This is a genomic window from Thermophagus xiamenensis (assembly GCF_900112795.1).
GTDB lineage: Bacteria > Bacteroidota > Bacteroidia > Bacteroidales > Marinilabiliaceae > Thermophagus > Thermophagus xiamenensis.
In genome coordinates, this window is record NZ_FONA01000002.1 from 57,672 (window position 1) to 115,342 (window position 57,671).

At 38.0% G+C, this 57,671-nt stretch carries 43 protein-coding genes, 5 tRNA genes and 1 other RNA gene (2 of these 49 cut by a window edge); 20 read left to right on the forward strand and 29 right to left on the reverse strand.

Annotated features, from left to right (window positions below):
- The 4 genes from BM130_RS01275 to dapA all read right to left on the reverse strand — a co-directional run.
- Window positions 1-1,454, reverse strand: partial view of a RagB/SusD family nutrient uptake outer membrane protein gene (locus BM130_RS01275; protein ID WP_010527972.1) — the 5' portion only. Its footprint begins 145 nt before the window's first position; only the first 1,454 of its 1,599 coding nucleotides appear in the window; the start codon lies at window positions 1,452-1,454; its stop codon lies beyond the left edge, outside the window.
- A 15-nt stretch (window positions 1,455-1,469) separates the two neighbouring features.
- Window positions 1,470-4,586 (reverse strand): SusC/RagA family TonB-linked outer membrane protein, encoded by a 3,117-nt coding sequence (locus tag BM130_RS01280; RefSeq protein WP_010527971.1) that lies wholly within the window; start codon window positions 4,584-4,586, stop codon window positions 1,470-1,472.
- Between the two features lie 391 nt (window positions 4,587-4,977).
- Window positions 4,978-9,135, reverse strand: coding sequence for a hybrid sensor histidine kinase/response regulator transcription factor (locus BM130_RS01285; RefSeq protein ID WP_029626638.1), 4,158 nt, complete (start codon window positions 9,133-9,135; stop codon window positions 4,978-4,980).
- A gap of 393 nt (window positions 9,136-9,528) precedes the next feature.
- Window positions 9,529-10,419 carry a 4-hydroxy-tetrahydrodipicolinate synthase gene (gene dapA, locus BM130_RS01290; RefSeq protein ID WP_010527969.1) on the reverse strand — a complete coding sequence of 297 codons (891 nt, stop codon included), beginning with the start codon at window positions 10,417-10,419 and terminating at the stop codon, window positions 9,529-9,531.
- A 679-nt stretch (window positions 10,420-11,098) separates the two neighbouring features.
- Between dapA and BM130_RS15735 the strand changes: the two genes are divergently transcribed.
- The 7 genes from BM130_RS15735 to BM130_RS15780 all read left to right on the forward strand — a co-directional run bounded on the left by BM130_RS15735 (window position 11,099) and on the right by BM130_RS15780 (window position 18,553).
- Complete coding sequence (locus tag BM130_RS15735) at window positions 11,099-11,230, forward strand: hypothetical protein (RefSeq protein ID WP_258164880.1); 132 nt, start codon at window positions 11,099-11,101, stop codon at window positions 11,228-11,230.
- A 522-nt stretch (window positions 11,231-11,752) separates the two neighbouring features.
- On the forward strand, window positions 11,753-12,766 hold the full coding sequence (gene gap, locus BM130_RS01300) for a type I glyceraldehyde-3-phosphate dehydrogenase (RefSeq protein ID WP_010527967.1): 1,014 nt from the start codon (window positions 11,753-11,755) through the stop codon (window positions 12,764-12,766).
- Between the two features lie 584 nt (window positions 12,767-13,350).
- Complete coding sequence (locus tag BM130_RS01305; protein ID WP_010527966.1) at window positions 13,351-15,615, forward strand: aconitate hydratase; 2,265 nt, start codon at window positions 13,351-13,353, stop codon at window positions 15,613-15,615.
- 341 nt (window positions 15,616-15,956) lie between these two features.
- Window positions 15,957-16,427 (forward strand): Dps family protein, encoded by a 471-nt coding sequence (locus tag BM130_RS01310; protein WP_010527965.1) that lies wholly within the window; start codon window positions 15,957-15,959, stop codon window positions 16,425-16,427.
- Window positions 16,428-16,574: 147 nt separating this feature from the next.
- On the forward strand, window positions 16,575-17,417 hold the full coding sequence (locus BM130_RS01315; protein WP_010527964.1) for a restriction endonuclease: 843 nt from the start codon (window positions 16,575-16,577) through the stop codon (window positions 17,415-17,417).
- Window positions 17,418-17,690: 273 nt separating this feature from the next.
- Window positions 17,691-17,764, forward strand: a tRNA-Asn gene (locus BM130_RS01320).
- Window positions 17,765-18,202: 438 nt separating this feature from the next.
- Window positions 18,203-18,553 carry an ankyrin repeat domain-containing protein gene (locus BM130_RS15780; RefSeq protein WP_074964230.1) on the forward strand — a complete coding sequence of 117 codons (351 nt, stop codon included), beginning with the start codon at window positions 18,203-18,205 and terminating at the stop codon, window positions 18,551-18,553.
- A 335-nt stretch (window positions 18,554-18,888) separates the two neighbouring features.
- Here BM130_RS15780 and BM130_RS01330 read toward each other — a convergent pair whose 3' ends face one another.
- The 8 genes from BM130_RS01330 to BM130_RS01365 all read right to left on the reverse strand — a co-directional run bounded on the left by BM130_RS01330 (window position 18,889) and on the right by BM130_RS01365 (window position 28,023).
- Complete coding sequence (locus BM130_RS01330) at window positions 18,889-19,923, reverse strand: ABC transporter permease (RefSeq protein WP_138956901.1); 1,035 nt, start codon at window positions 19,921-19,923, stop codon at window positions 18,889-18,891.
- Window positions 19,924-20,019: 96 nt separating this feature from the next.
- Window positions 20,020-20,976 (reverse strand): ABC transporter ATP-binding protein, encoded by a 957-nt coding sequence (locus BM130_RS01335; RefSeq protein WP_010527961.1) that lies wholly within the window; start codon window positions 20,974-20,976, stop codon window positions 20,020-20,022.
- Window positions 20,977-20,979: 3 nt separating this feature from the next.
- Window positions 20,980-22,128 carry an NEW3 domain-containing protein gene (locus tag BM130_RS01340; protein ID WP_052298959.1) on the reverse strand — a complete coding sequence of 383 codons (1,149 nt, stop codon included), beginning with the start codon at window positions 22,126-22,128 and terminating at the stop codon, window positions 20,980-20,982.
- 680 nt (window positions 22,129-22,808) lie between these two features.
- On the reverse strand, window positions 22,809-23,711 hold the full coding sequence (cysK, locus tag BM130_RS01345; RefSeq protein WP_302846852.1) for a cysteine synthase A: 903 nt from the start codon (window positions 23,709-23,711) through the stop codon (window positions 22,809-22,811).
- A gap of 41 nt (window positions 23,712-23,752) precedes the next feature.
- The gene (locus BM130_RS01350; protein ID WP_010527958.1) at window positions 23,753-24,184 is read right to left on the reverse strand and encodes an RrF2 family transcriptional regulator; all 432 of its coding nucleotides are present in this window, start codon (window positions 24,182-24,184) and stop codon (window positions 23,753-23,755) included.
- 714 nt (window positions 24,185-24,898) lie between these two features.
- A complete protein-coding gene (locus BM130_RS01355) occupies window positions 24,899-25,309 on the reverse strand; it encodes a hypothetical protein (RefSeq protein WP_010527957.1) in 411 nt (136 codons plus the stop codon).
- 298 nt (window positions 25,310-25,607) lie between these two features.
- Window positions 25,608-26,033, reverse strand: a complete 426-nt coding sequence (locus BM130_RS01360; RefSeq protein ID WP_010527956.1) for a hypothetical protein — start codon at window positions 26,031-26,033, stop codon at window positions 25,608-25,610.
- Window positions 26,034-26,424: 391 nt separating this feature from the next.
- The gene (locus BM130_RS01365) at window positions 26,425-28,023 is read right to left on the reverse strand and encodes a tetratricopeptide repeat protein (protein ID WP_138956900.1); all 1,599 of its coding nucleotides are present in this window, start codon (window positions 28,021-28,023) and stop codon (window positions 26,425-26,427) included.
- 752 nt (window positions 28,024-28,775) lie between these two features.
- On the opposite strand from BM130_RS01365, the gene BM130_RS01370 reads away from it, so the two are divergent.
- Complete coding sequence (locus BM130_RS01370) at window positions 28,776-29,453, forward strand: AidA/PixA family protein (RefSeq protein ID WP_074964232.1); 678 nt, start codon at window positions 28,776-28,778, stop codon at window positions 29,451-29,453.
- Here BM130_RS01370 and BM130_RS01375 read toward each other — a convergent pair.
- The 5 genes from BM130_RS01375 to BM130_RS01395 form a co-directional block, all read right to left on the reverse strand.
- Window positions 29,379-30,149, reverse strand: coding sequence for a LytR/AlgR family response regulator transcription factor (locus BM130_RS01375; protein ID WP_010527954.1), 771 nt, complete (start codon window positions 30,147-30,149; stop codon window positions 29,379-29,381). The two genes, BM130_RS01370 and BM130_RS01375, sit on opposite strands and share 75 nt — an antisense overlap.
- Before the next feature lie 12 nt (window positions 30,150-30,161).
- Window positions 30,162-31,043 carry a sensor histidine kinase gene (locus tag BM130_RS01380; RefSeq protein ID WP_010527953.1) on the reverse strand — a complete coding sequence of 294 codons (882 nt, stop codon included), beginning with the start codon at window positions 31,041-31,043 and terminating at the stop codon, window positions 30,162-30,164.
- A 3-nt stretch (window positions 31,044-31,046) separates the two neighbouring features.
- Entirely contained in the window at window positions 31,047-31,913 is an 867-nt protein-coding gene (locus BM130_RS01385; RefSeq protein WP_052298957.1) for a tetratricopeptide repeat protein, read from the reverse strand.
- Between the two features lie 178 nt (window positions 31,914-32,091).
- Window positions 32,092-32,631 (reverse strand): hypothetical protein, encoded by a 540-nt coding sequence (locus BM130_RS01390; RefSeq protein ID WP_010527951.1) that lies wholly within the window; start codon window positions 32,629-32,631, stop codon window positions 32,092-32,094.
- 134 nt (window positions 32,632-32,765) lie between these two features.
- Window positions 32,766-33,932: a BamA/TamA family outer membrane protein gene (locus BM130_RS01395; protein ID WP_081474949.1), complete on the reverse strand. Its 1,167-nt coding sequence runs from the start codon at window positions 33,930-33,932 to the stop codon at window positions 32,766-32,768.
- Between the two features lie 431 nt (window positions 33,933-34,363).
- Here BM130_RS01395 and BM130_RS01400 point away from each other — a divergent pair, with 431 nt between their 5' ends.
- From BM130_RS01400 to BM130_RS01410, 3 genes are read left to right on the forward strand one after another with little or no spacing between them, the layout of a single operon-like run.
- Entirely contained in the window at window positions 34,364-34,888 is a 525-nt protein-coding gene (locus tag BM130_RS01400) for an IS1096 element passenger TnpR family protein (protein WP_010527949.1), read from the forward strand.
- 56 nt (window positions 34,889-34,944) lie between these two features.
- Window positions 34,945-35,811 (forward strand): tRNA (adenosine(37)-N6)-dimethylallyltransferase MiaA, encoded by an 867-nt coding sequence (gene miaA, locus BM130_RS01405; RefSeq protein ID WP_254771972.1) that lies wholly within the window; start codon window positions 34,945-34,947, stop codon window positions 35,809-35,811.
- Window positions 35,812-35,870: 59 nt separating this feature from the next.
- Window positions 35,871-36,329: an NUDIX domain-containing protein gene (locus tag BM130_RS01410; protein WP_010527947.1), complete on the forward strand. Its 459-nt coding sequence runs from the start codon at window positions 35,871-35,873 to the stop codon at window positions 36,327-36,329.
- Between the two features lie 47 nt (window positions 36,330-36,376).
- Here the strand turns inward: BM130_RS01410 and BM130_RS01415 are convergent, their stop codons facing one another.
- Both BM130_RS01415 and BM130_RS01420 read right to left on the reverse strand, forming a co-directional pair.
- Window positions 36,377-37,324, reverse strand: a complete 948-nt coding sequence (locus BM130_RS01415; RefSeq protein WP_010527946.1) for a glycosyltransferase family 2 protein — start codon at window positions 37,322-37,324, stop codon at window positions 36,377-36,379.
- Window positions 37,324-37,857 (reverse strand): DUF4199 domain-containing protein, encoded by a 534-nt coding sequence (locus BM130_RS01420; protein ID WP_010527945.1) that lies wholly within the window; start codon window positions 37,855-37,857, stop codon window positions 37,324-37,326. The genes BM130_RS01415 and BM130_RS01420 overlap by 1 nt, the downstream gene beginning before the upstream one ends.
- A 498-nt stretch (window positions 37,858-38,355) precedes the next feature.
- Here BM130_RS01420 and ffs point away from each other — a divergent pair.
- From ffs to BM130_RS01450, 6 genes are all read left to right on the forward strand, one after another.
- Window positions 38,356-38,449: signal recognition particle sRNA small type (ffs, locus tag BM130_RS01425), an RNA gene on the forward strand.
- 7 nt (window positions 38,450-38,456) lie between these two features.
- A tRNA-Thr gene (locus BM130_RS01430) sits at window positions 38,457-38,530 on the forward strand.
- 119 nt (window positions 38,531-38,649) lie between these two features.
- A tRNA-Thr gene (locus tag BM130_RS01435) sits at window positions 38,650-38,723 on the forward strand.
- A 118-nt stretch (window positions 38,724-38,841) separates the two neighbouring features.
- Window positions 38,842-38,926 (forward strand) — tRNA-Tyr (locus BM130_RS01440).
- A gap of 4 nt (window positions 38,927-38,930) precedes the next feature.
- Window positions 38,931-39,003, forward strand: a tRNA-Gly gene (locus tag BM130_RS01445).
- A gap of 135 nt (window positions 39,004-39,138) precedes the next feature.
- On the forward strand, window positions 39,139-39,756 hold the full coding sequence (locus BM130_RS01450) for an L-threonylcarbamoyladenylate synthase (protein ID WP_010527944.1): 618 nt from the start codon (window positions 39,139-39,141) through the stop codon (window positions 39,754-39,756).
- Window positions 39,757-39,759: 3 nt separating this feature from the next.
- On the opposite strand, the gene trkA is transcribed toward BM130_RS01450, so the two are convergent.
- The 9 genes from trkA to BM130_RS01500 form a co-directional block, all read right to left on the reverse strand.
- Window positions 39,760-41,100 carry a Trk system potassium transporter TrkA gene (gene trkA, locus BM130_RS01455; protein WP_010527943.1) on the reverse strand — a complete coding sequence of 447 codons (1,341 nt, stop codon included), beginning with the start codon at window positions 41,098-41,100 and terminating at the stop codon, window positions 39,760-39,762.
- A gap of 100 nt (window positions 41,101-41,200) precedes the next feature.
- Complete coding sequence (locus BM130_RS01460) at window positions 41,201-43,366, reverse strand: ComEC/Rec2 family competence protein (protein ID WP_237706147.1); 2,166 nt, start codon at window positions 43,364-43,366, stop codon at window positions 41,201-41,203.
- Between the two features lie 186 nt (window positions 43,367-43,552).
- On the reverse strand, window positions 43,553-44,689 hold the full coding sequence (locus tag BM130_RS01465) for a sugar transferase (protein WP_010527941.1): 1,137 nt from the start codon (window positions 44,687-44,689) through the stop codon (window positions 43,553-43,555).
- A gap of 271 nt (window positions 44,690-44,960) precedes the next feature.
- The gene (locus BM130_RS01470; protein ID WP_237706146.1) at window positions 44,961-46,430 is read right to left on the reverse strand and encodes a class I adenylate-forming enzyme family protein; all 1,470 of its coding nucleotides are present in this window, start codon (window positions 46,428-46,430) and stop codon (window positions 44,961-44,963) included.
- 88 nt (window positions 46,431-46,518) lie between these two features.
- Window positions 46,519-47,508: an NAD(+) synthase gene (nadE, locus tag BM130_RS01475; RefSeq protein ID WP_010527939.1), complete on the reverse strand. Its 990-nt coding sequence runs from the start codon at window positions 47,506-47,508 to the stop codon at window positions 46,519-46,521.
- 353 nt (window positions 47,509-47,861) lie between these two features.
- Window positions 47,862-49,841 carry an asparagine synthase (glutamine-hydrolyzing) gene (gene asnB, locus BM130_RS01480; RefSeq protein ID WP_010527938.1) on the reverse strand — a complete coding sequence of 660 codons (1,980 nt, stop codon included), beginning with the start codon at window positions 49,839-49,841 and terminating at the stop codon, window positions 47,862-47,864.
- Window positions 49,842-49,843: 2 nt separating this feature from the next.
- The gene (locus BM130_RS01485) at window positions 49,844-50,086 is read right to left on the reverse strand and encodes an acyl carrier protein (RefSeq protein ID WP_010527937.1); all 243 of its coding nucleotides are present in this window, start codon (window positions 50,084-50,086) and stop codon (window positions 49,844-49,846) included.
- 258 nt (window positions 50,087-50,344) lie between these two features.
- The gene (locus BM130_RS01490; RefSeq protein WP_010527936.1) at window positions 50,345-52,126 is read right to left on the reverse strand and encodes a DapH/DapD/GlmU-related protein; all 1,782 of its coding nucleotides are present in this window, start codon (window positions 52,124-52,126) and stop codon (window positions 50,345-50,347) included.
- Window positions 52,127-52,974: 848 nt separating this feature from the next.
- Window positions 52,975-53,808, reverse strand: a complete 834-nt coding sequence (locus BM130_RS01500) for a hypothetical protein (RefSeq protein WP_029626633.1) — start codon at window positions 53,806-53,808, stop codon at window positions 52,975-52,977.
- 549 nt (window positions 53,809-54,357) lie between these two features.
- Here BM130_RS01500 and BM130_RS15335 point away from each other — a divergent pair.
- From BM130_RS15335 to BM130_RS01510, 3 genes are all read left to right on the forward strand, one after another.
- Window positions 54,358-54,507, forward strand: a complete 150-nt coding sequence (locus BM130_RS15335) for a hypothetical protein (protein ID WP_157998110.1) — start codon at window positions 54,358-54,360, stop codon at window positions 54,505-54,507.
- Window positions 54,444-55,163: a class I SAM-dependent methyltransferase gene (locus BM130_RS01505; RefSeq protein ID WP_010527933.1), complete on the forward strand. Its 720-nt coding sequence runs from the start codon at window positions 54,444-54,446 to the stop codon at window positions 55,161-55,163. Before BM130_RS15335 ends, BM130_RS01505 begins: the two co-directional genes overlap by 64 nt.
- Before the next feature lie 770 nt (window positions 55,164-55,933).
- Entirely contained in the window at window positions 55,934-57,469 is a 1,536-nt protein-coding gene (locus tag BM130_RS01510) for a pectate lyase family protein (RefSeq protein WP_010527932.1), read from the forward strand.
- A 12-nt stretch (window positions 57,470-57,481) separates the two neighbouring features.
- Here the strand turns inward: BM130_RS01510 and BM130_RS01515 are convergent, their stop codons facing one another.
- A protein-coding gene (locus BM130_RS01515) for a glycosyltransferase family 4 protein (protein ID WP_010527931.1) crosses the window boundary here: on the reverse strand, window positions 57,482-57,671 show its end. 968 nt of this gene lie beyond the right edge of the window; 190 of the gene's 1,158 nt are visible here — the last part of the coding sequence; the start codon falls outside the window, past its right edge — the gene reads right to left on this strand; the stop codon is at window positions 57,482-57,484.

The window sequence follows — 57,671 nt, forward strand, 5'->3', positions numbered from 1 at the left end:
GATCGGGCAATGGTGTTGGCAGCCGTTTCAACGCCCTGCCGGAGCAGATCCCAGTAGCGAATGCCTTCGAAGGCAAATTCGAACCGACGTTCCTCCAGTATGTTAGCCTTTGTTGCCGGCTTGGGGTCGAGGCCGGCCCGCTCACGCACCTGATCCATGTAATCCTGTGCGTTGGGACTTCCAAGCTCGGCAGCCATCAACAACACATCGGCATATCGAATACATACATAATCCTGATACTGGCCAATCATGAAGTTGAATCCACCGTTTTGAACCGCCATGTCACTTCCATCAGGAAGGGCCAGGGGAATATACTTTTTGTTGGCATAGCCGGTGTATTCACGTTGTCCGGAATTGTCAAAATCCAATCCCTCTTCATCAATAGCGATAATGGAAGCGGTTTTCCGTTCATCACCCTCTTCAAAAGCGTTGTATAAATTGGGATCGACGGGACAAGCACCCCAACCGCGGCCGTAGGGACTAAAAGCCTGTTCGCGCAAACCCAGCATTACGAGCCAGTGATTGCCATCGGTATCTCCATCATAATTGGAAGTGATATTGTGTTTAATGGCAAAGATGGTTTCCTGGTTATCCTTACCGGCATAGGTGGAAATCAGGGTATTATTTTCGGGATCGGGAGTAGCGGACGCGGCGGGCCACAGATTTTTAAACTCCTCGACCAGACCATAATTTCCACTGGCGATAACGTCTTCCAGATGAGCAAGTGCTTCAGAGGCAGAGACCAACCCCACCAAATCGGACTTATTATAATAACCGGTATAGAAAAGAAAGACCCTACCGAGCAATGATTTGGCAGCCCATTTATTGACGCGACCTGCTTCTACCGTTTCTTTACCTTTTTCAATGGCAATGAGAAGATCGTTGGTTATCTGCGCATAAATCTCATCGGGTTCATTTTGAGGGACGTTCTCCTCCGTAGGCACCGTAACCAGTGGAACTTTTTCCCAAAGCCGTACCATATCGAAATAGCAAAATGCACGAAGAAAACGGGCTTCCGCCTCAATGCTGTGCATCGTTGCGGTATCTCCTTCCCAGTCGATCTGATCCATCTTGGTCAAAAGCATATTCACCCGGTAAATGGCTTCATAATAGTTGATCCAGTTTTCCTCGAAAAGGTTTTGATCCGAAGGTGAGCGTTGCAAATCAAATTCATCTAAAAGCTGGTAACCATATCCGTCATTATTACCTGTACCGCCAAAACAGTTGTCGGAAAAGACTTCGGAAGCCACGGGGAAGGCTACCCCTTCCTGATTGATGGCCTGCACGCCGTCGTAACACCCTACGATGGCCAGCTCAGCATCTTCCAGGGTTTGATAAAAGTTGGCATCGGTAAGGGTGGTCACAGGTTTGCTGTCCAGAAAGTCGTCCGAACAGTTGGTAAACACCATAATACCTGTTACCAATATCAGTAAATATATCTTTAAGTTCTTCATGGTATATAGGAAGTTTTAAAATTTGACATTAAGACCCAGCAAGAAAGTTCTGGGGCGGGGATAATAACCCAAATCAATACCGGAAGAGCCATCTTCGACTCCGTATCCTACTTCAGGATCCATCCCGTTGTATTTGGTAAAGGTGAATGCATTCTGCACCGAACCGTATAGTCTCAGCTGACTGATAAAGCTTTTATTGATCAGGTCGGCAAAGTCATATCCCAGGGTTATATCACTAATTCGCAGGAAATCGCCGTCTTTCACAAAAATATCAGAAAAGAGATAGTTAATATTGGTTTCGGTTACGCGGGGAATAGTGTTGGAAGTCCCTTCTCCATGCCAGCGTTCCAGAATTTCGGTAGTATAATTGGCAAATCCGTTGGCGTGGTTACGATACGACTGGACAATCTGATTGCCGTAAACGCCGTTGGCAGCAACGGTAAAGTCGAAGTTTTTGTACTCAAACCCCACATTGAAACCAAACACCGCATCGGGATTAGGATCGCCCACCATCACTTTATCCTGATCGTTGAGGATGCCGTCGCCATTCTGATCGACATAACGCAGGTCGCCGGGCATGGCATCGGGCTGAATTACCGTTCCATTGCTGGTATGCTCCAGTACTTCCTGCTCGTTCTGGAAGATACCGTCGGTTTGCCACCCCCAGAAATAACCAATGGGGTAGCCGGTTTCGGCGCGGTGATAAAACTCCAGAGAGTTGTCATACAGCATATTTGTCAAGCCATGGACTATGCCGTCGCTGGTGGGAACCTCTGTCACCTCGTTATCATTGTAAGAATAATTGGCAGAGATGAAATATCTGAAATCACCAATCTGGTCATTCCAGCTAACTGCAATTTCAACACCTTTGTTTCTCACATCTCCACCATTAATGAAAGGACCTTCAGCTCCCGCAGTAGCTAAAATGGGGGCCTGTAGCAGCCAGTCTTTTGTATCTTTTTGATATAAATCGAAATTAACGCCTAACCGGGATTTCATAAATCGTGCGTCGAAACCTATGTTGAGTTGTTCAGAAGTCTCCCACTTGAGATCTTCATTGGCCAGCCGACTGGGATAGGCTCCCGGGGTGTTACCCGCCGCATCAAAATCATCGGAACCGAAATAATAGTTGGTATTGGCCACCTGAACAGGGGCGAGATACTGCCAGGGATCAATATTTTGATTTCCTACCTGCCCCCAGCTTACACGCAACTTGAAGAAATCGATGATGTCATCTGTAAACTCCATAAAGGGCTCACTAGATAGAACCCATCCGCCTGATACTGACGGGAAATATCCCCAACGGTTATTCTCGGCAAACCGGGAAGAACCATCGGCACGGAAGGTAGCATTCAGCAAGTATTTTTCGCCGAAGTTGTAGCTTACACGGCCAAAGTATGAGAGCAACATTGATTCGTCATTGGGTGCACCCTCAAAGGTAAGACGTGCCAGATCGGTATTGGTGGTATTGTCGATATATGCATAATCGAGACCGGTAGGCAACAAGTCAGTGTTGCGGGTATGCATCCAGGTGCCTTTGTATTGGTAGGCTTCCATCCCTGCCATGACGGTGAAATCATGATCGTTTAAATCAAAATCATAAGTAAGGATATTGGTCCATGTCCAGGCCACTCCTTTTTCCAATCGTTGGGAAGCCTGGTCGTGCTCACGAAAATCATATACCGAGAGTTCGTATTCGGGAATAAAAGAGCGTTCCTCTATGGTATAATAGTCTAAGCCGTATTTGGTCTCGAAAGTAAGTCCTTCAATGGGCGAAACGCGCAGATAAATGTCACCCAGCAATTTCTGATTATTGTCGTCAGACATATTGTTATAAATCATACTGGCGTATGGATTGCTTTCGCCTTCGTACCAGGGTACCCACTCTGCACCGTTATACATCTCCCCGGCATTTTTGGTATTGTTTAAAAACTCCCCGTTATCGTTATAAACCGGCAGAAAAGGGCTGGTATTAAAGGCGCTACGCAGCGAATTGTTGTATTGATTTCCCACCTTGATCCCATTTTTTTCAATATAGGCAAAAGTGAGATGCTGACCGAGGGTGATCATACCATCAAAAAGCTTGTGTTCCGAGTTGATCCGAAAACTGTAACGATTGTAATCGGAAACATCGGGTCCGCCCACAATACCTTCCTGCCCCGTATAGGATAATGAAGTGGAATATGTCGAGGCGTTATTACCGCCACTGAAGCTCAAGGTGTAGTTTTGGGTTACGGCATTGTCGTAAAACATCTGATCCATCCAGTCGGTATCGGCCCAACCCGAATTACCGAGGTTGTCAATATCATCGGCAGTAAAGTAGGGCGCTTTGCCCGAATTTATGGCAGCCTCATTCATAATAACGGCATATTCACGGGCATTGAGTAAATCGACCTTACGGGCCACATTTTGAATTCCGTAGTAGCTGTCAAATGTTATTTGGGTTTTACCGGTTTGCCCCGATTTGGTGGTAATAAGAACCACCCCGTTTGCGGCCTGCGACCCGTATATGGCTGCAGAAGCAGCATCTTTAAGTACATCAATGCTTTCGATATCGGCATTGTTGAGATAAGAGATGTCGGAAGTTTGCACGCCATCTACAATATAAAGAGGTCCTGCATCCCCAATGGTTCCAAGCCCTCGAACAATTACTTTCAGTTCTTCTCCGGGTTGTCCTGAAGTAGAAGTGATCTGCACGCCTGCGGTTTGTCCCTGCAAAGCCTGCAATGCACTAATTGTATTCCTTTTCTGAAGGTTTTCACCATCTACCTGAAGAGTAGCTCCTGTAACCAATTTTTTCTTCTGAACCCCATATCCAACAACCACCACCTCGTCGAGTCCAGTGATCGATTCGGTAAGAACAACATTTATAACAGACCGATTGTCAACAGGTATCTCCTGGGGTACAAACCCCACAAAAGAAAAAATAAGGATAGCATCTTCGGGTACCTGTAATGAAAAGGTTCCATCAGTCTGCGTAATGGTCCCGTTCATAGTACCTTTTTCTAGCACCGAAACACCGGGGATAGGCTCATTAGAATCGTCAGTAACCAATCCGGTCACTGTTATCTGGGCACTTAACCCCAGTCCTGCCAGGAAAAGGAACAATAATAAAATACTTTTTTTTAGCATAGCTTTGAATTTAAAAACTATAATCAAGGTACATTAAACACTTTTATACACTCAATAATTGAATCCAGTCAAATCCTACAATACAATAGCGTTTTCAAATATAAATTAACAATTTTTAAATAACTGGTTATTTTGTACAGGACTTAGGTGTAAATCGTACACAAAGAGAGCTAAAATGTCGTCAGCCTGGGGGTAAAATGTCTTCAAACAACTCCCTAACCAACTATTATTCAGAGGCAAAAAAGTTTACAAAAAAGGTGTGATTTTGAAGCAGAAAAGAAATTGAATTAGATATTAAAGTTGCAGCGAATATTCCACCAGCAAATTATTATTCAACGCTCCATTGACAACTAAAAGCCAATGGCTATAAAGGTCAAATCATAAACCAACACTATTCATCGTTATGGTCCTGAGAAATCCGCCGAACATACTGAGAGGGAGAAACACCAAATTCCTCTTTAAAATAACGGGAGAAATATTTGGGATCATTAAAGCCACACTTATAAGCTACTTCTGCAACGGTCAATTGACTTTTTGCAAGAAGCTGAGCCCCTCGTTTTAATCTCATAATACGAATAAATTCGGACGGGGACTTGCCGGTAAGAGCCATCAGTTTATTGTAGAGGTGTCCGCGACTGACTCCCATTTCTTGGCTCAAACGCTCGACAGAAAGTTCTGGATTGGAAATATTTTTTTCCACATAAAGAGAAGCCTTGGAAATAAATTTTTCGTCCAAAGAGGTAATACCAATTTCACCTGGAGCAATTTCAAACCTTTGCTTTTGAAGTTTGCTTCTAAGCCTTTTTCTACTCTCAATCAGGTTTTGAATTTTTAATTCCAGCACCTCATAATTAAATGGTTTAGCAATAAAATCATCGGCACCCGCACTAAGACCTTCCATTTCCATTTGGGAAGAAACTTTAGCTGTCAGAAGAATTACAGGAATATGAGAAGTTTTGGGATCATTTTTGATTTTTCGGCAAAGTTCAATGCCATCCATTTTCGGCATGAGAATATCACTGATAATGACATCCGGAAATACAGACATAGCCTTTTCGTATCCTTCTTTCCCGTTTTGAGCTTCCACTATTCGGTAGCGAGTATTTAAATTTTCTTTTAAATAGAATCGAAGGTCTTCATTGTCTTCAACAATTAGCAGTAATTGTTGGTTCCCTTGAATATTCTGCCTTTCAATTTTCTTTTTCTGTTGACCTTCCTGTGAAAAGGATCTAATAACAGACTCTTCCTTGCAACTTTCCTGCATCTGTACAACAGGTAGATAAACTACAAAAACACTTCCTACTCCGGGAGTACTATCCACAGAAATAGTGCCACCATGCAGTAAAACAAACTCTCGAACAATAGAAAGCCCAATTCCGCTCCCCATATTATTTATTCTGTCATTTTCAACTTGAAAGAAACGATCGAAAATATGTTTTTGCTTTTCTTTAGAAATACCAATACCGGTATCGCTAACAGAAATTTTAACCCAAGGTCCATTATCATTGATTGATTTACTGTTAAAATATTCAATTTTCAACTTTACTTCTCCTCTTTCAGAAGAAAATTTAAAGGCATTGGATAAAAGATTAAAAATTATTTTCTCAACTTTTTCATGATCAAACCCCATTGACAGAGAGGCAACATTAGATTCGAAACCAAAGCGTATGGATTTGGATTCAAAAAGATCAGAAAACGACTGAGCTACTTCTTCCACAAAGGCAACCAAATCGCCCGTAGTCCGTTTCAACGTCACTCCCTGAACCTCTATTTTTCTGAAATCCAGGAGCTGATTTACCAACCCCAATAAACGACGGGCATTCCTAAGCACTACCTGTAACTGTTCCTTTAAGTCAATATCTTGAGTTTCCCGAACTATCTTATCCAGTGGGGTAATAATTAACGTTAAAGGGGTACGAAACTCATGACTGATGTTGGTGAAGAATCGAATCTTCATGGCATCCAACTCATGAATGCGTTGGTGTTCACGCAACTCTTGCTCCCGTTGAAAACGAATTCTCTCTCTTCGACGGACTATTGTGCCAAACAATATGACTAAACCGGAAAACAAAATAAAATAAGCTCCATAAGCATATTTAGTTGCATAAAAAGGAGGTTTAATAATAACTACCAATTTTTTCTCGGGTCCTTGTTCCCCACTTTCACCAAGGCGCGCTTTGACTCGAAATATATAACTTCCGGGATTGAGATTGGTATAAGTGGCCATTCTATTAGATGCATCAGTGACAACCCATTGATCATTGAACCCCTCCAGTTTATAATAATAGTTTATTTTTTCAGGATGAGGATGACCCACTCCTGCAAACTCCAATGAGAACACATTTTGATTATGTTTTAACACCACAGAATCAGAAAAGAACAAAGACCGTTTCAAGATAATGTTATTATCAACTTTTTCACTCACTTTAACGGACCGATTAAACAACCTTATTCCAGTAATTAGGACCTTCGGGATCAAAGACCTTTTTTGAATGCTTTGTGGATGAAACAGATTAAAACCATTAGGTCCTCCGAACAGCAGCTCACCATGTGAAGTTTTAAAGGCCGCATGCTCATTGAATTCTCGTCCTTGCAAACCATCCAATACATCATAGTTACTAAAAGAGAACATTAATGTATCCTCCGAAGGTATGACCTCCAGTTTAGAAATACCATTTAATGTACTCATCCAAAGATTATTATAGTCATCCTCCAAAATATTCAGAATATTGTTATCCGGCAACCCGTCACGTTCAAGAAACAGATGAAACTTTCGGGTTTGGGGATCATACATATTAAGCCCGTTACGCGTTCCAAACCACATATTCCCCCATTTATCCTGAATTATGGATAGCACAATATGATGGCTCAAAGCATTTTGTTTTCCGGGATTTGCCGGAATATGAGTAAAGCGACCAGTTGTCTTGTTCAACACATCTATGCCATTAGAAGTACCAATCCAAAGATTATTGGAACGATCTTCATAAAGTGTCAAAATAAAACTGGAGTGCACTGAGTTAAGGTCTCCATCGCGAAAATGGAGAAACCGATTGTTATCATCATCCAGTAAGTCTAATCCCCCACCAAGTGTTCCAATCCATATTCGGCCCATCCTATCTTCATAAATTTTCCAAATCCTGTTATCAGAAATAGTATTGGGATCGTCGGGATCATGGAGGTATCTTTTAAAACGCTTCCCATCAAAACAGTTTAGTCCACCATAATAGGTGCCAATCCATAACCTTTTTTGGGAATCAAAGAGAAGACTGACAATTACATCATGGCTAAGAGAATCAGGGTTATCGGGGCAGGCCCTGAAAACCGAAAAACGATGATTTTGACGATCATAATAAATAAGGCCACTGCCATTAGTCCCAATAAACAAATTTCCTTTGTCATCTTCAGCAAAACAATCGATATCATTAGCCGGTAGCCCATCAGGTTTAAAAATATTATGAGAATAAAGAGGGAACTGAAATAAATCAGGATGATAATAATTAACACCTTCCTTATAGGTTCCTATCCAAATGATATCAGAATCGTCCCGAATCATAGATGTAATACTATTTTGAGAAAGGCTTTTGGCGTTTCCATTCTCCTTTAAAACTGTTTTAACGCTAAAATCACGCTTATCGATAATTTGAAGACCGCCATGATCGGTAGCAACCCAAATTAAACCATATTGATCCTGTAGTACCCCGGTAATAATATCACTTGAAAGAGTGTTATTATCTTCAACAGAAAAATGGATTTCCTGACCTGTTTTAGTATTGGCATAGAAAAGTCCCAGATCATTTTGCTCGGAAAAGATCCAAAGATCCCCATCCTTGTCCTCAAAAAGCGAGAAATAATCCTGTTCTGTCGTCCTTCTCAACATTCTAAAGGGATATCGTTTTACAACTTTCCCCGTATTGGGATCGACATACTCAACCACCCCAAAGGCATTGACCGTTAATATTGTTGAGTCATTACCGACAATTACGTCAGTAATAAAATCACTGACAAGGGAATAGTCATCACCAACAGCTGAAGGAATTTTAAAAGTCTTGTTTTGGGCGGCATTAACCCGGAATAAACCATACTGATTGGATGCCACCCAAAGATTAGAATCGTGGTCGACTGTTAAGCCGGAAATAAATTGAGCAGGAATAGATTCTTCCCCGGGCAAGAGATCATAATTGCGATAAAAAAGATCTTTTCCGGGATCAAAAACAGCCAACTGATTATCCTGAGAAATGATCCACAAAAATCCCCTGTGGTCTTCATAAATATCCTGGATATTGTTAAAAGGAATAGTCGTTGTATCGCCGGGAATGTTCTTATACACTTTAAAAGAATAACCATCATACCGATTCAGCCCGGAAATGGTTCCAAACCAAACAAATCCTAAGTGATCTTTATGAATAGCTGTAATATGGTTGCTGGACAAACCATGAGAGCTGTTAAGATGTCGAAAATGAAATTCAGTACGCTGGTTTTCCTGACCAATAATAATTTGCAAAGCAAAGACAAATGCAAACAATAGAATACCGGCTTTCTGTCCCATCATAATAATATTGAACCCTGGAGAAATATAATTTGATCAGTCATTAATAAATTTACTTTACAAATATTAAAAAATATAATAAAAACAACACACTTCTAACGGATCAATGTCATCAAAAAGGAGATCTCCTAATGGTGCTTTAGTAATAAGAACCAAAATAAAAGAGGTGTTGAAAAGGCGGTGAAAACCACATGCAACTCTCCATTGCCGTTTTCACAACTGAGAGCAATTATTAAGATACCAATGGCTTATTAATTTATAAATAATAGCAAGGCCCCCGAAAGTTATTTTTCTTCGGGGGATGATTAGATGAATAGATAAAACCCGACCGTTTGAAATGCCAAAATCTTTTGGAGGAACAAACCGGGAACGATCGGAAGGGATTATATCAACGGATTAAAGAAGTTTCAATTTTTTCAGCTCAATTTTCAATTGTTCTCGGTTTTCATCTTCCATTTCACAAAGGGGTGCCCGGAACACCTCGCTCACTTTTCCCATAAGTGCCAGTGCAGTCTTAACAGGCAGAGGATTAGATTCCAGAAACATTAGTTTCATAAGATTTTGATACTTGTAAAATAATTGTCGGGCAGTTGTTAAATCTCCCTCAATAGAAGATTTCATTAATTGGTGAAATTCCTTAGGTATAACATTGGCCACAACTGAAATACAACCATCAGCACCCAGACAATTGGCCGAGAAAGACAGAAAGTCATCGCCACTAAATACTTTGAAATTTTCCGGTCGGTTAGCTAATAATTCAACAAATACCCCTATATCACCTCCGGCTTCTTTAATGCCTATTATATTTTCGTGATGAGCTGCCAGTTCCAGAGCAATTGACGGTTCGATGGTACTTCCGGTACGACCGGGAACATTATAGAGAATAATTGGGGCTTTAACATTTTTAGCCAATTGGGAATAATGTTTACAAATACCTCTCCGGGAAGGTTTATTGTAGTAAGGTGAAACAACCAGCAAGGCATCAGCACCCAAATCTAATGCTTTCTGACTATATTTTATACAATCGGTCGTAGAGTTACTCCCAGTTCCGGCAATTACAGGGACCCGACCATTTACCTTTTTAACACATCGCTCAATCAATTGAGCATCTTCATCATGGCTGAGGGTGGGCGTTTCTCCGGTAGTTCCACATACCACAATTCCATCAGTTCCGTTGCTAATTTGAAACTCAACCAGATCATCAAAAGCCTGGAAATCTATCTCTCCATTATCTTTAAAAGGTGTAACAATGGCTACAATAGAGCCTTGCAGACGTTCAATTTGCATAATGATATTTTTAAATTCACCTATATAGACTGTGCAATACCTTACATTAATATTTTGTTAGTTACAACACAAGGGAACAATATCCTGAAAAGTTTCTTTCCAGAAGAAAAAATATTACTTTTCTCCCGACCTAATTTAATTCAACAAAATTCAAAGTTAATACTTATTAATGATTTGGGGAAATTTTCGCATTATCCATGGCAAAGTCATGCTCGTTTAATTGCTTTATATATAATTAATATATCGAATTGGATTGAAATATTTTAAATACCCACCCCACACCTCTGACTTAACCCAAAGGGAAAAGCTTTCATCACGCTGTGGCAAATTAAACAACCCATTTTTCTGACTGTATAATTTTTTTGTTGCAAAAAGGGTACTGGTCAGATGGAATTCGTAAAGTTTAGAAAAGATATAGATTTACTAAAGGCAAAATTGCTATTTTCGTTTCATATTATTTCAACAGCAAAAAACTGATTAAAAAAACAAAACAGTGAATAATTAAAGTCCATATTGATTTTAGACATTTCCTATTAACAAAAATATTAAAACAAACAACAAAAAATACGTATTTTCGTAACCTGAAGAGGTACTTTAACGTTTACAGACAAAATCTGAAACGAAAAATTTTGTGATTATCGGATAAACCTTTTACTTTTATTCCAAAAATTATTTAATTATGAAGAAAGTAGCCATTATTTCCTCAGTATTGTTATTAATTACTTTGGCTTTGTCCTCTTGTAAATCGGTACAAGATTGTCCTGCATATGGTCAGGAATCACCAGTTGGAACAGAAGAAGTCAGGGCATAATCAAGAGACTCTCCGCCTTTTTCCGGGGAAACGGCGACAAAAGCTCCATATCCCTAAATTTTGCCCGGAAAATATCTTGAAGAGCGAAAAATAGCATTTATTCTGTTCTGAAAACCAGAAAATACATCTTTAACCATTAAAAAAACCAAGGGCTGCAATAAACAAACAGCCCTTTTTTCCTGCTACAATACAGATAGATAATATTAAATTTGATTGGTTTTGTTTTAAACTTCAGCCAGTAGCATTAGGCTAACACTTCCACAAACGAATAGCCCCCAAAACCATCAAACTAATTGATATCATTAAGTAACTTCAGTCTCTTTCCCCATTGCCATTCAAATAATGCCTATGGTGTTTGAATCTGAAAAAAATCACTTACATATAGAGAATCAGGGAGGGACATTAATTAACGTTTATTTAAGAATTTCAGTCGGTTATTTCTTGATGTTTTTGGTGTGATTTCTTACTTTTGTAGCGCAAAAAAGAGAAGGTAGTAATTATAATCACTAAAAAAGCGATAATATGTCAAAAATTAAAATTGGTATTAACGGTTTTGGCCGCATAGGTCGTCTGGTGTTCCGCGCCGCTCAAAATTTCGACAATGTACAAGTAGTAGCCATCAACGATTTGATTGATGTAGACTACATGGCTTACATGTTGAAATACGACTCTACTCATGGTCGTTTCAAAGGCGAAGTTGAGGTAAAAGACGGTAAGCTGGTGGTTAATGGCAATTCCATTCGCGTAACATCAGAAAAAAATCCCGCTGACCTGAAATGGGGTGAAGTAGGTGCTGAATATGTTGTTGAATCAACCGGGATTTTCCTCACCAAAGAAAAAGCTCAGGGGCATATTGATGCCGGTGCCAAAAAAGTGGTGATGTCAGCCCCCTCTAAAGATGATACTCCAATGTTTGTGATGGGTGTAAATCATGACAAGTACACCAAAGATATGACCTTCGTATCCAATGCCTCATGTACTACCAACTGCCTGGCACCAATTGCCAAAGTATTAAATGACAAATTTGGCATTGTTGAAGGTTTGATGACTACGGTTCACGCAACCACAGCTACTCAAAAAACTGTTGACGGTCCTTCTCTGAAAGACTGGCGCGGTGGACGTGGTGCCGGACAAAACATTATCCCTTCTTCAACCGGTGCTGCTAAAGCTGTAGGAAAAGTTATTCCCGAACTGAATGGTAAACTGACCGGTATGGCTTTCCGTGTTCCTACACCCGATGTTTCTGTTGTTGACCTTACCTGTCGTTTGGAAAAAGGTGCATCTTACGAAGAAATTTGTAAGGCTATGAAAGAAGCATCAGAAGGTGAACTGAAAGGAATTTTAGGATATACTGAAGATGCTGTTGTTTCTAACGACTTTTTGGGTGAAACCCATACTTCCATCTTCGATGCCGGCGCCGGTATTGGCTTGAACGATAACTTTGTTAAAGTTATCAGCTGGTATGACAACGAAATGGGATACTCTACCAAAGTTGTTGAACTGATTCAACACATGGCATCTGTAGACCATGCCTAATCAAGGTAGAACCAAATAATATTAAAAGCTGTCTCATAATTGGGACAGCTTTTTTTTTGCATTAAACCTTCTGAAACGAATCCATCCATACTACTTCGGCAAAGAGACGTCCGGTAATTAAAAGCAGAGACCGCCAATCTTTTTTGGGTAAATATTTAGGGATTGCAAACAATAAAGAAGAGAATCAAGATAAGCGTAATGAAACGAGCATAGCGACTTTTTGCCACAAAAGAACATGTATAAACGACACAGGCAGAAGTGCACAGGCAGAAGGCAGAAGAAGTGATTAGTCATTAGTTAACAAGTGGTTAGTATTAAATAACTAATGACTATCGACTAACGACTAACCACTAACGACTACTTATAAGAAGCAATATACCAACGAAGTAAGTAAAATTTATACAGATGAAAATAGTAATTGCAAGGCAATGAAACCATTCAACAAAAACCCTTTTGCATTGTTAAGAAGAGACAAGGAAAGTAAAGCCTCCCAACCTCAGGTTGAAGGAAAAGCGACAATAAATTTTTAAATTTGTCAAATTATAACCAAAAGCATCTAATTACCTTACAAAAACACATATAATATGGCATTTGACATTGATATGATTAAAAAGGTCTATGCAGGAATGGACGACAAAGTAAAAGCAGCCCGTTCACTCTTGAACAGACCACTTACACTTACCGAAAAGATTCTTTACAGCCATTTGGCCGATGACTTTCCATCCAAACCTTATGAACGAGGTAAAGACTACGTTAACTTTTCGCCCGACCGGGTAGCCATGCAGGATGCAACGGCTCAGATGGCCCTTTTACAATTTATGCAGGCTGGTAAAGATAAAGTTGCCGTTCCTTCTACTGTACATGCCGACCACCTGATCCAGGCCAAAATCGGAGCTGAAGATGATTTAAAAACCGCTCAGGTAACCAATAAAGAGGTTTATGATTTTTTAAGCTCCGTCTGTAACAAATATGGCCTGGGCTTTTGGAAACCCGGGGCCGGCATCATTCACCAAGTAGTACTGGAGAATTACGCTTTCCCGGGCGGAATGATGATAGGGACCGATTCCCATACACCAAATGCCGGAGGACTGGGTATGATTGCCATAGGTGTTGGAGGTGCCGATGCTGTCGATGTAATGGCAGGTATGCCCTGGGAACTCAAATTCCCCAAATTAATTGGCGTAAAACTCACCGGGAAATTAAATGGTTGGACCGCGCCCAAAGACATCATTTTAAAAGTTGCCGGCCTTTTAACTGTTAAAGGTGGTACAGGCTATATCCTGGAATATTTTGGTGAAGGTGCTCGTTCCCTTTCTGCCACCGGAAAAGGAACGATTGGTAACATGGGTGCCGAAATTGGTGCTACGACCTCCACATTTGGATACGATGAGGCCATGGAACGCTATCTGCGAGCCACCAATCGTGACGATGTAGCCGATGCAGCAAATCAAATTAAAGAACTTCTCACCGGCGACCCCGAAACATATGAACATCCTGAAAAATATTTCGATCAAGTTATAGAAATCAACTTAAGTGAGTTAGAACCACATATCAATGGACCTTTCACACCTGACCGAGCCACTCCCATTTCAAAAATGCGCGAAGAAGCTCAAAAGAACGGATGGCCCACTAAAGTCGAGGTTGGCCTTATTGGTTCCTGCACCAACTCATCTTATGAAGATATTTCAAGAGCAGCTTCTATAGCCAAACAGGCATTGGAAAAAGGCCTGAAGGTAAAATCAGAATTTACCGTCACACCAGGCTCGGAACAGGTACGATATACCATTGAGCGGGATGGTTTCATTGATTTATTTGAAAAGATTGGCGGAAAAGTTTTCGCCAATGCTTGCGGCCCCTGTATTGGTATGTGGGCTCGTGAAAATGCCGATAAGCAAGAAAAAAACACTATAGTACACTCGTTCAACCGTAATTTTGCCAAACGCGCTGATGGTAACCCCAATACACACGCCTTTGTTGCATCCCCTGAAGTGGTAACTGCCATTGCCATATCCGGTGAATTGGGCTTTAACCCACTTACAGACACGCTAATCAATGATAAAGGTGAGGAAGTAAAACTAGATCCCCCCACAGGGTTTGAATTACCCCCTAAAGGGTTTGATGTTAAAGAGAATGGCTATCAGGAGCCTGCCAAAGACGGCTCAAAAGTAGAAGTTGTGGTTAAACCCGATAGTGAACGTCTCCAACTTCTCACACCCTTTGAACCATGGGACGGTAAAAATATCATGGGCGCGAAGCTCCTCATCAAAGCAGAAGGAAAATGTACTACCGACCATATATCTATGGCAGGACCGTGGCTTCGTTATCGTGGTCATTTGGATAATATCTCCAACAACTTACTTATTGGTGCCGTTAATGCCTTTAATCATGAAACCAATAATGTAAAAAATCAATTAACCGGAGAGTACGGAAAGGTGCCTGACGTACAAAGGGCTTATAAAGCTAAAGGGATTCCCACCGTTGTAGTTGGTGATCATAACTATGGCGAAGGTTCGTCTAGAGAACATGCGGCTATGGAACCTCGTCATCTGGGCGTGAAAGTCATATTAGTAAAAAGTTTTGCGCGCATCCATGAAACCAACCTTAAAAAACAAGGAATGCTGGCCCTTACTTTCCAAAATGAAAATGACTATGACAAAATCCTGGAAGATGATACCTTTAACTTTATCGACCTGGAACAATTTAGTCCAAACAAGCCAGTCACTATAGAGGTTGTCCATGCCGACGGCTCAAAAGATATCATTAAAGCTTTACATTCCTATAATGAGCAACAAATTGCCTGGTACAAAGCCGGCTCGGCGCTTAACCTGATCGCTCAAAAGAACGCATAAAGGTTCTTTTTGTATTGTTTAAGTAATTTTCTATAAAGAGCCCCAACAGGGTTAAACCCTAATGGGGCTTTTTATTTTATATTTATGTGGTGGTATCTTCAATTTAATGCATTTATCTGCTGGAGGTGAGATATCAGTTCTTAATTTTATCAGTCACCTCTAACGGCCTAACTTAGAAGCATAATGATACAAACCTGCCTATTTTCTTACTTCCGACAATACCCGATAATATACATGTCTATCATAGCTACAATCTATATTGAATTGTTTTTTTTAATTTGACCAATATCTTCAATGTCTTTACATTTGTATAAACAAAAAACCCAAAAAAAGATAAAACCATGAAAAATGTAAATGAATTACTTGGATTAAAAAATCCTGCAGAAGTAAATGAAAAATTAAATGAACTGCTGGCAAGCTTTCAGGTATATTATCAAAACCTTAGAGGTTTTCACTGGAATGTTAAAGGAAAATTGTTTTTCACCCTTCACAGCAAATTTGAAGAACTTTATGATGATGCAGCCGAAAAGGTTGACGAAGTTGCCGAACGCATCCTCACTCTTGGTGGAAAACCACTACATACCTTCGATGATTATCTGAAAACTTCTAAAATTGCTGTTGTAAAAGATGAACACGATGGTCTCAAATTAGTAGAAGCTGCCATTGATAACATTAGTACCCTTATCAGGCTTGAACGTGAAATAATTCCTGTTGCTGAAAAAATTGATGATGAAGGAACAGCTTCCCTCATGAGTGATTTCATTTCAGAACAAGAAAAAACCGTTTGGATGCTGAAAGCATTAATTGATTAAAAGAAAATTCGGCACTCAAAAAAATTAAACCTCATCGGTACGGCTGATGAGGTTTTTTATTATTCTTGAAAATACAAGCGCTTATCCGGGCAAAAATTATTAATATTGTCAACACATGAAAAATTCGTTTTGACAGTTTTTTAATTTATGAATCAATTACCATCAGTGCGTAAAGCCTCAGGCGAACTTCAGCCATTTGAGATCTCTAAATTGGAAAATTCCCTGTTACGTTCCGGTGCCAATGAAGAGCTAATTAAAGATATCACTACTGATATTGTGGAATGGATGGAAGAGGGAACTTCCACCAAACAAATTTATACTCGAGCCTTTCGACTTCTGCACAAGAAAAGACGTAGCATGGCAGCACGCTATAGTCTCAAAAAAGCCATCATGGCATTAGGACCGTCTGGTTATCCCTTCGAACATTTTGTTGGCCATATCTTTCGATGTAAAGGATTCGAGGTAAAAGTAGGACAAGTAGTTGAAGGGAAATGCGTGACGCACGAAGTTGATGTGATAGCTTCCGGGAACTTAAGCCAACACCTTGTAGAATGTAAATATCACAATAGTCAAGGCAAATGTTCAAGTATCCAGGTTCCACTGTATATTCGTTCACGAGTTGATGACATAATTGCTACGCGCAAATCATTGCCACAATATAAAAATTTCACTTTCCATGGATGGATTGTGACAAATACACGATTTACAACTGACGCAATGCAATATGGTCGCTGCTGTGGTCTTAATCTTATGAGCTGGGACTATCCAAAAAATGACAGTCTTAAGGCATTAATTGAAAAATACAAGGCTTTTCCAATAACAACCTTAACACAACTTACTAAAGCACACAAGCAACATCTTTTGAAAGAAGGAATCGTTTTATGCAGCGAACTGTTGGAAACCCCGCAAATATTATCCTCCCTGGAATTGAGAAGAACCAATCTTAGAAAGGTGATGGAAGAATTAAATGACCTGTGTGATGGACAATAATTTTTTAAAAAAGTAATTTGGTCTGTACCAAAACATTAATATTTGAATCAGAAAAATTGAAAAAAAATTTTGCCCCAAGTGTTGTATAGTTAAACCGAACCTCCTATATTTGCATCGCAATTGAGAAACACGGCAGCCCCGATAAACAAAAGCCTTGAGGGCATTATTTCTCAAAAGAGAGAAATAAAAAACCAAAAAAATAATTTGTCTTTTTCAGGAAAAGAAATTACATTTGCAAACCTTTAAAAAGAGGAAACAATAAATACAAAATAATCCTCAGTAGCTCAGTTGGTTAGAGCGGCGGACTGTTAATCCGTAGGTCGTAGGTTCAAGTCCTACCTGGGGAGCACAAAATCAAAAAGCTGTTCAGTTTATGGGCAGCTTTTTTTATGCTCTTGATGATTATACACCCCCATTTTCAAACTCAATTTCCTAAACCTTCTATTGATTTAAGCCTCCCTACCGTAAGATTACACATACGATAAACTCTGAGAAGAGAATTTAAGTTTACCATTTGGATAACTCTTCGAATATCTGACCAAACATCAATATTACAAATAGAAAACGAGTGCATATATGTTTCAAATACAGACTTATCAAAATAAAAAACATGCACATCTTTTTTTATACAGCCTTAATTCCAGGACTAGGAAGCATAAAAAAGCCTTCGGAAATTAATATACCACAGAACATTAGCGGACCTGCACATATTATTTTTCATGCGGCCGTTGTCCAAAACAATGCGACGCTAGTGAAGCAATACACAGCAATGAGCACCAACCTCAATGAGCAGGAGGCAGCGGGTCAATCACCCCCTCTGTGATTACGGCAACCTTGTTTGGCCATACCAATTTTGCCCGCATGATCCTTGCTGCAGGCCCGAGGTAAACTTAACCAATAAAGATGGTTCCACAGCATTGCACACAGCAGCTTATTTCTGCCGAAAAGATATTGTTGCCTTGCTGTCCGACAACGGCGCCGACAAAAAGGTCGTTAACAACTCGGGAGCCACAGCTCGCCAGATGGTAGAAGCACCCTTTGAAGCGGTTAAGAGCATCTACCAACACTTTGAGAATACACTAGGCCCGGAATACACTAGCCCCGCTGGGATTATCCCTGGATTACGAACAGATTGAAAAACCCGCCCGTTTATAGTGAAAATGCTGAAGCAGAACAACTGATCAACAAACCACCTGAAAGATATTGTCACAAAAGTGGAAAATTAGTAAACAGAGAAAATGGGAAATAAACTAAAAAGTATGAATCGATAAAATTGCGAAATAAATCACCTGAATAATTAAGAGAAGGCGGGAATTAACCCTGAATTTTCAAATGCATCCGTTGATATCGGTTCAATACATCATCCCCTGATTTGGTAAGAAACGGAATTGAGCATGTTTACCTCATGAAAGAAATGAAGAAGGGGCTATCCATCAGTTAGATGGGAAAGTCCCTTCTTCTAGATAAAGAATTATCTTGATCTGATTTCCCTTCTCATAAACAAGAGATAAGAAAAGAGGAAACAAATAAGAGTCAAAGCCACCAAACCGGTTAATTGAGGCCACACAACCATCAGACTTTGTGATAGTGACAACGGCCCGGGAATGGCCCCATGGACTTGCTCGGTGGTTAAGGGACCCAAACTTCGAACCGATGGAACCAATAACGTTGAAGACACCTCGCTAAACAATTCATTTGGTATTATTTGTACTAGTGCAAATTTTATTTTTTCGTACATATAAATGATTCTTGGCGGGGCATATCGAGATGGTTCCAATCCTTTGGTAATAAAATTAACCAATAATGGATAAAAGACTGTAAAAAAGAGCCACACTGCAATTCCACTCAAAGCAGATGTTGCAGGCTGTTTGAATTTTACAGAAAAAAACACGGATAAATTCAACCAAAAGGAAACATATACCACACTCATAAGGGTATAAGTAATAATTCGCAGAAATTCTTCTGCTGACGGAGGAGTTCCCAGTATAATCAACCCTGCGCCCATAACCAAAAAACTCAAAGAAAAAAAGAGGATACTTACAACAATAATCCCGGCTAAAAATTTAGCATTTAATACATAGTCTCTGGGAATAGGTTGCGCAAGTACCCGGCTCAAAGTCCCCTTATTTTGCTCGGAATTTATAGCATCAAATCCCAAACTTATACCTAAAAGTGGACCAAGAAAGCTAATAAAAACAAAAAACGAAGGAAGCGAACCATCAGTCATAGTAAACAGATTCAGAAAAAAGAAAGAATTTTCGGCATCACTTCCCTGCATTGATTCTGAAATTTCCGAAATTGAGGTATACAAGGACCCAACACATGTTAGCACAATAATCGCAAATAATATAATAGAGCGCCAGCTACGCAAATGGTCAGAAATATCCTTAGCGACCATTGCCCAAAAAGGTTTGAGAGAAACCTGTTCGGAAGGTTTCTGAAAAAGCCAATCCGGCCATTTGTCCGGCAGTTTCAATCTTATTTTAGATATAATATTTCCATCCATAATAACCATTCATTAATCAATCCATCAAATATTATTCAATCCCGGCAGATAACTTGGGAAACACAAATTTGAAGTTAAGTTTAAATCATCCAGTCCCTATTGAAAATAACGGGAATAGATATCATCCAGTCCAAACTCTTTTTTACTGAGGAAAGTTAAGCCATACCCAGCCTGAACAATAGCCTGGGAAACCATATGGGTAACATCCTGTTCAGCTTGAATTTCAAATTTCTGGTCATCAAAAGAGACCTGTGCCACACCAGGGATTGCTTTCAGCCTATCAGAAAGTTTTTCAACGGGAACAGTATTTTCTGATCCATTCAGTTTTAGAGGCTTTATACCTCCTTGCACTACAAAAGAATTAGTTGAAAAAAGCTGGGCTGACAAGTCTTTTATATTTCCCTGAGCTAACAATTTGCCTTCAACAAAAATTCCAACTCTATCACAAACTTGTTGAACCTGATGTAATAAATGGGAAGAAAATAGCACTGTAATACCATCTTCCCGGCTCAACTTAACAATAAGTTGCAGGAAGGCCTTAACCCCAGTAGGGTCTATACCCAGTGTTGGCTCATCCAGAATTATCACTTCCGGATTTTTTATCAAGACATCCGCAAGGCCTAACCGCTGCCGCATCCCTCGTGAGTATTTTCCTGTTTTCTTAAATTTTTCTTTTCCAAGACCTATTTTTTCAAGAAGTTCATTAGCCTTTTGTTCTGCCTGGTCTTGCGGGATGTTATTCAATCGTGCAGTATAAACCAAGTTGTCAAAACCTGTCAAATCTTCATAAAACCCTACATCTTCGGGTAAATATCCCACCTTTTTTTTAACGCTAATGGGGCTTTGAACAGGGTCAATACCACAAACTTTTGCTCTACCGCTATTGGGTTCTGTAAGTCCAAGCAACATCAATATGGTAGTTGATTTACCAGCACCATTAGGTCCCAACAAACCAAACACCTCGCCTTTGGCAATGGAAAGATTAAGATTGTCGACAGCGGTATAGTCACCATATTTTTTTGTTAATCCTTCAACCTCAATAATTTTTTCCATATCTTACCTCCTACCATATTTTCGAAAGAGATAAAAAATAACCCCAAGCGTAGCGAGAATAATCAGAATGCCAAGCCACCCCCACAACAAAGGCGTTTTAACAGTAATTCGGAACGAAGCATCAGATTTAGCCTCTGGGGTACGAGCAGTAATTTTGGCAACATAATCACCGGGAATCGCTTTGTCGGCACTTTTAACGGTAGCCAGAGCAGTGGCTTCTTCCCCTGGTTCGATAGCAGGGATAGTATCGGGCTCGAATTCCACTGTCCAGTTTTTTGGTTTACTGGCACTAAATCTCACCTCTTTGAGAACAGAAGATCCGGTATTTTTAACAACCAATTCGATATCTTTTTCTCTTCCTGCAGTAATTGTACTACTAAGTCGTCCGGTGGGGGTACTCAATTCCATATCATAGGTGCCAGAAATCACTACTTCCAGGTCCAGATCAGCAGAGGTAGACCGGTTAACAGCCCTTACAGGTATTTTGTAAGTTCCAGCTTCTACATTATAGGGTGGCTCGACCTGAATTGAAATATTTTCCGTTTTATTAGGCTCCACTTCCACGGCAGTAGCTTGCTTGTAGTTAGGTTTAAAGATAACTTTCCACCCTCTGGGAGCATTGGCATGGAGAGAATATACTTGTTTTTGAGCAGTACTGTTTTTCAATTTAGTTGTAAAGGTGAAGTTAGCGTCGGCATGTCCTTCAATATTTGCCTGGTCACAAGTAAATTCAGTTTTAAAAGTTCCCTGCTCCGAAACATTAACTACCAGATTTAACACATGATGCCCTTTGGCAACGACACTGAACCAGTGATTTCCTTTATTTACTTTCACCGGAACATTAACTGTAAGTGAAAGAGTTTTTTTTTCGCCAGGCAACACAGATATTTGTTTAATTGCATAACCGCCAGCTTTAAGGGTATAAGTCCAATCTTTACTTAATCCAGAAACATATACATCGACAGTTTGAGTAGAACTCCCATTGTTTTTTACATCGATAGAATAATCAATTTTTTCACCGGGAGGAACTGAAATATTGGTATAAGGGGTATAAAGTTCAATATCGCTTGCGGCGCTTAGCGCCATCAAAGAAGAAAATAACAATCCAAAAGCAAAAAAATACCTTTTTAGTAAGTTAACTTGTTTTTTCATAAAAACAACCTCCATCTTTTATTTTTAATTAATATTTATTAACCAAATAAATCACAGCAGGTCTAAGGTTCACTATTTGAAAACCCCAAGCGTAAGTATTCCTACAAAATAAGGATTATTAAAAAGTAACGAGATTAAATAGCAGTCAGGGAGGATTCCCATGGCAACATTTATAAATATTTTTATTCATATCTGTTTTATCCTTGAATTTTTTTTTCAAAACAAAAGGACAAAATGCGTAATTCCAGTGTTCAATAATAGTTATTCCATTACACTCGTACATTGCCATGCACTTTAAATCACTTATTATCTAGAAAAATAAATAAATAAAAAAAATAAAATGGGAGAGAAAATTTTAAAAAATTTTTGGACGATATAATCAATATAAATTTCTGAAAACTAAATACTAAACAACAAAATAGTCGATAAAAAAATTTCATGATCAATAAATTGATTCTGAATTAAACTAACGCATAGATACCTATAAAAAGAACAACCTAAAAAACAATGGCTAAATTATCATGTCAATAAGATCAGTCATTTTTTCAGTTTTCATCTATTTGCATTTATTTCCGATATTTTACAAAAAATATGCCATCCTAAAGGATATATAACCATAAAAAAAGGGCGATCTGCAAATGGTTGATCGCCCCTTTACTCAAATACAAAATATCAAAAACTTAATCCAGATCAAACATGCTAAGATAGCGTTCGCCAGTATCAGGCAGGACAACAACAATTCTTTTACCTTTTAATTCTTCTCGTTTGGATAACTCCAAGGCAGCCCATAATGCAGCACCGGAAGAATAACCACAAAGAATTCCTTCTAATTTGGCGACTTCATTAGAAGTTCGAATGGCATCTTCATTATCAACCTTAACCACCTCATCTATAACCCCTCTATCAAGAATATCAGGAATAAACCCAGCACCAATACCTTGTATTTTGTGCGGACCAGGCTTACCGCCCGAAAGAACAGGTGAGCCTGTGGGCTCTACCGCTACTATCTTAACATCAGGATTTTTTTCTTTCAAATGACGCCCAACCCCTGTAACAGTCCCACCAGTACCTACGCCGGCCACAAATACATCAACTTTTCCATCAGTATCATTCAAAATTTCTACAGCCGTAGTATTGTAATGAGCTTCAACATTTGCTTTATTCTTAAACTGCTGAGGAATAAACGATTTGGGATAGGTAGCAGCGATCTCTTCAGCCTTTGCAATGGCTCCTTTCATACCTTCAGCAGCTGGAGTAAGCACAAGTTCAGCGCCAAATTTCTTCAAAAGTTTACGTCTTTCTAAACTCATGCTTTCTGGCATAGTAAGTACAAGCTTGTATCCTTTTACAGCTGCTACCAGAGCCAAGCCAACACCGGTGTTACCACTTGTAGGCTCGACAATAATAGTATCTTTGTCGAGCTTACCTTCTTTTTCGGCTGCTTCAATCATTCCTAATGCAGGACGATCTTTTACCGAACTGGCGGGGTTAAAAGATTCAAGTTTGGCCACAACTTCAGCAACAGAATCCTTTGTTAACTTATTAATTTTAACTAGTGGTGTATTCCCCACCAAAGCTGTCATGTTTTGTGCAATTTTCATCTTTCTGATTTATTAGTTATTGTTTATATATAATACATAATTGAATCGTCACCAGAATACCTTTGTGGCAAGGAATCCAAAAATATTTCGGATAAAACCTTTTTTATGCTTTCCGAAGTATCATTCAAAAATTCAGTAATAATCATTTGTTTATCAGAGGCATTCACCTCTCGAGTTTCTATTTTTTCATTATGACCCCAATCCACCTCCAGGCAAAGAATAACATCTAATAGGGATATTTCTTTTAAAGTTTTTGCTAGGCGATAACCTCCCATAGATCCACGTTTTACATCAATAAATCCCCCTTTTCGTAAATCAGCGGCAATCCCTTCTAAAAATTTATGTGGTAAACCGTCCGATTCAGCCAATTCCTTTACAGTTTTATAGGACGGCCAGGTATAATGTAACTGCATTAAAAAAACCAATCCGTAATAAACCCTTTTAGAGAACTTCATTTATTCCTTCTTTTTTTGTATGTTTTAGGCAAAATTACAAACTTATACCCATTATCAAAGGGTTTTTAAAAAAGTATTTTTAAACATACTTTTTTTGTATGTTATAACAACCAGAAAAAGGATTTGTTCAGAAAAACAATTACAAATAAATTATCATGCAAAAAAATGAATAAAAAAATGCCATACAAGCCACACATCAACCTCAAATCTTACAATATGGAACGGAAATGACCAAAAATGCTCATTATGACGAAAGGACCATGTATAAAATGTCAGAAACAGAAGACAAAAGAAGTTTTTATAGTTAGTGAACAGAGTGTTGATTAACTAATCAATAACTTAGATTTTTCTCGGCCATTAACTTAGATAAAATTTTTACAAATAAAACGAGCATGACTAAGAACCTTTATCACAACAAGAACATATAAAAACTTTAAGTCATGCGAGTTACATTAAACCAATAAATTAGATAAATTTTATACAAAAGAAACGAACATGGCAACTTTTGCTCCTAATGGACATGTATAAATTTGGTTAAGTCAGGAGAGTTCCATTCAGCCATTGAGTTAAATAAAATTTATATGAAAATAATAAGCTTTTGAATCGATATTGCTTTCAGCCAAAAATATTATTTCGCTAAAATGTGTTATGAGAGAAAGAATTAAAAAAGACAAAATAAAGAAGTAGGGCAAAATCAGAGGTGTATTAAAAAAATTAAAAACCACACCAAACCATGGCAGCCTCAATTGAAGTAAATGGTCGGAAAATATAACGATCATCGGCTTGTTCGATAAGCATCGCAATAACAATATTGTGAGGCGTATTGGCAACAAAACCTAATTTAAACTTCTTAAAAAAGTCAATATTTTCCCCAAAATAATTTACAATCTGACGGTATTCCGTGGCTGAAAAATCCAAATGCGCATTACTGCAATCCAGTAATAAACCTTTTACTTTCTCTATGAAAATACCATTTCTAATAACTTCATTTAATGAATCCACCACTTCCTCCAACGATACATTTCCGGAAAAGCGCCGAATCATGACTCTTCGTTTCTCATTATAATGAAATCGCATTCTATCTGATGCCATTACACGAAAATCATTTAAACGAAATTCAGGCATATCATTCTAAATTAATTAAGCATAAAACAACAAAATTCATATAAATTTTCCCCAATAAAGCAAGCCGCCAACATATCATCCACCCCTTAGATATCTAAATTTCTAACAAATACTAACATCCCCAAAGGGTCAATTACATAAAAAAAGAAAAATACCCCCTTGGGAAGAGAGGGCATTTCCAAAAATTGAACAGCGCTCAATTTGGATGGGTTGGGAAAATTAAAGGATTAAATCAGCATTATGGGTAAAGGGCCAGGATATAATTGGGTTAGGATAAAATTCCTTATATCTAAAAACTCTATTCAACCTTCAAAACACCAATATACCTATTACTACCTGCCTTAATTTCAACAGAATAAGTACCAGACTGAATATCTCCCAAACCAATATCAAAAACACCACCACCAGACGATACAAATACCTCGTTGCATATACCTTCTATAGTAACGAAAACTTTCCCATAGAAATCGTATACTTCTATTGATATCGTTTCGCCGCTATACCATGCACTAACTATCGATTGGCTATCACTTTCTTTACTAATATCTGATAAAGCAGTGGATATAGAATTAGACCTAACACCCAATTCTCTTACCCGTAACAAATCAATCTTTTCTTTTTCGCTTTCGGGTATGTCGTCTTCATCGTTTTCTCCTACAAGAATACCTGAAAATAAAAACGAAAAAATGAAAAACAAAACGCCAGTATATTTTAATCTATCCATAACGACAAAATTTTAATTGTTTTCTACTAATAGAATCAAAGGTCAAAATAAACGCAGATCAAGAATATAAACAAGCAATTTAAGCCAGCCCATTTTTTTTAATGCATATTCTCACCTTTATACATTGTTATTTAATACTTTAAATAACTAAAATTTAATGATAGTGGGATAAATGAAACAACAAAAATGAATGGAGGGGTGAATGGCAAATGCCTTATACAACTATATTTCAAAACATTGGACAGGATCCACCAAATAGAAAAAAATCCATTTAAATCGATCAGAAATCAAGAATACGGCTCAAATAAATGAATTCACAAACATGAATATCCATTTAATCTCCAATATTTAACTCAAAAATCAGCAAATATTAGTATTTGCAATCCCATCTTTAAAATAAACCTTTCAAAGATTGAATCACCGCATTGTCTTCCGATATACCAGCAAGTTTCTTCTTTATTACAGATTTTCTAACCCTAAAATTATTAGAAGTAATCCCTAAAATTTTGGTAATCTCACTTCCTGGCATTTTAAAATAAAGGAGGAAGAGAATCATTTTTTCACTGTTGGTTAAAGGAATAGATTTAGGAATAGAAAGGTGGGAATAAAATAACTCATCATCAACTAATCCTTTCAACAACTCAAAAAATTCTCGTTTTAAATGTTTAAGTTCATTATTTAAATCATTATAAATATCTGGATTGTTTTTAACTAAACGCTGAGACAACTCACTAAATCTCTTTTGGGTGTTATTTTCTCTTTTAGTAATCAGCCGATAAAGATCTAGCAAATGTTTTTTCTGTTGATTTTCACGCATATTACTTTCCATTTTCTGCTCCGCTGAAACCCTTAATAATCTTTCATTTTCCAGTTCCAATCGACTTTTTCTCAGATCCAGAAGGAAAATAAGAAACACGAAAATAGCAACAAGAAAAACCCCTACACTAACAAAGATAAGCCTCTGATAACGTTGACGTTGCCTTAACGAATCAATTTGCGCCAAAGAAATATCATATTTTTTCTCTAATTGCAATATTTGTTTTTCTGTTTTTCTTTCCACTGAATTCATTAATAATTGAAAGGCCTCTTTATAGGTTTGAGCAGCCAAAGGATATAGTTTTTGTTTCAAAGCTTTGGAACCCAAATAAGCATACAAATGGTGGTAATCATATTTATTTAGTAAAGAATCATTTATGCTATTAATAGACTTTTGAGCATAGTAAATTACTGAATCCGGCAAATTCATTCTGTCATAAGCCAAAGCAATTGCATAATAAATATTGGGCATTCGGGGTTTGCGGGAGACACTGGATGCTAAACGTTCTATTTCACGGTAAAAACCAATCGCTTTGGAATTATTTCCTTTCACAATATAATAAGCTCCTTGCGCATTTAAAATATCTAATTGTCGTTCGGGAGGAATATCTTTTAAGGAATCTAAACGGTTTAACACTGCTCCGGCTTCTTCAAAATTCCTATTTCTTAAATAACTCCAAAAAATTCCAAGTGAAGCACTAACAATACTTTCCACATTATTAATCTGCCGGGCATTATTTAAAGCACGAGAAAAATACTCTTCAGCCAGCTTATGATTACTATTACTTTGATGTAATAATCCAATATAAAACCAAAGATAAGTAAGGGTATGCCTCGACATTAAATCAGGTTTCATGGCTAAAATTTGTTCCACATCCTTGAAGGCATCAAAAATTATGGAATCAGGATATTGACCGGTCTGAAATCGCACAACGCTTTGATATATGACTGCTCGAAGATAATTGTTATTGGGTATAGGAGCTTTAAATCGCTGAACAGCAATTGTAATAGTGGAATCATTCGATATTGCTTGATTTGTGTTCACCCCAACTATAGTCTTCAATAAATAATAATAGGCTTTATTTTTCTCATCCAAACTGCCTGCATCCATTTGCTCCAAACTATCTTTAGCCGCCGAAATGTTTTTGTATATAAGAGAATCAATGGCTATCAACTGGTGACGAACCGATTTATTATAGGTTTGGCACGAAAAAAAAATTAACAATGGAAGAAAAAAAAGAATTAACCCTCGCATTTCTATAAATTAATAAATCAGGCTATCCCACGCCCCGTCCCAATAGGTTATTCATCCGTATAAAATTTATCTAAGTTATTGGTTGGATGGAACTCGCATGGCTTAACAAAATTTATACATGTCCTTTTGTGGCAAAAGTCACCATGCTCGTTTCATTCGAATAAACTTAGTCATAGGTTATTGGTTGAATGGAACATAAAATTTAAAACCAACACTAAAGACTGTCCACTAATCACCCAAAACTTCTTCTGCCTTTTGCTTTTGTACTTTTTACACATGTTCTTGATGAAACAAGCTTCATTGGTCACGTTCGTTTCATCCTTAAATTTATTCCGTTTTTTACTAAAAAGGATTCTATTATTAGAAACAAAAATCCATATCTCTCATCTGCAATGAAACTATTTTTTAATGTCGCTAAAATAAGAAGTTTAATAACACCTCACAACATTGTTCTTTGTAAAAATATTCAACTAAAAGTTTTTGTGCACTTACTCAACATTTCATACCCTTCACTCATTTCAGTTTCACAGTAAAAAAAAAATAATCACTTTTAATAAAAAATTTATAGATATCATAATTTAGCCCATGGGAATTGGGGTTATTAAACAGATAAAAATAAGTAGGTTCCTTCAACCATGGAATTAAATAAAGATTACTAATTAATTATGAAGATGAAAAATATTATAGGAACTCTCATATTAGTTGATGCCATAGGCATCATAAGGGATTATAGCATCCCAACACCACTAAAAAAACATGAAAATATTCCAGAAATAGATCTAGGCCATTTCCCATTTAATCGGAAGCATGTTTTAATGATCACCCAAAAAAAATTCGTCGAATCAGGAATGGGTTCACCAAACCTTACCATTAATGCCTATCCAGGCGACGAAATAAGGTGGTGGGTTGAAAACACAAACTCGCAAACCAATATGGATATAAAAATCAAAGCAATTTATCCTGAAAAAAGTCATGAGCAGCTATGGAAAACTATTTTTTATACTTATCCTCAAGAAATTCAAGAAATACAAAATTATCACTTAATGATTCCGCCTTATTTCAGTGACCTAAAACAATTTTGGTCTGCAAATCATGTAATTTCCAAATATCGGGCAGTTTCCAAACCTTCAACGATCTTAAACAAAACACATCCAATAGCTTATACCATTGAATTACAAATAATCATCAATCAAAACCACTGGCAAAAGAAAACTCAACTGTGCAATTTAAAAATGCACTCTTTCATCAATTTTAGACCCTCATTGGAAATAATTTCAGATAATCCTGAAACGTTTAAAGACCAAGCTCTTATAAGATCTGTTAACAGGGATTTCCTTGTCTCCAATTAAAAGCAGATTACCTTCGAAACCTGTAACATTTTTCAAATTAACAATAAAAGAGCGGTGCACTCTGACAAAATCGTTTGATGGAAGTTTCTCTTCAAATTTCTTAAGAACACAAGAATAAGTAAATTTTCCATTTCTGGTATGAATAATTGTATAATTACTATCGGCTTCTAACCAAAGAATGTCATCAAACAGCACTTTTAAAAAAGAATTACCATTTCTCAGAAACAAGCAGCCGGGAATAGGTAAAAAGCCATCAGCGGGTAACAATTGGGTATCAGGCTCTATTTTCTCATCCTCATTATCTGTTTTCCCTGCTTCACCGTAAAAATTAAATAAAGCAAGTTCAATGGCCACCTTAACCTGCCTGTCATTAAAAGGTTTTAGCAAATAAGCGGCAGGTTTTACCTGTCGGGCCTTCTCTAATATAGATTGGTTAGCCAGCGAGGTAAGAAACACAAATGGCAGATGAAATCGCTCATTAATAACCTCTGCTAAATCTATTCCTGATTTTGTGCCTCTTAAAGAAATATCGATTAATAAAATATCAATAGAATTTTTTTCAAGCAACCGAATTGCTTCATCCACATTATCAACGGTATCTGTTACACCAAATCCCATCTCCTCCAAACGCATGGCTATATCCTCTGCAATCAAATATTCATCTTCAACAATAAGTACCTTAACTGAATTATCCATTTTATTAATTCTTCAGTTATTTATATTTAAAACTATTTCCCATCTGCAACCATTATCGTTGAATTGATTAATTTGACCATTTAATTGTTGTACCAATGTATAAACTAATCTTAATCCCAACGACCTACTCTTTTTCATATCAAAACCGGGAGGAACACCAGCACCATTATCGGCAATGATTAAAAACAATTGGTTGTTTTCCTCTTTTAAGCTCACATTTAACGTTAACACGTTGTCTTTAAATCCATATTTTAAAGCATTAGTTAATAACTCGTTAAAAATTATTCCTAATGGGATGGCTGAATCAATATAGAGGTAAGCAGGTGATAAGTCAAGAATTAAATTAACTTTCCGGGTTAAGCCAAAGACAAGATTGTTGGTTAATTCGCGAATATAATCGACCAGATCGATGGTAGTATCCACATCATCACGATAAAGTTTTTGATGAATCAACATAAGAGCTTCTATGCGATGACGGGCAGCCAAAAGGGCTTCAGCCCCGGGTTCACCCTTTAACTGTCCAGCCTGGAGAGAAAACATGCTGGATACCATTTGCAAATTGTTTTTCACCCGATGATTTAATTCCTTTAGCAGCAAAGCCTTTTCTTTTTCTCTTTTCTCAATAATATCCTTTTGTTCAGAAACTTTTCGCAGTGCTTTTTTGCGAGATAGCTGAAGACTATAAACAAAAACCAATAAGCTGAGTAATATAAATGCGCCTACAGAAAGCAAGATGAGTATATTTCTCTTGTTTCTGTTTTGCTCCTCTAAAAATCGAATGTCGGCCTCTTTAAGATTAAGAAAATATTGATTTTCGGTTTGTTCTATTTTTCGAACATTTTCGATATTGACCAAACTATCTTTATAAATTTCGTACTGCTTTCGAAAGGCCAACGCTTAATCCAATACGCCGTTTTTTTCATAAAATTCGGACAAATATTTACTCATATCTCTGATCTGCTCTTTTAATCTCTCATTTTTAGCTAACTCTAAGGCAGATTTAAAAATATTTTCACCTTCATTTTTTTTCCCCTTTAAAATATAAGCTTTCCCCATTTCTGAAAGATAAACAGATACCGAATAAGCATCCCCCATTCCTTCAAGAATATCCAACGCCCGTTTCAGCAAAACTATGGCACTATCGGGCTTTTCCTTATCCAAAAAAACCATTCCCAAATTTCCCGTAGCATACCCTTCAATCTGTCGATTATCCAAAAAAGTATTCCATTGAAGGCATTCTGTAAAACAATATTCAGCACTATCAGTGTTGCCATTCAATCGATATGTTTCTCCTAAATTAATGAGTGCCAATGCCATTCTAAAAGTATCGGCCCTTTCCCGAAAAGAATTGAGCGCCATGGTTATGTAAGGAATAGCCTTTTGAAAATTTTTATCATTGGACAAATGAGTCCCTATTTGTAGCTGCAAATCAGCCTTTCTTTCCCATAACCCCAATTCATCATAAACCTGAAGGGCTTTAAACGATGCTTCTACAGCATCAGAATAGTTGCCCAATTTTCGATGAAACAGGCTAATATTCTCTAACGCTCTGGCTTTTAGTACATGATAACCATTCTTTTCAGCCAATTGAAGTGCATCACGGGCATACAAAAAACCATCAAAAGGCCTGCCATCCGAAAGTTTCGCAAGTTCTAACAGCAAAAGTACCTTTACACTATCATTGTTTTCAAGCCGAAGAACTTGTTGCAGGCTATCTCTTGGGTCAAAATTTTGGGCATCGGTTTTAAAAAAGTAAAATACCAAACAAACTATGAAAACAAGGGACCTACAATATTTCAAACATGAACCATTGGGAATGAAGTTAAATACTTGACCACAAATTGGTAAACCTTTAAGGATGGAGCACAGCGAACAATAAATCATAAATTTCTCAATAATTTAAAATCATTTTCCTGAGGGTCCCAGAAGAAAGATCTCGGATTTAATCTTTCCCATCATCTTCTGAACGATTCGAAATGAATGGGTCAATAAATCCTATTTTATCTGTTCCTGCAATTTTAAACAGAAATGAATATTTAAGATTTTTGAAACAAGTTATTTTCTGAACGGTATTTACAGAAAAAAATCCGTCTGCCCCTTGTTTTACTAACAATAAACCATCAACAGTATACTCATATTTTGTGTTTTTTAAATCAATTATTTGTCCCCATTCTTCTAAAGTAGGTGTTTTATCACTAATCATTGAAAAAATCATATCCCCTTCCGGGGCTTTTGAAAAGCTTTTATCATATTTAATAGGTGTCAATTGCAATTTACCTGAAGATGCCTTTAATTCAATTTTGTATTGACAATTAGCTTCAAGTTGCAAAATATGCTGACCTCTGAATAATACCTCGGGAGCATCCATCGAATAAAAGCTATCGGCATTATAAGGCTTATTTCCGGTACCATATGCCGGATCATCTTTAAAAAACCTGATCATACTATCAGTATCTACATAAATAGCAATTGTCTTTTTCATGGTGTACATTATTTAATTTGGTTAGCAAAAACTGAATTTTTTTCAATCCTATTCAAAGCTAATAAAAATATTGATTATTACGTAACAACAAAAAAGTGGGAGTTCTGTTCGACAATAACAATTTACCTAAAAAACTAAAAAGCTTCTTTCAGAGACACATAAAATCCGGCAGTTCCTTTGGATGATACACCTATGTCGAAGCGAACATTTAACGGATCATGGGGTAGCATCCTAAATCGCAATCCTCCCCCTATCGATTTAATTATGTTATTAAATGGATCTTTAAAGTTCTCTCCCACCTCACCAAATTCGGTAAAAAAAACGCCACCGATTCTCCACCAAATATGTTGTCGCCATTCACCTCTAAGCATCCACATTGCATTTCCGGTTTTCCATAAAGGATGTGCGATTCCTCTTAATCGTTCTTTACCACCTATTTGTGGTCTTTCATAAAATGGTGCCTTAGAACCAGCAAAATCAAGGATGGTTTGAAATGCAAGGGTAGATTTGTCTTTTTTTAACTTGTGGTAATGTCGAACATCCAGTGTCGTTCTAAAATATCGATAATTAGCCCATCCCCAGGGCCCAACAAAAGAAGGAGAAAATTGAATCCATGTTCCTTTTTGCGGAGCAATGGTTCTACTTCGGGAATCAAATTCAAATTTTGGACCGATGCCTATTAACCACCCGCCCGTGGCCCCCTCAGTACCGTTCAGCAGAAATTGCCCTTCGGCTTCATCTGAAAAAACATTATAACTAAATAGCCACTCTGCCCCTACCCATACCTTAGAAAAAATATTATTAAGCAGGTCCCATTTCAAACGAAACTCCTCTCTTTCAAAATAAAACGATTCCATATTTTCATCCTCAAACCAATACTGATCAGTTCGATCAATAAAGAACACTTCCCCACTGGTCATCCATTGTGGATGAAAAAACCACTCATGCTCAAGCTGAAACTGCCAGACTCCTTTGGTTGATGTCTCTATATTTACAGTCAAGGTATTTGATTTCCCCGGCCTAAAACTGTTCCATTTGATGGTGGGAGCAAGGCCACAAACAAATCCATTCCTGGCACTGGCACTTAAAGAAGGATAAATGGTAAATACATACTGCTCTTCTTCCCATGTAACCCAATCCAACACTTGCTCTCCAAGGTTAACAATAATGTTGTATTCCAATGTATCACCCTTATTGGAAATTCCTTTACCATAAACCTCTATATTTTGTGTAAGAAAAAATAAAACTGTTACTATCCAGAAAACACAAAAAGCAACAAGTCTATTTTGTCGATAAGCCATAATTTTCCCCAATTAAATTCTTTATTCTCCATTTTTTGTAACAAAACCGCCAGATTTCCGTTTCATTTTTACAAATTATTTTAATCATTAGCCCAATGGAACTCGCATGGCTATAAATGCTTACTTTGGTAAGCCTTATTGCTAGGCCCTAATCCTCGGTTTATTTTAATTCTGTTTTTTGACCGAATGATACAAACCTACTACATTTGCCATCAATAATACAAATCACTTAACATTCATATTTTCAATTATTTTATATTCATAGCTTAAATATATGATGCATCGAAATACCTTTTAAATTAATATTGAGTTACCAATATTGTCGCCATTAAATACACCACCAATAATAATTCATTCTAATTTATTTAAACATTTTTGCCTATTTATTGTCAAATTTGATTATAATCACCAACTAAAACGTCATTGCAAATATGATATATAAATTTCGAATAATATCCAGCGAGAATGAGGAATTCATCAGAGAAGTGGCCATTGATAGTCAGGCCACCTTCTTTGACTTGCACAATTTCATCGTTCAAGAGCTAGGATACGACAAGAGTCAAATAACCTCATTCTATATTACGGATCGGAATTGGCATAAAGAAACGGAAATTACCCTTATTGACATGACTGGTGAGGAGAATTCTCAAATTAAAGTAATGGATCAAACCAAATTGGGCGAGTTAATTACTGAAAAGAAACAAAGGTTGTTATACGTATTCGATCCTTTCACGGAACGCTCCCTTTTTATGGAAATGTATGAGATGGAAGATAAAACCATTACCCAACCCACATGTATTAGAAGACGAGGAACTCCCCCACCTCAATTTGATCAGGATGCCATAAAAAATCTTGATATCGATGACTTCGAGGATAATGAATTGAAAGAGGATGATATATTCCCTGACGAAGAAGATAATGGTTTGACTTCATTTGATGAGGAGGAGTGGATTTGAAAAATAATAAGTTTGTCGTTGTTATTGCCGGGCCAACGGGAATCGGCAAAACTGATTTGAGTATATACCTGGCCCAACACTTCAAAACTGCAATTATTTCGGCCGATTCTCGTCAAATTTACAAAGAACTCAAAATTGGGACTGCCAGGCCTACTGATGAGCAATTACAAAAAGTCCCTCATTTTCTGGTTGGAACAAAATCAATATTTGACTATTACAATGCTTATCAATATGAACAAGAAGCTCTTTTGATAACCGAGCAATTATTTTCTGAAAACAACATCATTATTTTATGTGGAGGGTCCATGTTATACATCGATGCCTTTTGCAACGGTATCGATGAACTGCCCACCGTTGACCCAGAATTACGAAACCAATTACAACTACAATACCAACAAGAGGGTTTGGAAAGTATCCGTCGACAATTAAAATTACTCGATCCCCTATATTATAAACAGGTAGATTTAAAAAATCCGCAACGAATTATTCATGCGGTTGAAATTTGTTTGATGACAGGCCAGCCTTATTCTCAGTTACGTACTAATACAAAAAAAATCCGACCATTTAACATTATAAAAATCGGACTGGATATGGATCGTCTCCTTCTACACGAAAGAATCAATAGCCGGGTTGATAAGATGATAAAAAAAGGATTAGAAGAAGAAGCCAGGGAGCTGTTCCCGCACCGACACTTAAACTCCTTAAACACTGTAGGCTACAGAGAGCTATTTGATTTTTTCATGAATAACATATCCAGAGAGAAAGCTATAGAATTGATAAAAAGAAATTCAAGAAGATACGCACGGAAACAATTATCATGGTTTAGACGAGACCCGGAAATTAACTGGTTTTCTCCTGAAAAATCCGATGAAGTTATTAACTTTGTTGAAAACACTATTAAACAGGCCGGGGTCCAAAACTAAAACATATCTTTCTCGCGGTTTACAATCTTCTGAGAAGGACCCTGGCTTTTTAATTCGCCATGCTATCTGGAAATTATTTTAACATAAGGGTTTACGGCATTTGTATTGAAAATGACCACCTGTTGGTGACCGATGAATACGCCATGGACATGTTTATGACAAAATTTCCCGGCGGAGGATTGGAATTTGGTGAAGGCACAATAGATTGCCTGAAACGTGAATGCCGAGAAGAAATGGGATTAGAAATAAAAGTTACCGGACATTTTTATACCACCGATTTTTTTCAACCAGCCCTATTTTTCGAAAAAACCCAGCTAATTAGCATATATTATACCTTCGAACTTCCGGCCGAACATAATATCAAATTTACCTCTAGGAAATTTGATTTTGAGGTGCTACAAAACGGTGCTCAAATTTTCAGATGGGTTCCCTTATCCTTATTAAATCCTGATGAAATGACTTTTCCCATCGACAAAATAGTTGTCGAAAAACTCCTAAAAGAAAAAAGGCAAAAATAAATTACATTCTTGAACCTTTTTTAAAAACAATCTTTACATTCAATTCATCAAATTTCCTCAGCAATGGAATATACATTACGTTCGGGTTGATTTCGTGTAACCAGCTCAGCCAAAAAGCCTGTCACAAAAAGTTGAGTACCAAGAATCATACAAACCAATGCGATATAAAAGAAAGGATTATCAGTAACCAACTGAGCCTGAATCCCATGAGCAACACAATAAAGTTTGCGGGCACCCAGACCGAAGGCCAATCCAAAACCAAGAAGAAACATCAGCGTCCCCAAAGCACCAAACAAATGCATGGGGCGATTGCCAAATTTGGAAATAAACATCACTGATAAAAGGTCCAGAAAACCTTTTAGGAAACGATCCATTCCAAACTTGGTTACCCCATATTTACGTTCCCTATGGTATACCACTTTCTCAGTTATTCGTGAAAACCCTGCGCGCTTGACCAATATAGGTATATAGCGGTGCATCTCCCCGTAGACTTCAATATTCTTTACCACTTCCGAATTATAGGCTTTTAATCCACAGTTAAAGTCGTGCAGTTTAATCCCTGAAACATAACGGGCCGTACGGTTAAAGAGCTTACTGGGAAGTGTTTTATTCAAAGGATCTCTGCGTTTCTTTTTCCAACCACTCACCAAATCATACTTCTCATCTTTAATCATTCGGTAAAGTTCAGGAATCTCATCCGGACTATCTTGAAGGTCTGCATCCATAGTAATGACCACCTCGCCTTTGGCAGCTTCAAAACCGGTATTTAATGCAGCTGATTTCCCATAGTTTCGACGAAATCGAATTCCCCGAATATAGGCATATTGATTCTTTAATTGACAAATAATCGACCACGATTGGTCGGTACTACCGTCGTCAACCATTATTACTTCGACCGACACATTCATTTTTAACAAAACCCGGTCGATCAATCCAATCAATTCGGATAATGATTCCTCTTCGTTATATAAGGGTATAATTATAGATAAATCCATTATTCAATTTCTTTCATAGCCTCGGCAAATGCATCACCTTTCCTTTTCTGAAAAATAGCTATTATCAATGAAAAAATAAGAGCTGAAAAGCCGGCGCCCAAACTTCCAGAAAAGATGTAAATCACAGGATTAGTCGTTAGCGAAAACATTTCTGACATTTGGGCTACTTCGTCCTCTTTAAATCCCATCTCTAAATAAGCTTCCTCCATCTGAACAATCATTTCATTCAAATATTCAGGATTAATTACTTTCAGATATAAAAACAAATATGCACCCACTATAATTCCGGCAAAAATACCCATCCTGGTTCCCATCCATACTCCTTGTCCATAGGATAGAAACCCTTTTTGATACTCATCACGGTAACGAGCCATAGATTTGTAAATAAACCCGGCATAAACAACCCATGTCAGAATATTATGAATGAAAGAATCCATCTGTCCTATCAGGTGGACAAGAAAATAAACAGCCACCAAAGCCAGACCCATAAATGTTCCTTGATTAAGTACAAATCTCGATTTATGTTTATTCATACTCTTTTTGATTTTCTGAAAATTGTTATTTATTATCTGCTTAATCCAAATTCAAAAGCTGGCACCTAAATAAAATTAAGGAAACAACTGAAAAAGTGGAATAAATTAAAAAAATACAACCCACCTATTCAATAAATATCATACCACACATTCGCCCCGCTAAAAAGCAAAAACATAATGGCGGCATAAAATCTTCAATTGTTATCCGTTTTAAACACCCGCATATAGCCGTAAACAATGGGCTAAAATACATAAAAAGTATTGAAAAAACACAAGCGCCATTATTGGATTAACGACAAATCTTCATTGAACCTCATCTTTATTTGATTGAATAAATTGAATCTTCTGCCAGCATGAAGTTTCATTTTATGAGAAATAAAAAATTATCCATCTAAAAGCTATTGACTGCAAATATTTTAGAAAATGCCACCACTAAAAAAGAAAAAAATTTTTCATTGGATGTTTGTGGACAATATTAAATTTCCTACTTTTGCGCCCGGGTAAGTCCTATACGACCAGCTCCTGCTGAACTCCCCCAGGGCCTGACGGCAGCAAGGGTAGGCGGTTGTAGCGGTGCGATATAGGTAGCTTACCCACCTGCCAATATAGCTCAGTTGGCCAGAGCAGCTGATTTGTAATCAGCGGGTCGGGGGTTCGAATCCCTCTATTGGCTCAATAATATATGGTTAGTTCTTTGAATATTGTGGGAAGACAAGTCCCTGCCAGGCTCTTTGCAAAATGGCAAGCTATTTTAGACAATACTTTTTTAAGCATTGTTGATATTTATAAAAAGCCAATATAGCTCAGTTGGCCAGAGCAGCTGATTTGTAATCAGCGGGTCGGGGGTTCGAATCCCTCTATTGGCTCAGAAAAAAAAATATTTTTTTTTGTGAAGAGCATTTGGATAAAAGAAATTTTTTCTATCTTTGTCGTCCCAAACGCAAGAGTTCATAAGGCTTGCAAAGATCTTAATAGTAATTTAACGGGGAGATACCGAAGCGGTCAAACGGGGCAGACTGTAAATCTGTTGGCTTAGCCTTCGTAGGTTCGAATCCTGCTCTCCCCACCATCTTGCGGGAATAGCTCAGTTGATAGAGCATCAGCCTTCCAAGCTGAGGGTCGCGGGTTTGAGTCCCGTTTCCCGCTCATGAAAAGGTTGTCTGATTCATTTCAGGCAACCTTTTTCGTTTTCTATTCTCTCTTGGCTACATTTCCGGATTTCAGTTATTACATTATTCAGCTTCATTTCCTATATTTGTTTTTAAACTAAAACGTGTAGCCATGTTAATCAGAATACATCCCGACAATCCTAATGCTCGTGAAATAGAAAAAGTTGTTGGAATTCTTCGAGACGGAGGTATTGTTATTTATCCCACTGACACAGTTTATGGTTTAGGATGCGATATCAACAACACCAAAGCATTGGAAAGAATTAGCAGAATTAAAGGCATTAATCCCCGAAAAGACCATTTATCTATCATATGTCACGATTTAAGCCATCTTTCCGACTTCACCAAACCGCTCAACAACAGCACATTCAAAATCCTAAAAAAGAACCTACCCGGACCTTTCACTTTTATATTGCCGGCCAACAACAATGTGCCTAAATTTTTTAAAAGCAATAAGAAAACCATTGGGCTGAGAATTCCCGACAACGCCATTATTAGAGAAATAGTTCGTAAACTTGGAAATCCCATTCTCAGCACTTCCATCAAAGATGAGGACGATATAATAGAATACACCACCGACCCGGAGCTAATCCACGAAAAATATCAAGATCTGGTTGATGCGGTAATAGATGGCGGTTACGGTGGTAATATCGCCTCTACCGTAGTGGATTGCACTAACGACTTAGAATATAAAGTTGTTCGGGAAGGAAAAGGAATTCTTCAACTATAACGTTCAAGAAAACAATTTTTCTACCTTTTTTATTCCCGAAGGAAGCGCAAAGACAACCACCTTATCACCCGGTTGAACACGAGTATCACCGTTGGCGATAAAAACTTTATCACCTCGGGTAACACCACCCACATTCATATCTTTGGGCAAATCAATTTTCTTTAATGGCCCTTTTGTTATTTTAGAATTGGGCTGGGCAGTAAGTTCCAGCACTTCTGCATCGGTAGCCGTCAGACATTTAACGTGAGAAACACGGGCTTTCATGGTATAACGATAAATATAACTGGCGGCTATCAGCTTTTTATTGATGAGTGTACCAATGCCAATATTTTCGGCAAGGTCTATGTAGTCCATATTTTCAACTTCTGCAACGGTTTTGCGGACTCCCATCTTTTTGGCCATTTGGCACGCCAAAATATTCACTTCCGAATTTCCGGTTACCGCTACAAAGGCATCGGTTTTATGTATACCCTCTTCTTTAAGAAGTTCAAGACTTCGTCCATCGCCACTAACAACCTGAGTATGTTCCAGAAAATCAGCCAGCTTTAAGGTTTTCTCTCTGTTTATTTCAATTAGTTTTATTTTATAATGATGCTCTAACTCCTTGGCTACCTTTTTCCCAATACGGCTACCCCCAAGAATCATCACATTGTGAATCTCGAACTGCTGCTTACCTGCATCAGCCAATACTTGAGGTATTCCTTCCCGGGTGGTAATCACATAAGCCAAATCTCCATGCATAAAGCGGCTATCCCCTCTGGGTATAATGGTTTTACCATCCCTGTAAATGGCCACTGTGTAATAATCATTAACCTCATGTAGGGCTGAAGCTTCCGACAAGGTAAGGTTGGCAATAGGGGCATTATTACGGATTTTTAAGGCAAGCAACAACAGTCTACCCTCGGAAAATTCAAACAATTGGCGCGTTCCCACCTGTTTCAAAGAAGCTATTATTTCCTGAGAACCCAGATGCTCGGGATACACCATTTCATCTACGCCCAGTTGCCGGAAATATTCTTTATTTTCGGGTTGCAGATATTCATAATTATTGATACGGGCTATGGTCATTTTGGCGCCAAGCTTTTTGGCCAGCATAGCAGAAAGGATACTTACTTCTTCGTAAGGGGGGACGGCAATAAATAAATCAGCCGATTTGACCCTGGCCTCCAACAGGTCACGAATAGAAGTCACTGACCCTCTCACAGGCATTACATCAAGCAATCGACTGAGCCGATGTAATTTAACCTCATCCTCATCCAGCAGCGTTACATCATGATCGGCATTGGAAAATAGCCGGGCCAGGTGCGTTCCAACTTCACCTGCGCCTGCAATAAGTATCTTCATCAGTATTAAATTTATCTAATTCATTGGTCTGATGAAACTCCCATGACCTTAGGTTTATACATTTTTTTTGGTGCAATATACCATTCCGGGCATGCTCGTCTCATCTTGATATCATATTCCTGCTTGAAAAATCGCGACAAATTAAATTATAAAAATTGAACTTTGGAAGGATATCCAATATTGAGTGTTTAAAAAATTCCACATATGCTCCTTTATCAGGAACATAATGTATAGTACCGTCAAGCGTATCGAGCAATTTTTCCCATTTTTCAACTTGCCACCGGGGGACATTACCCGTTACAATTAAGTTAAAACATCCTATTTGCTTCAAGAAATTCAAAAGATTTCCACGAATTTTTCCATAAATTACGACTCCTTTTATTTCATCTTGCTGTTCCCGGACTACCTTTATTTCTGATAGATTAACATTAGACAACCCTAAAAAGACTCCTTCGGGGGTTGGGAACATTAATATTTCTGCATCTTCTGTTTGATTGACGGTCTTTTCTTCCATTTCTATGGCATATTTCGTAAAGAATCCGCCATAAATAAAGTCAGCATTATCATATGTAGAGGCATTATGATACAACTCTCCCGCTCCATTATTTATTAATCCAATATACGCATCTTTCATAGAATAAAAAACAACAAATGCACCGGTAGTCCTTTTGCGAATGTAAGTCGCATTTAACATTCCTACAATTATCACCAGGAAAAGTAAGGATAACAAAAAGAGTATTCTTTTTTTCAAATAAATCCATCCTGCCCAATTGGCTATAAACAAATATATCAATACCATCATCGAAAAACTCACATGAATGCCGCTAACATATGCATAGGGTAACCTGTCCAGCCATTGCGTCATTTCTATCATATAGGTTAACAAATCATTTAATGCCCCGGAAAATACCTTTGAAAGAAAAGAACTTTTTGATACCAATACCAAGACCATTGACAGAAACAAAACAGGCCCGACAACCGGCAGAATAAGAAATCCGGATAACAAAAACCAGCAGGGGAATGCCTTAAAAATGTGCAGGGAAAGGGCCAACGTTCCTAATTGGGCAGACAATGATACAGACATTAAATCACATACCGGCCTTATTAATATGTTATATGGGCTATAGAGTTTCCGGAATAATGGATAAAAGGTGGCTATGCCGGCAACTGCCAAATGACTTAACCAGAAACCAACATGGAAAATTGAATTCGGTTGGATAATAAGTATGATAAAGGCGGATAAGCTCAGAAGATTATAAATATTGGTTCTTCGTCCAAGAAAATTGCCGACCTGAACTAACGACAACATTATAACAGCACGAAATACAGATGGGGCGCCGCCGGTAAGGAACGCATAAAACCATAATCCGGCAATAACTAAAATTAAGCGAGCCCAATTGTTCTTTGGCAAAAACCAATCCGCTATAAATTTAAACATCAAAAAGACAATCCCCACATGCAAACCTGAGACAGCCAGAACATGTATCACACCGGCTCGGATAAACCATTCTTTCACTTCATCGTCAAGCAAATACCGCATACCAAGCGTTAAGGCCGACAATAACTGTAATTGACGACCCTGAATGCCTGCAGCTTTATATATCTCAATAATCCGGTTGCGTATCCTATACGTTAAAGAACGAATATTGTACAATGAAGGTTTGCGTTCAAGAACCTTCAAATTGTTTTTATCCACGAAACCGGAAAAAGATATACCCTGCCTAAAAAGATATTTCCCATAATCAAATGCTTCGGGATTTACCTTACTTTGCATCGTTCCTTTTAGCCCGGCATCAAATAATATCACATCACCCGGTGAAAGAGAAAGCGCTAAAGAATCTTCTGTAGATTTAACAAAAAGTAACCATGAATCGGTATGACTAATAGGAATAGAATCGCCATACTCTATTTCCATGGGACGAACAAACACCCGCCAATAACCTGATTGGGTAACAAATGCATCTTGTACCCTCCCCAACGCCTTTACCCTATAAGTTTTATCTGTTTCTGTCGCACGCGACAAGTGCCCCGACACAAATCCCAAATAAAAAAGAAAGAGTAAAAACAAAGCTCCAATCACCCACCGTAAGGAATATTTCTGACTGAGCCGGAAAGAGAAATGAAAAACTAAGAGAACAATAAATAATATTGCCAAAAGCAGAAAGTGAGAAGTCACACCATAACTTCCCTTAATATTGCCGCCATAAATCCCCAAGGCTAATGCCAGGACAAATCGCAAAAACGGAACTCTCTTAAAATAATCCAAGAGCACCATAAAATTTATCTAACACATTGTCAAGGGAATTAGCACAACAATTATACTTATTTCTGTAACAAAAGTCAAATCTTGTTAACCTCGTCCAAACCGTCTGTTAATATTAGAAAAGGCAGAAGTAAAAAACAGATGAGACCACAGGAAACTGACACAATAAAAAAACTGATGAGTTTATTTTCAGGAACTTTTTATTTTTCCTGTGATAATATTGTAAACCGCCTTAAAGAAATACTTAATATCGGTTCTTATAGGATGTTTCATTTTTTCTGAAAGATAGATTCTTTCGGCTTCCACATTCCCTTCAGCATCGGGCATCAACAAAGCCACATAAGGTGGAATACATCCGGGTTTGAACCGGATTCTCAATTTTTGAACTTCCTCCGGCAATTCATTAAACCTGGCCCGACTTAAAGGGCGAACCCCCACGATATTCAAATCGCCTTTCAGAACATTAATTAGCTGAGGCAACTCGTCAATCCAGTATTTACGATAAAACTTGCCCCATGAGGCAACTCTGAAGTCATTGGCCGGTTTTCCTTCTTTGTTGTAACCATTTAATTTAGTTACAAATTCCTGTAAGAATTCAGCAAACGGATGCATGGTACGTAACTTATAAACTTTAATGATTTGCCCATTTTTGCCAATCCTTGTCATTGGAAAGAAGGGTCCAAAGCTGGGCTGTACCCCCATGGTTGGCTCGCCCGTTTTTATAACGGCAAAATAAAGTAATCCTTCTATCTCTTTATATTCTATTATTTCAAACCCACAGCTCACAACCCTTCCAAGAGTTTCGCCCATGGTTAAATAGCGGTATTTCCCCTTGGTCAGGAAAAAATAAATTTTTTGAAGATAAGCTACTTTGGGCATTACTCTGTGAAAAAGAAACACGAACACCCAAAAGAGGGAAAAAAGGAAGGGAATTTTTATTTTTTTTCGATACCGTTCTTTAACATTTTTAGAGGGTTCCACACAACCAATAAATATGCCTGCATCGGGCATACACGAATTTAATTCAATTAAAAACTTATTGATATACTGAACTTTATTCAGCATACCAAGGTTAATTATGGAACGCGTATTCTTTTGAATCAATTGCCTGATTTCCTCTCGTTTCACAGTATCAATAATACTGACATTGTAACGTTCGGGGACTAAATGATTGACAAAAAATTCATAAAGCTCAATGCTGATGTTTTTCAGTATCGCTTCTTTTTTTGGGTCAACATTTGGTCTTACCAGAGGGGCCTCCAACACATATTGTCCACTTACGGATAATTCATCTACAACTTGGGAAAGCTCAACATTGTTCTTCATGACCTATGATAGTTTAATATATCTCTTTAAAATCTTAATAATCAATTATTCCTTAGCAGGGAACAATTTACAGCAAGGCGCTAACAATGTAAACAAGCATTACATTAAAAAACTACCCTAGAATCATAAAAAAAAAGACAAATCAGTCCGTTAATTCTTGAAATAGGTGCATTCAGACATTAAAACCAGCTATTAATCAAAACTAATTCTAAATAGCATATTTTGAGGAAAGAATGGTTACTGTTGACCGATGAAGGAAAAAAGAGAAAATTCAAAGTGACCCTTTAACTCTTTTACCGGTTAAACTTGTTTCCATACGCTCTTTAAAAACCACATCGGCAGGCACTTTATAGGAAGCTAACTTCCGGGCACACACCTCCCGGATATCATTCTTAGTGAGGTTTGCGCCACTTTGCTTCACCACCACGGCCCGGATAGCTTCTCCCAATTCGGGATGTTCATACCCTTCTACGGCACAATCAACCACACCCTTAAGGCTTACGATAACTTCTTCAATTTCTTTGGGTCCCACACGCTTCCCGCCTACTTTAATAATTTCCTTTTTTCTTGCACTTAGATAAATGTATCCCTCCCGGTCAATGGTTCCCAAATCACCGGTATGCAACCATCCATTTTGAATGGTTTGCCGCGTAGCCTCATCATCACCCAAATAACCTAACATAATGTTTTGACCTTTGGCAACAATTTCTCCGGTTTGTCCCGATGCCACCATCTCCCCTTTTTCATCCACAACTTTAAGGGTAACGCCGGGGATTCCTTTTCCTACCGAACCAATTTTTTCGGGTAATTTATCCGGTGGTAAATAAGAGAGTCTGGCAGTGGCTTCGGTTTGTCCATACATCACAAAAAACTTAATTTCAGGGAATAGTGAAATAAATTCCTGAATAAAGGCATTATGCAATTTACCTCCGGCTTGTGTAACATATCTTAAATGAGGAAAATGTCCTTTTCGAAAAGAGTCGGACTTACGCAGTAAAATCTGAAAATGGCTGGGTACACCGGCAAAACCGGTACACCGGTATTGATTCAAATCTCGTAATACACTGCCTAAAAACATAAAACTATTATTCAGTACTAATGTACCGCCAACCTTCATATGGGTATGTAACAATGACAACCCATAGCAATAGAAAAAAGGCAAAACAACAAGCATAATATCGTCGCCATCCAGGGCCAGATATTCCAAAATGGAACCGGTATTAGCGACTAAATTGCCATGAGAAAGCATAACACCGCGAGGCACTGCCGTAGAACCTGATGTAAAAATAATCTGAGCACAATCATGGTCATCCATTTCCGGGCCTGATTTATAGCCATGCCACTTTTCATCACCAAAATCAAAAAGGGGTGAATCTTCAGATAAAACATCAACCCCTTCAATTTCTGTAATTTTCAAGGATGAATGCACAAAAGCATGAGAGGCACCGGTTTTTCCAATTACCAAATCCAGGTTTGATTTTTCTATTGCCGTACTTAAAGGAACCACCACACAACCCGCCTTCATAACAGCCAAATAAACCGTAACAAAAAAAAGATTATTGGGTGATATTAATAGAATTTTTTCTCCTTTTTTAAAGTTTTGGCCAATCCATTCAGAAAGCTGCATAACCCTGGCAGAAACCTCACGATAACTGTATTGTTTTTTACCGGATATCAATAGTATTTTGTCCAAATTGGCCGTATCCTGAAATAAATAGTCGACAGCGTTCATTTTTATCATTTGCATTATTACATAAATCAACTAAATCGTCAGCCCCCAAGGACTATAAGATTAGTTTATGGTGTGCAGCACCGAATGCTTTAACCCGTTACGGCTTCCAAAAATCATAGTCGTGCAACGGTTTTGCTCTCAGGTATTCGGTGGTCTTCAGTTTACGTTCAAAATTGGCGAAGCTTTTCTTAACATTTTCTTCACTCATTTCCACCACTTTGGCAACCTCATCGGCAGGATAACCGTTTTCCCATGCGAACCACAACAAGTCCATTTTTTCGAAAGGCAACTGGTAAAAGAATTCTTCCTGCGTTTGCTCTGCAGTATAAGTATCGGTAGTAGGGGTACGTTCAATAATTTCCCGAGGTACTTCCAAAAATTCTGCCAGCTGATAAACCTGCGTCTTATACAAATTGCCAATAGGCATCATATCAGCTCCTCCGTCGCCAAATTTCACAAAAAAGCCTTGTTTCACTTCATGTTTGTTAGGCGTACCAATAACGGCATAATAACGTGCCTCGGCATGATAATAAAGCATGGCCATCCTGCTTCGTTGCTTGAAGTTGGAGGCTGCTACAATTTGCAAATAGGCATCAGGCGACAAGCGTCGGGAAATCTCACTCCCATCCTGAAAAATTACGGTAACGTAAAATACAGGGGGCAGATTTTGTTCCAATAGCTCTTTAGGAATAACAATCTTCATTTTATCGGTAGCAGGATTATATTCGGGAACAATCCTCTTTACTGCTTCATCGCGCCGGGTGTAACAGCCAAATCCGCTGAGCGCATCGCTGATATTCTCTTCAACGGTTTGTACACCATATTTATCGGCCAGTTTTAAGGCCAGAGCTTTACTATCGGGACTTGAATCCTTTTCGGGCAATAAAACGCCTACAACTCTTTCCGAACCTAAGGCCCGGGCTGCCAAAGCCAAGGTTACCGAGGAATCAATGCCGCCACTTATTCCTACCACACCCCCTTTCCTTCGAAAACGCCGGAACACATCTTCTTTTAATTTCTGACAGATTTTATCGGTCAACGCTTCGGGATTTTTTATTCTTAGAATATCAGGTGTAAAACTTTTCATAATTATTTTTAATATTTGATTTAGGATTTACGAACTTGAAATAATTTTCTTACAATGCTCTATCAGATTCGTAGTACTGCATTCGCATAAATTTAATCTAACTTATTGTTTAAATGTTACTTAATGTTAGTGGTTAGTTTTTAGTCGTTAGTGGTTAGTCATTTCACAACCTCACAGGCTATTAACCTAATAACCTATTAGCCTATTAGCCTATTAGCCTAACATCCTATTAGCCTAACAACCTATTGGCCTAACAACCTATTGGCCTAATTACCTAATGGTCTATCCGGCCTGTGCACTTTTGCTTCAGTTTTTTATTGTTACATGTATTCATGTTGTGGTGGTTTTATTTTTTACAAGGATGATGTTACACCGTTCCGCAGTTCAGTTTTTAAAACATCATGATCCGATATTGGTGTGAAATCACGGATGAATTGTTGCCATAACAAATGGGTTGATAGTACTGCCACTAAGGCCATTTGATCTACTTCGGAAGAGGTTTGTTCTCTTGTCAACTTTCTTAAAAGCAAATCAATAGCTTTAGGTTGAAACACACCTGCCGCCTGAGTCAATTCGGGTGAAAGCATATTTCTGACATAAGCATCACTTTGTTCGTTAAGAAAAGGCGTATGTAGCGGAGCCCGGTAAGCTTGTTTAGAGCGGGTTACCACTTCGTGGGGCAATTGATTTTTGTAACGGTATTTTAGTAAAAATTTTTCCTTCAACCCGTTTAACTTAAACTCATCCGGAAGGGTAGCACAAAACTCCATAACACGGTGATCCAAAAAAGGATATCGTCCTTCAACACTATTGGCCATGGCCATTCGGTCACCCTGAGATGAAAGCAGATAGCCCGACATAAATATTCTGGTCTCAATATATTGAGCTTTAGCCAGAGAACTGCTACCGGCCAGCAACGGAGTCCATTCCGATTCAAGTTGTTCGACAAAGTCGGGCACTTCACCGGCTACAGGAACCATCATCTTGGTTATCCGTGAAGTGTTATGCCAACGTAAAAGGTGAGAATAAATCACAGAGTCGACATCGTTTAATCGATAGCCAAAAAACATTTTCAGTGCGGAAGGCGACATTTTTCTCAATCGTGGCAAATAAGGATAAAGTTTGCTAAGCAATAACGGACGGTATTTAGAATCAGGGTCTTTAGCCCAAAACCGACGAATCATCATTTCTTTAAACAAGTTATAACCTCCAAGCATTTCATCGGCTCCTTCACCAGTCATCACTACTTTAATGTTGTTTTGCCGTACCAATCGCGAAAGCAAAAACATAGGGACCGGTGCCGTCCGCAAAACAGGCGTTTCGGAATGCCAAACCGCTGACGGGAAAAATTTAGAAATGTCGGTCGAATCACAATAAGCTTTGTGGTGCTGTGTTTTAAGTTGTTCAACCATCTTGTTTTGAAAAGTCCCCTCATCGTATTCTTCTTCAGAAAAACCGATGGAAAAAGTCTGTAACAATCCTTCGGGACTATTTTGCCTGATAATTGAAGCAATAACAGCCGAATCGAGCCCTCCGCTCAAATAAGACCCTACAGGAACATCTGCCCTTAAACGAAGTTTCACGGCATCATTGAGCAAATATCCCAGTTCTTCACCGGCATCATCCAATGAACCTTTGAACCGGTTATCAAAACCATTTATGGCGGGTTCCCAATACTTTTCTACATTTATTTGTTGCTGCTTATATTCAAGGAAATGGCCGGGCGGCAGTTCAGTTATCCCATCGAAAACGGTATGCGGCGACAAGGCCGTCCAAAAAGTAAAAGTCTGTCTTAGCGCATTGTAATTGAGTTTTCGCACCACATCAGGAAATTCGAAAATCGATTTTATCTCCGATGCAAAAACCAATCGTGAATTTTGATGTGTATAGAACAAAGGTCTGATTCCCACCCTGTCACGAGCCAAAAAAAGGCTTTTTTCTTTGGTATCCCAAACAGCAAAAGCAAACTGCCCGTTAAGCATAGATAAACATTTGGACCCAAACTCCCTGTAAGCCAACAACAAAACCTCAGTATCACTGTTTGTGGAAAATCGACAACCTTTTTTTTCTAAAACTTTTCTTAATTCCAGATAATTAAAAATTTCACCATTAAAGGTGATCCAGAAGCGTCCGGAATCATCGCACAGTGGTTGATGTCCTGACGCAATGTCGATAATACTTAACCTAACGCTACCTAATGAAACATCGTTGGAAATAAAGGCTCCGGCTTCATCCGGCCCTCTGTAACGGATTCTGGTAAGCATCTTATCCAGAATCCGTTTAGTCGTCTTAACACTTCCGGTATTACCGGTAAAACCTGCAATTCCACACATACTTACTGCATTTTAGAGGCCACAAACTTTTCTATGGCATTCAAGTTTTGAAAGTTTTCCTCCACCAAATCCGTATCTGCTGTCTTAATACCATAATTCTCCTCCAGAAAAGCAATAAGATTCAGTAATCCCATTGAGTCAAAAATACCTTCTTCAAACAGCATGGTATCATCTTTTATTTCATCCATTTCGGTGAAGGACGTTTCGGCAATAAATGCTTTGATCTCTTCTTTTTTAATTGTCATAATCTCCATAAGTATTAATCTTAAAAATTGGGTTAATAATTGCGCATCAATAAATCATTGATAAGTCCACAAGGTATAATAAGCGGCAGTGATTATCCACCTCAATTTGTCAGGATGCTGTAATATTTACATGAAATGAATCTAAACAATGGCTAAAGGAAAAAGGAATTTCCCGGTACTGCCGGGAAAAGAGTAATACAAACCTTTGAGAACAAAGGCATAAACATCATATAAACACCTAAGGATAAGCTTATAAAGTCACTTCAGCAGCAGATTATTGAGAAAAAGTTCAAGACGGGTAAATCCGTTGGATTTTAGTTCATGAGGATTGTCCGGAATAATAAACTTGCGTTCCTCAACCGGAAGAGTTAATGTAACCTTTAACTCATCTTCCTCTGCAATAATATTGCCCTTTCCGGTTCTAATATTTTCGATAATAAGGCTATCTATCGCATCACGGTTAAAAGCAAAGGCTCCAGCTTCATTTAACAACCGCTCAGGCAATTCCCCGGCTTTCCATAAACCTTCCGCAGAAATGGGGAAAGGTCGGTCGGGCAACGGATAGAAACGCTCCGATTTATCATACAATTGTAATTCATAATCCACATAAGTTTGGTCGCCATCAATAGTCATATTATCAGACCAATAAACCAATAATGAATCGGGCACAGACTTATGGACAGAAAGTAAGAACCGGTTAACGTTATTTACACCTGTTATGTACAAATTACCTTCAATTAAAACACTTAACGGCAAATTCTGAATGCCTCTGCTTCCAAGATATACCGCATGATTCGAAGAATTGTAAATAAGGTTATTAAGGATTTCAATTGTTTGAACGTTACCGCGAACACTGGGGTTACGGTCGGCATTAAATGCTATCACATTCCTTATCAGGCTAACACCGGATGAATTAAGAACCAATAAGCCACAAGAATGGTTAAGCTTGTTGAGCGAATAGCCGATAATGGAATTGCTAATGGTGATTCCCGGCCCGGCATTTATAACCGTTAACGTTTCATCCAAGCCAAAGGCAAAAGAACATCTGTCAAAAACCACGTTGTACACCCTGCGGTTGGTTCCGCGAACCGTAACACAATCGGACTGATCTTCATGTTTGCTTCCCAGACGAAACCGCATATTCTGTATCAACACGTCGTGAGATGAAACAACAAACGGCTGTCCCCATAGGGCTACCCCTTTACCCGGTGAGGTTTGACCTGCAACATACAGATAAGGCGGCGTAACAATGAGTGGTCTCTTGAGATGAATATCTCCTGCCACCTCGAACACCACAATACGTGGGTAAGGACGTGTAACGGCGTATCGAAAAGAGCCGGGACCGTAATCGTCTAAATTATCAACCACCACAATCTTTGGCAAAGAATCGCCGGCATAGGCACCCCGCGAGGCGGTCCCCATCCCCTGTGAACCGGGAAAGATATTCTGGCTAAAACCCTGATTGGATGAAAATAATCCACTGATTAAAAGTCCTGCTAAAATTACCCTGGTCTTTGCTTTATCGAAAAAAGATTTCAGAATTTTTTTCTTTGAACGATAGGACATTCCTTTAGTCTCAAACTTAAATTTACTCATTAAAATAAGCCTCTCCTGGATAGACAAAGGCATAATAACCTTGGCGGGATTACCGTAAACAATAGAATTTTCCGGTATTTTTCCCTTGACAACCGAACCTGCTGCCACAATACAATTATCCCCTATCTGTGTATTGGGAAGTATAATAACATTTAGGCCTATACAAACATTATTGCCTATTTTTATTTTTCCAAAAAGGTCAATCCTGGGATATTTCTCCCGAAAAACCCACACACCCCCATCATGAGTAATAAATCGCGTGCCGTTGGATATCACCACATGGTCACCTAACTCTATTAAATAGGGTTCAGAACCCCAGCCTGCCTTAAATATTCTGCAATTTTTCCCAATCTTTACCCCTGCAATACGAAGCAAGGCTATCCGGATACGACTGATAGGTATTAAATGCGATAAATAAATTATTAATTTGATGTATATCTTCATTAGTATAAAGTTTACTTAAATCATTGGTCGGATGGAACTTAAAGTTGGTGGCTAGCCATTAGTGGTTAGTCATTAGTCTTTAGTATCTTATGTAATCAATACTAATCACTAATTACTAATGACTAATCACTAAAAACTTCTTCCGTCTTCTTCCTGAGCACTTCTGTCTCTATATTTCCCCCCGGGCGGGTATCAAAAAAGTCTAATTTTCACTTTGTGCGACCCTGTGGTTGCTTTGTGCAACACTTTGTATATTTTGTGAAACACTGTGTAACAATAAAATTTATAGAAAACCTTTCGGTATTGATAAAACCTCTAAATTACATATCCACTCCAACAGGAGATATTTCCGGAAATCTTTGTTTTCGCCGTTCAATTTTGTTTTCACCGAAAAATTTTCATTTTCACCGTCAAATTTTGACTTTCACCGAAAAATTTTCGTTTTCACCGAGAAATTTTCATTTTCACCATGAATTTTTGACATTCCCCTTCAAATTTTCATGTTCACCGAAAAATTTTCATTTTCACCGTCAAATTTTGACTTTCACCGAAAAAAAATCATTGTCACCGCCAGATTCTTATTATCACCAGGAAAAAAACACATTCGACTTTATTTTTTTAACTTATAACCGGCAGGGCATTAAACTTTAGTCATTAGTGATTAGTCATTAGCGATTAGTTAATTGTAATTAGTCTATCTATATTTTCAATTTCAATTCCCTCAATATACTATTACCTATTAACCTATTTGCCTATTGACCTAATGGCCTATTGGCCTTCACTGCCTTAGCACATCTGCCTCAGAGTTTCATTTTTGCCAGCCGGTATCATACAAATTCTTTTTGGATTTACTTGCCGGTAAGACTCTTTTGGTCACCTCTTCCTTCCAGGACATCGACGATGCGTTGGCAAAAAAGCGGATAATTGGCTTTGGCAAAAGCATGAGAAGGATGAGAATCACGATCGCTCACGGCATTTTCAGGTAAAACATAATTTCCGCCTCCGGTTTGCAGTGCTCTGAAATCCCAAAGAAAGATGTTATCACCGGGTTCATCCCATTCATTAATAACCCATTTTGCAAAATCAGAGGCAGCCATTGCCGATTCGGGGTTGGTAGCCCGCTCTGTTAACGCCGTGGGAGTCCAAATGAGGAATTTGGTGTCAGGATATTTATACATTTCATTTTTCAAAGCCAGGTATTGAAGTTTGTAGTTTTCAACCATTTTTTGTTCCGAATAGACATCAACTTCACCATCAAAGACAATATGACTTACCGGAAAACAATGTTTGAAAATAATCATATCATATTGTTGGGTAAGCAGTTTTAAGGTAGGCTCCTCTTGATAATATTCTTCATCGCCATGTTTAACCCAAATGTTATAATAATCAAAAGGGTAATTCTTCCAACCATAAGGTTCTTTCTTCGGAAAGACCTTTTCAGATATCACATAATTCTTCTTATTGGTTTTGTTATACTTTGCAAACCATTTTTCAACGGCCATCCTCATGCCCATTTTGGCTTTTACTTTAGTAACAATATCGTTACCACCACGCCAAATGGTGTTACCGGTACTGTGATGCAAAAACAGAATCTTTTTTTCATCCATAGAGTCGCTATTTTGATTACACGCCATTAACAACAGAATTATCCCAATGCTTATTATTCCACCCCAATACTTCATAACAACATTATTTACGTTATACATACCCCAAACATAAGCCAGAGCGCGTAGATTGTCTATTCAATTTTGACAAACACAAACCATCTTTAGATGAATCGAGCATGACAACTTAGGGTTGTCACACAAGAGAATATTTAAAAAGGCAGAAGTGCTCAGGAAGAAGGCAAAAAAAGTGATTAGTCAACAGTCATTAGTGATCTACAGACTTTCCTGATAAAGGTCAATACGGTTTATCGAATTATCCGGCACCTTTATAAAAAAATAATCCCCACTGGTCATCAAATTTCCTAAATTGGACTTAATTATTATGACAAGGGCCGGCCATTCCTTACAAACATCAACTCATTTAATTTCAAGGTTATCCAATTGTCAGTTTTTTTTCCCGAAGGAAATGAGTGTCTATTACTATTTGTGAAATGTTTTTTACGATACATAAACTATAACCCAAACCATTTAAAAGGGTTATTAATGGCTCATCATGTGATTCATCGACACGCCAAAATGAATTAAATAGAAACCTCGATTAATAACCATTAAAATTGACCTAACATGGAACGTACCATTGAGCAATTGAGAGAGCAATATGAGATAGAAAAAGAACTGGCCGGCAGATTGAAAAATGCCGGGAAGAACGAATGCATCTGTATTCATCGGTTTACGATGAGTTATACCAACGAGTGCCTCATCATCCGCAGTTAACCCGAAAACAAGACCCTGCCAAAAATCTGGAAAGACTATCTAAAGAGCTTAAATTCATAAAATTATTCCTGACCAAGGGTGCAACGGTAGCTGAAGTCGGGCCGGGCGATTGCCTCTTTTCGTTCGAAATGTGCAAAAAGGCCAAAAAAGTTTATGGGGTTGATGTTTCGAAAGAAATAACGAAAAATAAAACTACACCTGAAAATTTTCAGCTTGTCATCTCGGATGGCATTAGCATTCCTGTACCAGAGGGCAGTATTAATTTAATTTACAGCAATCAACTGATGGAACATCTTCATGTCGAAGATGCCAAAGAACAACTTCAAAATATTGTAAAAGCCCTGGCGCCGAATGGTCAATATGTGTGTGTAACCCCAAACAGGATTAATGGACCACATGATATTTCCAAATTTTTCGATAAAAAAGCTACCGGTTTTCATTTGAAAGAGTACACCTTTACAGAATTGAAAAAATTATTTTTATCGGTAGGCTTTTCGTCGGTAAGCGGTTATTGGGGTTTAAAAAGCCTATATTTTAAAGTACCTAACGGAATAATTTATCTGGCCGAAACCATTATCAGCATTTTTCCTTTCAAAATAAGAAGGTTAAAAATATTCAAACCCTTTCTTACCATCAGAATTGTCGGAAAAAAATAAAATTGGCTGATGGCTGTTTGGCAGCACTATTACATAGATAGTGTTTTCTCTTCCGCAAATATTTTGAGAAAGGGACATTAAATTGACATGGGAAATTTGAAAAGATACGCTTATTGGTAACACTTGTTTTTCAAGGGCAATTCTTTTCGGAATAACCAACAAAATGTTTCAATATAGCCTTTCCAAAAACAGCCATCCGGGGTTAAAAATCTCTATCCTCTCATCACAATAAATTGCCACCGAAAAACTTTGAAATTCTTAATTCAAACAAAAAAAGGTATATTTGACAATGCTTAAAATGAAATGAGCATGACCATGAAAGTTTGTTACAACGGGAGTGCACAGGCAGAAAGAGTTTTTAGTGATTAGTAAAAAGTCAGCAGTCATTAGCATGGGTTACACTAACGTCAAATAACCATAAACTAAAACCTGTACACTATTTAATTCAGTTCCTCGCAGCCAATAACCCGAATAAACTCTATACGAATCAATTTTTGTTTAGTCTTCAGAATAATTTATTCTCCTTCAGTTATTTATTGTTCATCCTCCTCAATGATTCCCAATCTTTTTTTGACGAACAACCTTATTTTAATGATAAAAAAATTTTAACATTAATTAATTAACCTCTTTATTTCCTGATTTTCAATATACTAATACTTTTATCAAAAATTTTCTTCATGGAAATTAATTGACGAAACAACAAATTAAAAAGTTTTTCGTATTGATTTCAAACCTAGTTTTAAATTAATCAAACATTTATTTAAAAGGCCATGAAGAAAACATTGATGAAAGAGGTTATCATCGCTCTGATGATAATGATGGGATTTGTCTATGCAAGTTGTTCATTAGAGGACTTGGAGACAGTAACAGAAACGACCGTTGATGAAGATCAACAAGAAGAGGAGGAAACATCAGACGGATCCGACAGTAAAGAAGATGAAGAGGATTCTACTCCGGATCAGCAATCATCTGCACCGGAATTTAACGAGACCAAAGCATTCCCCACAGCCGAAGGATACGGAAAATTTGCACAGGGAGGACGTGGAGGTAAAATTGTTTACGTCACTTCATTGGAAAACAGCGGACCGGGTACACTGAGAGAGGCTTGTGAAGCAGTATCGGGACCAAGGATAGTTCTTTTTAAAGTATCCGGAATCATAAACCTTTACAGGCATATAAAAATCAAAGAACCTTATATTACCATAGCCGGACAAACGGCACCGGGATCCGGGATTACTCTGAAAAACGCAGGTTTCCAAATCGAAACTTATGAAGTAATTATCAGACACCTACGCATCCGACCCGGTGATGACACCAATCCCGAATACTTAGAAGGAACACTGCGTGATGCGTTCTACATTTACCCAAACAGAAACTGTCACAATATTGTACTGGACCATATGACATTTACCTGGGGTATTGATGAAAACCTGACATTCTCAACCGGAACCAATAATATAACCATGCAAAATTGTATTATTGCGGAAGGCCTTTCTAACAGTCTTCACAATGAAGGCGAACACTCAAAAGGATTGTTAATGCTTAATCAATTGGATAATATTTCCATGATCAACAATCTTTTTGCCCATAACAGAGGACGCAACCCGTTAATTTCGAGCAATAGCCGAAATGTTCATCTGATAAACAACCTTATTTATGGCTGGGGAGGCGACAGAACCGGCTGGGGTACACATACCCAGATGTTTGTTGATGATGACCCAATTCAAAATGCGGTTATTTATGGAAATGTTTATCGTAAAGACAGCGAAAGTAATGATTGGCCGCTCTATTCCGAAAGAAACTTCCGTCGCCTGGCAGATGGAACTACCTTCTACATAGACAATAATTATCTGGACGAAAATGGGACGCTCGAAAACATGAAAAACAGAGACAATGATCTGAATTCAAATCCCGATTATTTCACATGGTGGTTGCTGGATACTCCACCATCAGGATGGAGAGATACCTATTCAACTATTAAGGATGATATTGATGACGTTGCCGACTATGTATTGGCTAATGCCGGAGCCAGAAAGCCCATATTGGACGAGGTGGACGAAAGAATAATTAACGAAGCCAGAACATACACAGGACGTATCATTGATTCACCGTCGGATGTAGGTGGATATCCCGCTCAATATACCAGTGATGTACCGGAAGATTCGGACAATGACGGAATGCCGGACAAATGGGAAATTGCCAATAATCTTGATCCCAATTCTGCCGACGATGCTTATGAATATACACTTTCAAGTTATTACCAAAACATTGAAATGTACTTAAGTGAATTAGCAGGAGATTTCTAATAAAAAACTTCATTATTTAAGAAAGGCCTCTGATAATGTATCATCATTATTCAGGGGTCTTTTTTTGTTTATTAACCACTGATACAACTCATGATAAACCAATGATAAATTTTCCCAATTATAGTCTCGCATTAACCGGTCAAAAGCCCTGTCGGCATAACGGGCCGCTTCTTCAGGGTTATTAAATACCCATTCCAATTTA

What these genes read in the sequence shown, in the direction of transcription:
- BM130_RS01280 (WP_010527971.1), bottom strand. Translation starts at nt 4,586, where the DNA reads ATGCTAAAAAAAAGTATTTTATTATTGTTCCTTTTCCTGGCAGGACTG.
- BM130_RS01285 (WP_029626638.1), bottom strand. Translation starts at nt 9,135, where the DNA reads ATGATGGGACAGAAAGCCGGTATTCTATTGTTTGCATTTGTCTTTGCT.
- dapA (WP_010527969.1), bottom strand. Translation starts at nt 10,419, where the DNA reads ATGCAAATTGAACGTCTGCAAGGCTCTATTGTAGCCATTGTTACACCT.
- BM130_RS15735 (WP_258164880.1), top strand. Translation starts at nt 11,099, where the DNA reads ATGAAGAAAGTAGCCATTATTTCCTCAGTATTGTTATTAATTACTTTG.
- gap (WP_010527967.1), top strand. Translation starts at nt 11,753, where the DNA reads ATGTCAAAAATTAAAATTGGTATTAACGGTTTTGGCCGCATAGGTCGT.
- BM130_RS01305 (WP_010527966.1), top strand. Translation starts at nt 13,351, where the DNA reads ATGGCATTTGACATTGATATGATTAAAAAGGTCTATGCAGGAATGGAC.
- BM130_RS01310 (WP_010527965.1), top strand. Translation starts at nt 15,957, where the DNA reads ATGAAAAATGTAAATGAATTACTTGGATTAAAAAATCCTGCAGAAGTA.
- BM130_RS01315 (WP_010527964.1), top strand. Translation starts at nt 16,575, where the DNA reads ATGAATCAATTACCATCAGTGCGTAAAGCCTCAGGCGAACTTCAGCCA.
- BM130_RS15780 (WP_074964230.1), top strand. Translation starts at nt 18,203, where the DNA reads ATGAGCAGGAGGCAGCGGGTCAATCACCCCCTCTGTGATTACGGCAAC.
- BM130_RS01330 (WP_138956901.1), bottom strand. Translation starts at nt 19,923, where the DNA reads ATGGATGGAAATATTATATCTAAAATAAGATTGAAACTGCCGGACAAA.
- BM130_RS01335 (WP_010527961.1), bottom strand. Translation starts at nt 20,976, where the DNA reads ATGGAAAAAATTATTGAGGTTGAAGGATTAACAAAAAAATATGGTGAC.
- BM130_RS01340 (WP_052298959.1), bottom strand. Translation starts at nt 22,128, where the DNA reads ATGAAAAAACAAGTTAACTTACTAAAAAGGTATTTTTTTGCTTTTGGA.
- cysK (WP_302846852.1), bottom strand. Translation starts at nt 23,711, where the DNA reads ATGACAGCTTTGGTGGGGAATACACCACTAGTTAAAATTAATAAGTTA.
- BM130_RS01350 (WP_010527958.1), bottom strand. Translation starts at nt 24,184, where the DNA reads ATGAAGTTCTCTAAAAGGGTTTATTACGGATTGGTTTTTTTAATGCAG.
- BM130_RS01355 (WP_010527957.1), bottom strand. Translation starts at nt 25,309, where the DNA reads ATGCCTGAATTTCGTTTAAATGATTTTCGTGTAATGGCATCAGATAGA.
- BM130_RS01360 (WP_010527956.1), bottom strand. Translation starts at nt 26,033, where the DNA reads ATGGATAGATTAAAATATACTGGCGTTTTGTTTTTCATTTTTTCGTTT.
- BM130_RS01370 (WP_074964232.1), top strand. Translation starts at nt 28,776, where the DNA reads ATGAAAAATATTATAGGAACTCTCATATTAGTTGATGCCATAGGCATC.
- BM130_RS01375 (WP_010527954.1), bottom strand. Translation starts at nt 30,149, where the DNA reads ATGGATAATTCAGTTAAGGTACTTATTGTTGAAGATGAATATTTGATT.
- BM130_RS01390 (WP_010527951.1), bottom strand. Translation starts at nt 32,631, where the DNA reads ATGAAAAAGACAATTGCTATTTATGTAGATACTGATAGTATGATCAGG.
- BM130_RS01395 (WP_081474949.1), bottom strand. Translation starts at nt 33,932, where the DNA reads ATGGCTTATCGACAAAATAGACTTGTTGCTTTTTGTGTTTTCTGGATA.
- BM130_RS01400 (WP_010527949.1), top strand. Translation starts at nt 34,364, where the DNA reads ATGATATATAAATTTCGAATAATATCCAGCGAGAATGAGGAATTCATC.
- BM130_RS01410 (WP_010527947.1), top strand. Translation starts at nt 35,871, where the DNA reads ATGCTATCTGGAAATTATTTTAACATAAGGGTTTACGGCATTTGTATT.
- BM130_RS01415 (WP_010527946.1), bottom strand. Translation starts at nt 37,324, where the DNA reads ATGGATTTATCTATAATTATACCCTTATATAACGAAGAGGAATCATTA.
- BM130_RS01420 (WP_010527945.1), bottom strand. Translation starts at nt 37,857, where the DNA reads ATGAATAAACATAAATCGAGATTTGTACTTAATCAAGGAACATTTATG.
- BM130_RS01450 (WP_010527944.1), top strand. Translation starts at nt 39,139, where the DNA reads ATGTTAATCAGAATACATCCCGACAATCCTAATGCTCGTGAAATAGAA.
- trkA (WP_010527943.1), bottom strand. Translation starts at nt 41,100, where the DNA reads ATGAAGATACTTATTGCAGGCGCAGGTGAAGTTGGAACGCACCTGGCC.
- BM130_RS01465 (WP_010527941.1), bottom strand. Translation starts at nt 44,689, where the DNA reads ATGAAGAACAATGTTGAGCTTTCCCAAGTTGTAGATGAATTATCCGTA.
- BM130_RS01470 (WP_237706146.1), bottom strand. Translation starts at nt 46,430, where the DNA reads ATGATAAAAATGAACGCTGTCGACTATTTATTTCAGGATACGGCCAAT.
- nadE (WP_010527939.1), bottom strand. Translation starts at nt 47,508, where the DNA reads ATGAAAAGTTTTACACCTGATATTCTAAGAATAAAAAATCCCGAAGCG.
- asnB (WP_010527938.1), bottom strand. Translation starts at nt 49,841, where the DNA reads ATGTGTGGAATTGCAGGTTTTACCGGTAATACCGGAAGTGTTAAGACG.
- BM130_RS01485 (WP_010527937.1), bottom strand. Translation starts at nt 50,086, where the DNA reads ATGACAATTAAAAAAGAAGAGATCAAAGCATTTATTGCCGAAACGTCC.
- BM130_RS01490 (WP_010527936.1), bottom strand. Translation starts at nt 52,126, where the DNA reads ATGAAGATATACATCAAATTAATAATTTATTTATCGCATTTAATACCT.
- BM130_RS01500 (WP_029626633.1), bottom strand. Translation starts at nt 53,808, where the DNA reads ATGAAGTATTGGGGTGGAATAATAAGCATTGGGATAATTCTGTTGTTA.
- BM130_RS15335 (WP_157998110.1), top strand. Translation starts at nt 54,358, where the DNA reads ATGGAACGTACCATTGAGCAATTGAGAGAGCAATATGAGATAGAAAAA.
- BM130_RS01505 (WP_010527933.1), top strand. Translation starts at nt 54,444, where the DNA reads ATGCATCTGTATTCATCGGTTTACGATGAGTTATACCAACGAGTGCCT.
- BM130_RS01510 (WP_010527932.1), top strand. Translation starts at nt 55,934, where the DNA reads ATGAAGAAAACATTGATGAAAGAGGTTATCATCGCTCTGATGATAATG.